General features: G+C 67.6%; 44 protein-coding genes. 19 read left to right on the forward strand and 25 right to left on the reverse strand.

Annotation, left to right across the window (positions count from 1 at the left end; all coding sequences use genetic code 11):
- Genes WKF39_RS15430 through WKF39_RS15440 form a run of 3 tightly spaced genes read right to left on the reverse strand, consistent with a single transcriptional unit; the run spans position 1 to position 3,022 of the window.
- The gene (locus WKF39_RS15430) at positions 1-975 is read right to left on the reverse strand and encodes an IS481 family transposase (protein ID WP_340386347.1); all 975 of its coding nucleotides are present in this window, start codon (positions 973-975) and stop codon (positions 1-3) included.
- A gap of 57 nt (positions 976-1,032) precedes the next feature.
- Positions 1,033-1,491, reverse strand: coding sequence for an NADPH-dependent FMN reductase (locus WKF39_RS15435; protein ID WP_340390005.1), 459 nt, complete (start codon positions 1,489-1,491; stop codon positions 1,033-1,035).
- 19 nt (positions 1,492-1,510) lie between these two features.
- Positions 1,511-3,022, reverse strand: coding sequence for an OFA family MFS transporter (locus WKF39_RS15440; protein WP_340390007.1), 1,512 nt, complete (start codon positions 3,020-3,022; stop codon positions 1,511-1,513).
- 130 nt (positions 3,023-3,152) lie between these two features.
- Here WKF39_RS15440 and WKF39_RS15445 point away from each other — a divergent pair, with 130 nt between their 5' ends.
- Both WKF39_RS15445 and WKF39_RS15450 read left to right on the forward strand, forming a co-directional pair.
- Positions 3,153-4,430 carry a CBS domain-containing protein gene (locus WKF39_RS15445; RefSeq protein ID WP_340390009.1) on the forward strand — a complete coding sequence of 426 codons (1,278 nt, stop codon included), beginning with the start codon at positions 3,153-3,155 and terminating at the stop codon, positions 4,428-4,430.
- Entirely contained in the window at positions 4,423-4,923 is a 501-nt protein-coding gene (locus tag WKF39_RS15450) for a DUF1003 domain-containing protein (protein WP_340390011.1), read from the forward strand. Before WKF39_RS15445 ends, WKF39_RS15450 begins: the two co-directional genes overlap by 8 nt.
- A 1-nt stretch (position 4,924) precedes the next feature.
- Here the strand turns inward: WKF39_RS15450 and WKF39_RS15455 are convergent, their stop codons facing one another.
- Both WKF39_RS15455 and WKF39_RS15460 read right to left on the reverse strand, forming a co-directional pair.
- Entirely contained in the window at positions 4,925-5,485 is a 561-nt protein-coding gene (locus WKF39_RS15455; protein ID WP_340390013.1) for a 1-acyl-sn-glycerol-3-phosphate acyltransferase, read from the reverse strand.
- A 42-nt stretch (positions 5,486-5,527) separates the two neighbouring features.
- The gene (locus WKF39_RS15460) at positions 5,528-7,210 is read right to left on the reverse strand and encodes an ATP-binding cassette domain-containing protein (protein WP_340390015.1); all 1,683 of its coding nucleotides are present in this window, start codon (positions 7,208-7,210) and stop codon (positions 5,528-5,530) included.
- 60 nt (positions 7,211-7,270) lie between these two features.
- Between WKF39_RS15460 and WKF39_RS15465 the strand changes: the two genes are divergently transcribed.
- From WKF39_RS15465 to WKF39_RS15475, 3 genes are read left to right on the forward strand one after another with little or no spacing between them, the layout of a single operon-like run.
- Positions 7,271-8,200: a TIGR01777 family oxidoreductase gene (locus WKF39_RS15465; RefSeq protein WP_340390017.1), complete on the forward strand. Its 930-nt coding sequence runs from the start codon at positions 7,271-7,273 to the stop codon at positions 8,198-8,200.
- A 60-nt stretch (positions 8,201-8,260) separates the two neighbouring features.
- Complete coding sequence (locus WKF39_RS15470; RefSeq protein ID WP_340390019.1) at positions 8,261-9,400, forward strand: P-loop NTPase; 1,140 nt, start codon at positions 8,261-8,263, stop codon at positions 9,398-9,400.
- A 9-nt stretch (positions 9,401-9,409) separates the two neighbouring features.
- On the forward strand, positions 9,410-9,727 hold the full coding sequence (locus WKF39_RS15475) for a sec-independent translocase (RefSeq protein ID WP_340390021.1): 318 nt from the start codon (positions 9,410-9,412) through the stop codon (positions 9,725-9,727).
- A 13-nt stretch (positions 9,728-9,740) separates the two neighbouring features.
- Here the strand turns inward: WKF39_RS15475 and WKF39_RS15480 are convergent, their stop codons facing one another.
- Complete coding sequence (locus WKF39_RS15480) at positions 9,741-10,580, reverse strand: hypothetical protein (protein ID WP_340390023.1); 840 nt, start codon at positions 10,578-10,580, stop codon at positions 9,741-9,743.
- 5 nt (positions 10,581-10,585) lie between these two features.
- Positions 10,586-11,152: an RNA polymerase sigma factor SigE gene (sigE, locus tag WKF39_RS15485; protein ID WP_340390025.1), complete on the reverse strand. Its 567-nt coding sequence runs from the start codon at positions 11,150-11,152 to the stop codon at positions 10,586-10,588.
- Between the two features lie 111 nt (positions 11,153-11,263).
- Between sigE and WKF39_RS15490 the strand changes: the two genes are divergently transcribed.
- Positions 11,264-11,917 (forward strand): O-methyltransferase, encoded by a 654-nt coding sequence (locus tag WKF39_RS15490; RefSeq protein ID WP_340390027.1) that lies wholly within the window; start codon positions 11,264-11,266, stop codon positions 11,915-11,917.
- A gap of 125 nt (positions 11,918-12,042) precedes the next feature.
- Here the strand turns inward: WKF39_RS15490 and WKF39_RS15495 are convergent, their stop codons facing one another.
- Positions 12,043-12,405 (reverse strand): hypothetical protein, encoded by a 363-nt coding sequence (locus WKF39_RS15495; RefSeq protein WP_340390029.1) that lies wholly within the window; start codon positions 12,403-12,405, stop codon positions 12,043-12,045.
- Positions 12,405-12,566 carry a DUF3117 domain-containing protein gene (locus tag WKF39_RS15500; RefSeq protein ID WP_082530405.1) on the reverse strand — a complete coding sequence of 54 codons (162 nt, stop codon included), beginning with the start codon at positions 12,564-12,566 and terminating at the stop codon, positions 12,405-12,407. Before WKF39_RS15500 ends, WKF39_RS15495 begins: the two co-directional genes overlap by 1 nt.
- A gap of 106 nt (positions 12,567-12,672) precedes the next feature.
- On the opposite strand from WKF39_RS15500, the gene WKF39_RS15505 reads away from it, so the two are divergent.
- The gene (locus WKF39_RS15505; protein WP_340390039.1) at positions 12,673-13,473 is read left to right on the forward strand and encodes an enoyl-CoA hydratase-related protein; all 801 of its coding nucleotides are present in this window, start codon (positions 12,673-12,675) and stop codon (positions 13,471-13,473) included.
- A 9-nt stretch (positions 13,474-13,482) separates the two neighbouring features.
- On the opposite strand, the gene WKF39_RS15510 is transcribed toward WKF39_RS15505, so the two are convergent.
- Both WKF39_RS15510 and WKF39_RS15515 read right to left on the reverse strand, forming a co-directional pair.
- The gene (locus WKF39_RS15510; protein ID WP_340390041.1) at positions 13,483-14,076 is read right to left on the reverse strand and encodes a hypothetical protein; all 594 of its coding nucleotides are present in this window, start codon (positions 14,074-14,076) and stop codon (positions 13,483-13,485) included.
- Positions 14,077-14,152: 76 nt separating this feature from the next.
- A complete protein-coding gene (locus tag WKF39_RS15515; RefSeq protein WP_340390043.1) occupies positions 14,153-14,632 on the reverse strand; it encodes a DNA-3-methyladenine glycosylase I in 480 nt (159 codons plus the stop codon).
- Positions 14,633-14,719: 87 nt separating this feature from the next.
- Here WKF39_RS15515 and folP point away from each other — a divergent pair, with 87 nt between their 5' ends.
- Complete coding sequence (gene folP / locus WKF39_RS15520) at positions 14,720-15,604, forward strand: dihydropteroate synthase (protein ID WP_340390045.1); 885 nt, start codon at positions 14,720-14,722, stop codon at positions 15,602-15,604.
- Between the two features lie 46 nt (positions 15,605-15,650).
- Positions 15,651-16,454, forward strand: a complete 804-nt coding sequence (locus tag WKF39_RS15525) for an ion transporter (RefSeq protein WP_340390047.1) — start codon at positions 15,651-15,653, stop codon at positions 16,452-16,454.
- Here the strand turns inward: WKF39_RS15525 and WKF39_RS15530 are convergent.
- From WKF39_RS15530 to WKF39_RS15545, 4 genes are all read right to left on the reverse strand, one after another.
- Complete coding sequence (locus WKF39_RS15530; protein WP_340390049.1) at positions 16,451-17,185, reverse strand: TIGR00730 family Rossman fold protein; 735 nt, start codon at positions 17,183-17,185, stop codon at positions 16,451-16,453. The genes WKF39_RS15525 and WKF39_RS15530 overlap by 4 nt on opposite strands.
- A 156-nt stretch (positions 17,186-17,341) precedes the next feature.
- The gene (gene dapE / locus WKF39_RS15535) at positions 17,342-18,418 is read right to left on the reverse strand and encodes a succinyl-diaminopimelate desuccinylase (protein ID WP_340390051.1); all 1,077 of its coding nucleotides are present in this window, start codon (positions 18,416-18,418) and stop codon (positions 17,342-17,344) included.
- A 42-nt stretch (positions 18,419-18,460) separates the two neighbouring features.
- The gene (locus WKF39_RS15540; protein WP_340390053.1) at positions 18,461-19,132 is read right to left on the reverse strand and encodes a VOC family protein; all 672 of its coding nucleotides are present in this window, start codon (positions 19,130-19,132) and stop codon (positions 18,461-18,463) included.
- An 83-nt stretch (positions 19,133-19,215) separates the two neighbouring features.
- Positions 19,216-20,376, reverse strand: a complete 1,161-nt coding sequence (locus WKF39_RS15545; protein WP_340390055.1) for an acyl-CoA dehydrogenase family protein — start codon at positions 20,374-20,376, stop codon at positions 19,216-19,218.
- Positions 20,377-20,470: 94 nt separating this feature from the next.
- Here WKF39_RS15545 and WKF39_RS15550 point away from each other — a divergent pair, with 94 nt between their 5' ends.
- Complete coding sequence (locus WKF39_RS15550) at positions 20,471-21,064, forward strand: hypothetical protein (RefSeq protein ID WP_340390057.1); 594 nt, start codon at positions 20,471-20,473, stop codon at positions 21,062-21,064.
- Between the two features lie 10 nt (positions 21,065-21,074).
- A complete protein-coding gene (locus WKF39_RS15555) occupies positions 21,075-21,689 on the forward strand; it encodes a pyridoxamine 5'-phosphate oxidase family protein (protein ID WP_340390059.1) in 615 nt (204 codons plus the stop codon).
- 143 nt (positions 21,690-21,832) lie between these two features.
- Here the strand turns inward: WKF39_RS15555 and purE are convergent, their stop codons facing one another.
- The 5 genes from purE to WKF39_RS15580 form a co-directional block, all read right to left on the reverse strand.
- The gene (gene purE / locus WKF39_RS15560; RefSeq protein ID WP_340390061.1) at positions 21,833-22,345 is read right to left on the reverse strand and encodes a 5-(carboxyamino)imidazole ribonucleotide mutase; all 513 of its coding nucleotides are present in this window, start codon (positions 22,343-22,345) and stop codon (positions 21,833-21,835) included.
- Positions 22,342-23,466, reverse strand: coding sequence for a 5-(carboxyamino)imidazole ribonucleotide synthase (locus WKF39_RS15565; protein ID WP_340390063.1), 1,125 nt, complete (start codon positions 23,464-23,466; stop codon positions 22,342-22,344). Before WKF39_RS15565 ends, purE begins: the two co-directional genes overlap by 4 nt.
- Positions 23,467-23,475: 9 nt before the next feature.
- A complete protein-coding gene (locus WKF39_RS15570) occupies positions 23,476-24,465 on the reverse strand; it encodes an adenylate/guanylate cyclase domain-containing protein (RefSeq protein ID WP_340390065.1) in 990 nt (329 codons plus the stop codon).
- Positions 24,452-24,964, reverse strand: coding sequence for a PH domain-containing protein (locus WKF39_RS15575; protein WP_340390067.1), 513 nt, complete (start codon positions 24,962-24,964; stop codon positions 24,452-24,454). The genes WKF39_RS15570 and WKF39_RS15575 overlap by 14 nt, the downstream gene beginning before the upstream one ends.
- A 95-nt stretch (positions 24,965-25,059) precedes the next feature.
- Positions 25,060-25,869 carry a biotin--[acetyl-CoA-carboxylase] ligase gene (locus WKF39_RS15580; RefSeq protein ID WP_340390069.1) on the reverse strand — a complete coding sequence of 270 codons (810 nt, stop codon included), beginning with the start codon at positions 25,867-25,869 and terminating at the stop codon, positions 25,060-25,062.
- Between the two features lie 51 nt (positions 25,870-25,920).
- Here WKF39_RS15580 and WKF39_RS15585 point away from each other — a divergent pair, with 51 nt between their 5' ends.
- From WKF39_RS15585 to WKF39_RS15610, 6 genes are all read left to right on the forward strand, one after another.
- Positions 25,921-27,513 (forward strand): acyl-CoA carboxylase subunit beta, encoded by a 1,593-nt coding sequence (locus tag WKF39_RS15585; protein WP_340390071.1) that lies wholly within the window; start codon positions 25,921-25,923, stop codon positions 27,511-27,513.
- Positions 27,510-27,755 carry an acyl-CoA carboxylase subunit epsilon gene (locus WKF39_RS15590; protein ID WP_340390073.1) on the forward strand — a complete coding sequence of 82 codons (246 nt, stop codon included), beginning with the start codon at positions 27,510-27,512 and terminating at the stop codon, positions 27,753-27,755. Before WKF39_RS15585 ends, WKF39_RS15590 begins: the two co-directional genes overlap by 4 nt.
- A gap of 2 nt (positions 27,756-27,757) precedes the next feature.
- The gene (locus WKF39_RS15595) at positions 27,758-28,429 is read left to right on the forward strand and encodes a hypothetical protein (protein WP_340390075.1); all 672 of its coding nucleotides are present in this window, start codon (positions 27,758-27,760) and stop codon (positions 28,427-28,429) included.
- Positions 28,426-29,019 carry a nucleoside triphosphate pyrophosphatase gene (locus tag WKF39_RS15600; protein WP_340390077.1) on the forward strand — a complete coding sequence of 198 codons (594 nt, stop codon included), beginning with the start codon at positions 28,426-28,428 and terminating at the stop codon, positions 29,017-29,019. Before WKF39_RS15595 ends, WKF39_RS15600 begins: the two co-directional genes overlap by 4 nt.
- A gap of 44 nt (positions 29,020-29,063) precedes the next feature.
- Positions 29,064-29,285, forward strand: coding sequence for a hypothetical protein (locus tag WKF39_RS15605; protein WP_340390079.1), 222 nt, complete (start codon positions 29,064-29,066; stop codon positions 29,283-29,285).
- A gap of 83 nt (positions 29,286-29,368) precedes the next feature.
- Complete coding sequence (locus tag WKF39_RS15610; protein ID WP_340390081.1) at positions 29,369-30,541, forward strand: DUF222 domain-containing protein; 1,173 nt, start codon at positions 29,369-29,371, stop codon at positions 30,539-30,541.
- A 9-nt stretch (positions 30,542-30,550) separates the two neighbouring features.
- On the opposite strand, the gene WKF39_RS15615 is transcribed toward WKF39_RS15610, so the two are convergent.
- Positions 30,551-31,732 carry an acyl-CoA dehydrogenase family protein gene (locus WKF39_RS15615; RefSeq protein WP_340390083.1) on the reverse strand — a complete coding sequence of 394 codons (1,182 nt, stop codon included), beginning with the start codon at positions 31,730-31,732 and terminating at the stop codon, positions 30,551-30,553.
- A gap of 126 nt (positions 31,733-31,858) precedes the next feature.
- On the opposite strand from WKF39_RS15615, the gene WKF39_RS15620 reads away from it, so the two are divergent.
- Positions 31,859-33,637, forward strand: coding sequence for a biotin carboxylase N-terminal domain-containing protein (locus WKF39_RS15620; RefSeq protein ID WP_340390095.1), 1,779 nt, complete (start codon positions 31,859-31,861; stop codon positions 33,635-33,637).
- A 16-nt stretch (positions 33,638-33,653) separates the two neighbouring features.
- On the opposite strand, the gene WKF39_RS15625 is transcribed toward WKF39_RS15620, so the two are convergent.
- The 4 genes from WKF39_RS15625 to WKF39_RS15640 all read right to left on the reverse strand — a co-directional run bounded on the left by WKF39_RS15625 (position 33,654) and on the right by WKF39_RS15640 (position 39,614).
- On the reverse strand, positions 33,654-34,028 hold the full coding sequence (locus WKF39_RS15625) for a hypothetical protein (RefSeq protein ID WP_340390084.1): 375 nt from the start codon (positions 34,026-34,028) through the stop codon (positions 33,654-33,656).
- A gap of 41 nt (positions 34,029-34,069) precedes the next feature.
- Positions 34,070-35,719: an N-acetylmuramoyl-L-alanine amidase gene (locus WKF39_RS15630; protein ID WP_340390086.1), complete on the reverse strand. Its 1,650-nt coding sequence runs from the start codon at positions 35,717-35,719 to the stop codon at positions 34,070-34,072.
- 33 nt (positions 35,720-35,752) lie between these two features.
- Complete coding sequence (locus WKF39_RS15635; RefSeq protein ID WP_340390088.1) at positions 35,753-38,086, reverse strand: SpoIID/LytB domain-containing protein; 2,334 nt, start codon at positions 38,084-38,086, stop codon at positions 35,753-35,755.
- 157 nt (positions 38,087-38,243) lie between these two features.
- A complete protein-coding gene (locus tag WKF39_RS15640; protein ID WP_340390090.1) occupies positions 38,244-39,614 on the reverse strand; it encodes an NAD(P)H-quinone dehydrogenase in 1,371 nt (456 codons plus the stop codon).
- A 74-nt stretch (positions 39,615-39,688) separates the two neighbouring features.
- On the opposite strand from WKF39_RS15640, the gene WKF39_RS15645 reads away from it, so the two are divergent.
- Entirely contained in the window at positions 39,689-40,480 is a 792-nt protein-coding gene (locus tag WKF39_RS15645) for a purine-nucleoside phosphorylase (RefSeq protein ID WP_340390093.1), read from the forward strand.
- Positions 40,481-40,526: the final 46 nt, after the last annotated feature.

A 40,526-nucleotide genomic window follows, 5' to 3' on the forward strand; every position in this document is an offset into this window, starting at 1 on the left:
CTAGGTGTTCTGTCCTGCCAGGTTGGGAACGAGGTCGGCTGGTGATGCGCCTTTGAGTGAGGTGTGTCCTCGGTGGTGATTGTAGGTGTGGAGCCAGGTGGCGAATTCAGCGACGCGTTCTGATTCGGACCGGTAGGGGCGCGCGTATGCCCATTCCTCGATCATGGTGCGGTTGAGGCGCTCGACTTTGCCGTTGGTCTGGGGCCGGTAGGGCCTGGTGCGGACGTGTTTGGCTTCGCCGAGGGTCTGGGTCCAGAGCTTGGACTTGTAACAAGAGCCGTTATCGGTCATCACGGCTCTGACCTCGATCCCGGCGTCGGCGAACCAGGCGCGGGCTCGTTCCCAGAACCCGGCGGCGGTCTCCTTGCGTTCGTTGGTGAGGATCTCGCAGTAGGCCAGCCGGGTCCGGTCATCGACAGCGTTGTGGATGAACGCGTAGCCGCGGCCACGGGTTCCGCTGTTGGCCCGGCCTGCTCGTCGACCCACAAATCGGTGGCCGCCACCGGGAGGGATCAGGCCGAGCTTCTTGATGTCGACGTGAACCAGGTCGCCGGCCTCGGCCATCTCATAGCTGCGACGCTCGCGCCGTGAGGTGCGGAGCCTGACCCCGGTGGCCGGGTCCGTCCAGCGCAGCGGCGGACACCCGTAGCGGGTCAGCACCCGGTGGACCGTAGAGACGTTCAACCCGAGCCGGTAAGCGATCCTCGCCGGTCCCCACCGGCGCGAGACCCGCAGCCCCACGATCCGGCGCTCGGTCCGCCGCGGCAGCTGGTGTGGGCACGACTTCGGACGTGAGGACCGGTCGACCATTCCGGCCTTGCCAAGTGCCCGATAGCGACTGGCCCACCGCCGCGCCGTGGTGACCGAGACATTAAAACGCTCGGCAGCACGTTCCAGCGGCCAATCGTCATCGACGACGACCTTGGCCAGACGAAGCCGACCAGTCTCTGACAAGGGGGCATTAGCGTGGGGCATGAAGACCTCCGGTGAAGGTGAGGACGCGTGGTTGCTCCACACCTCACCCGGAGGTCTTCACTCATGTCCACCCGGCACGCCGTTCCTAACGTCCGTGGACAGAACAACTAGGGCGTCGGTGTACTCCAGCACGGTCCGCAACGAGGCATAGGTGCCGATCGACCGGTTGAGGATCGCCGACGGGTTGATCCAGCCGACCGGCTTCTGAGTCGTCTCAACACCCCCGACGGTCCACTCCAGCAGGTTCTTGAGCGCCCCTGGCATCGCGCCGGCATACTCCGGGGTGCTGATCAGCAGCGCCGACGACTCGTCGATCAGGCGGCGCAGCTCGGTCACCGCGGGCGGCAATGGGTCGTGGTCGAGGTCAGGGTTGAAGTGGGGCAATCCGCCCAGACCCTGATAGGTCACTGCGACAACATCTCTTGGGACGAGCTGGGCGGCGGTCGCGATGACAGCTGAGTTGACCGAACCGGCGCGAACGCTGCCACTGATCATGAGGATGCTGCGAATGGCCATGCGTCCAGCGTAGCCACCGTCAGAACAGGTCAGCGGCCTTGACGACGGTCTCGTAGACGCCGTATGCCAGCGGCATCGCGACCACGATCCAGGCGATGAAGATCAACGGTGTCGATGCGGCAACCGCGACGTCATGCTCCTCCGAGGCGACCTGCGCCTCCGCCGGTGCGGACGACTCCTCCTCGTGGAATCGGGACGCGACCGGCCGGATCAGCAGATTCGCGATGAAGCCGACTGCGAGGATCCCGACCATGGTCAACAGTGCCGGTCGATAGTCGGCGGCATTGAGCTTGCCCGGTTCACCCTGGGCATCGAGGAATCGATTGACGATCAGCGGACCGACCACGCCGGCCGCCGCCCAAGCCGTGAGCAGACGTCCGTGGATCGCGCCGACCTGGAACGTTCCGAACAAGTCGCGCAGGTATGCCGGGACCGTGGCGAACCCGCCGCCATAGAAGCTGAGGATCACGCCCGCGAGCAGGGCGAACAGCGTCGTCGAGGTCGATCCCTTGAACGCCAGCAGCGCATACAGGATGATGCCGACCCCGAGATAGACGACGTAGATGTTCTTGCGGCCCACGACATCTGAGGTCGACGACCAGAGGAACCGGCCGGCCAAGTTGAAGAGTGAGAGCAGACCGACGAATCCGGCAGCAGACGCCGCCGAGACCGAGGACGCTGACCCCTCGCGGAAGAAGTCCTGGATCATCGGCGCCGCCTGCTCCAGGATGCCGATGCCGGCTGTCACGTTGCAGAACAGGACGACCCAGAGGAACCAGAACTGCGGCGTCCTGATCGCGTTGTCGGCCGACACGTTGTCGCTCGTCACGAGCGCCTTGGTCTTGACCTTCGACTCATCGAAGCCCTGGGGCTTCCAACCATCGGCCGGGACCCGGATCAGCCAGGCGCCGAACATCATCAGGACGAGATAGACCAACCCGAGCGTCACGAACAACTTGGCCACCGCCGACCCCGAGGCTATGCCGGTCGCCGTGTCATAGGAGTCGTCATAGATGCCGAGGAGCTTGGAGGACAGGGGGCTGGCGATCATGGCCCCGCCACCGAACCCCATGATCGCCATGCCGGTCGCGAGGCCTGGACGGTCGGGGAACCACTTGATCAGCGTCGAGACCGGCGAGATGTAGCCGATGCCGAGGCCGATGCCACCGATGAAGCCATAGCCCAGGTAGACCAGCCACAGCTGGTCGGTCGCGATGCCGAGCGAACCGATCATGAATCCGCCAGACCAGAACAAGGCGGCGGTGAACATCGCTCTCCGTGGGCCGCCCGAGTCCACCCACGTCCCGAAGACCGCGGCCGAGACTCCCAGCATCACGATCGCGATGGAGAAGATGATGCCGATCGAGGTCAGGCTGGCATCGAAGTGCTTGACGAGCGACGCCTTGTAGACGCTCGTGGCATATACCTGACCGATGCACAGGTGCACGGCGAGCGCCGCTGGCGGGATGAGCCAGCGATTGAAACCCGGCTTGGCGATGGTGTGGTGGCGGTCGAGCAGAGCGAGTGACATGTTCCCCCTGGGAGAATCGTGACCTGCGTCTCACGGTAGATCGGCTCGTGCCAGGTCGCATTTCCTGACCACGGATCAGGCCTGCAAGCCATCGTCGTCCGGGCGGTGGCGCCACCGGTAGAGTTCGAGCGTGAGCGCAACCCCCAGCCGCATCTTCTTGTCCCGCATCGTGGGCCAGGCGGTCTTCGACCCCGCGGGCGACCAGGTGGGCAAGCTGCGCGATGTCGTGGTCGCGGTGCGATCAGACAAGCAACGCCCCCGCGTGTTGGGCATCGTCGTCGAGGTCCTGGGGCGCCGGCGGGTCTTCCTGCCCATCACCCGGGTGACCTCGCTCGACTCCGGCCAGATCATCACGACCGGCGTCCTCAACGTCCGCAAGTTCGTCCAGCGCCGCACCGAGACCCTCGCGATCCACGAGCTGTTCGACCGCACCGTGACCCTGCATGACGGGTCCACCGGCACGGTCTACGACCTCGCGATGGAGCAGGATTCACGCCGCGACTGGCACGTCAGCGATGTCGCGGTCCAGGGCGGCAGCAAGCGTTTTGGCCGTCGCGGCCCTCACCAGGTGCTCGAGTGGGACGAGGTCACGGGTCTCACCACTGAGGAGGCCGGCCAGGGTGCCACGCACCTGCTCGCGACGATGGACGAGATGCGAGCGGCCGACCTCGCCAACGCGCTGCGCGATCTCGCGCCCAAGCGCCGTATGGAGGTCGTGACCGAGCTCGACGACGAGCGTCTGGCCGATGTCCTCGAGGAGCTGCCCGAGAAGGACCAGGTCGAGATCCTCGGTGTGCTCGACCCCGAGCGGGCATCGGACGTACTCACCGAGATGGACCCCGACGACGCCGCCGATCTCCTCGGCGAGCTGCCCCCCGCGACCGCAGAGCAGCTGCTCGCGCTGATGGAGCCCGAGGACGCCGAGGACGTACGCCGCCTGCTGACCTACGAGGAGCGCACGGCCGGCGGCATGATGACGACCGAGCCGGTCGTCCTGCCGCCCGATGCCACGATCGCCGACGCCCTGGCACGGGTGCGCAACCCCGATCTCATCCCCGCGCTCGCGTCGATGGTCTACGTGTGTCGCCCGCCGCTGGAGACTCCGACCGGCAGGTTCCTCGGGATCGTCCACTTCCAGGCCCTCCTCCGCGAGCCGCCCTCGACCCTGGTCAGTGCGATCGTCGACAACGACATCGACTGGCCCAGGCCTGAGGCGTCGCTCCAGCACGTCGCCAACCTGCTGGCCGCCTACAACATGGTGGCACTGCCGGTCGTCGACGAGAACGCACATCTACTCGGGGCGGTGACCATCGACGACGTGCTCGACCACCTGCTCCCGGAGGGCTGGCGAGAGCAGGACACCGAGCCGGACCCAGGGCCGGAGTCGGAGGTGGTCGCCCATGGCTGACCGCGCCCGACTCGACCAGCCACGCGAGGTCCGCCGGTCGTTCCGACGCTCGCGTCGCGACCCCGACCCCGAGCGCTTCGGGCGTTTCGCGGAGTCCACCGCACGCTTCCTGGGCACTGCGACGTTCATCGCCTGGATGACGGTCTTCGTCGCGATCTGGGTGACGTGGAACATTCCCTATGGTCCCGATCGCTACCGCTGGGACGAGTACCCGTTCATCTTCCTCACCCTGATCCTGTCGCTGCAGGCGTCATACGCCGCACCACTCATCCTGCTCGCGCAGAACCGCCAGGAGGCGCGCGACCGCGTGACCCAGGAGCAGGATCGCGACGCCACGGCGCAGGCCAACGCGGACATGGAGTTCTTGGCCCGTGAGGTGGCCAGCCTTCGTCTGGGCCTCGGCGAGGTCGCAACCCGTGACTTCATCCGCGGCGAGCTGCGCGGCCTCGTGGCCGATCTCGACGAGCGCGCCGCCGAGGACGAGCGGGACTGAGCTAGGACTCCTCGCTGAGTCGCGGCTCAGTCGCGTTGGCAGGCTTGATGCCGGGCTTGTCGGCATAGAACGCACGGACAAGATCCATGTCAGCGCGCACATCGCCGGACGGGTGGAACGTCGGACCGAAACCCATCGTCTTGGTCGGCGGGTCGAAGAACGCCAGGGAGATCGGCAGCCCGGTCTCCTTGGACAGTCGATAGAACCCCGACTTCCAGCGGTCGCCCTTGGTGCGGGTGCCCTCGGCGGCGATGATCAGCCTGAACGGCTCGCCTGTCCCGGCCTCACGGACCAGGTCGCCGACCACCGCCCCGGCGTCCTCACGATCGAGCGGGACACCGCCGCAGGTGCGTAGCAAACCGCCGAGCGGCCCGCGGAACAGCTGCTTCTTGACCAGCACGCGCGGGTGCGCGCCCTCGTGCCACATCACCAGCAACATCGTGACGAAGTCCCAGTTGGAGGTGTGCGGCGCACCGACCAGGATCCCGCTCGGTGGCACCTCGCCGACCATCCGATAGCCCATCGCCCGCACGACGGTCCGGGCCAGCCGCTGCCGCATCATGGCGCGATCCTACGGGTCGCCGACCGCTGGCCGGCACAGAGGTCAACGCCCACGAGCGACCCTCGCCTCGTCCCAGACCGGCTCGTCGGACTCATAGACGTTGCCGTCGGCGCCGAACACCAGGAACCGATCGAAGCCCCGGGCGAACCACCGGTCGTGCGTCACCGCCACGACCGTGCCCTCGAACCTCGACAGTGCCTGCTCGAGGGCCTCGGCGGAGTGCAGGTCCAGGTTGTCCGTGGGCTCGTCGAGCAGCAGCAGCGTCGCGTGGGACAGCTCGAGGAGCAGGATCTGGAACCGCGCCTGCTGACCACCCGACAGCTGCTCGAACACCTGGTCCCCGGCCTTGGCGAGCCCATAGCGGTCGAGCGCCTTGGCTGATCCCTCGTGCCCCATCCCCCGCCGGTGCCCGTCGCCGTGGTGCAGGACCTCCAGCAGCGTCCGACCCAGCAGCGACGGGTGCTCGTGGGTCTGGGCGAACCAACCGGGTCGCACCCGCGATCCGAGCCTCGCCATGCCGGTGTGGTCGACAGGAGGCGGGATGACGTCGCCGACGGGTTCGTGCTCGATGTCGGGACGTGAGCCGCCAGCGGCGAGCAGCCGCAGGAAGTGCGACTTGCCGGAGCCGTTGCTGCCCAGCACCGCGACGCGCTCCCCGAACCAGATCTCCAGATCGAACGGCTTCATCAACCCCGTGAGCTCGACCTGCTCGGCGACCACGGCGCGCTTGGCCGTCCGACCTCCTTCGAGCCGCATCCGCAAATTCTGTGCGATCGGCACCGCCTCGGGCGGCCCGGCCAGCTCGAAGCGCTCCAGTCGGGTCACCGCCGCCTGGAGACGCGAGGCCATGTCGGCGTTGTACGCGGCCTTCTGCCGGTACATCAGGACGAGCGCCTTGAGCTTGGCCCGCTCCTCGTCCCAGCGGAGCCGACGCTGCTCGAGCTTGGCATTGCGGTCGATCCGCGCCTGAAGATAGGTCGAGAACCGGCCCGAGTGCATCCACAGTGAGCTGCCGGCCGCACCGGGCTCAAGCGTCGCGATGCGATCCGCGACCCGCTCGATCAGCTCGCGGTCGTGACTCACGAACAGCACGGTCTTGCTCGACTCGACCAGCTGGCCCTCCAGCCAGCGCTTGGCCGGGACGTCGAGGTAGTTGTCGGGCTCGTCGAGCAGCAGGACCTGCTCCGGTCCACGCAGCAGTGCCTCGAGCACGAGCCGCTTCTGCTCCCCACCTGAAAGGGTCGTGACCTGTCGCCACTGCGCCTGTTGGAACGGCACGCCGAGCGCTGCCATCGTGCACACGTCCCACATCGACTCGTGCTCATAGCCACCCGCGTCGCCCCAGTCGACGAGCGCCTGCGCGTACGCCATCTGGTCCCGCTCGTCGTCCCGCTCCATCATCAGCAGCTCGGTGCGGTCTACCTCGGCGGCGGCCGTGCGAACTGTCGGCGGTGCGACAGATATCAGCAGGTCTCGCACGGTCGACTCGTCGCGGACCGAGCCGACGAACTGGCGCATGACGCCGAGACCACCGGACACCGTCACGGCACCCTCTTGGGCAGCAAGATCGCCCGTCGCAATGCGAGTCAGCGTCGTCTTGCCGCTGCCGTTGGGGCCGATCAGCGCGACCTTCTTGCCCTCTCCGACCCGGAGGCTGACCTCGTCGAGCAGGGGCCGCCCGTCGGACAGCGTGAAGCCGATGGAGTTGAGGTCGAGGTGTCCCACTCCCCCATCCTTCCACCTGCATAATTGAACATGTTCAGTTCTACGACTAAGGTGGGGTCCATGATCCACACCGAACTGCGCAGCGCCGTCGTCGCAGGGGCCTCCGGATACATCGGCCAGCACCTCGTGGGCACGCTCCGCGACTCGGGCGTCGAGGTACGCACGATCGGTCGTGGCGCCTCCAGCGATGCCACCTGGACCCACGGTCTCGTCGACGTGCTCCACGGTGCCGACCTGCTCGTCAACTTGGCAGGACGATCGGTGAGCTGCCGCTACGGCAAGCGCAACGCTGACGCGATCTTCTCGTCGCGCACCCAGACGACCGCAGCACTAGGTCACGCTATTGCCGCCAGCACGCGTCCCCCCAAGCTGTGGGTCAACGCGAGCACCGGCACGATCTATCGCGACTCGCGCGACCGTCCGATGGACGAGGTCACAGGCGAGCTCGGTACCGGCTTCTCGGTGGCGGTTGCCCGGGCGTGGGAGCACGAGCTGTTCACGTCACCCGCGCCCGTGCGAAAGGTCGCGCTCCGCATGTCAATCGTCCTCGGGCCCGGTGGTGGCGCCCTCAACCCGTTCATCAATCTCGCTCGGCTCGGCTTCGGCGGCCCCATGGGTGACGGCGGCCAGCGGTTCAGCTGGGCGCACGTCGACGACGTGGTCGCCGCGATCACGTACGCCTATGACCATCCGGAGCTGGGCGGTCCTGTCAACGTCGCGGCTCCTGAGGTCCTGACCAACGCCGAGACGATGCGCCACGTCCGGACCATCCTCGGCCGAAGTCGCGGCCTCCCCCTTCCGACATGGACGTTGGAGGCGGGCGCCCGAATCATCCGCACCGAGGCCGAGCTGGTGCTGAAGAGCCGGTGGGTCGAGTCGCGGGCCCTGACCGAGTCGGGCTTCTGCTTCACCTACCCGAAGCTCGCTGCCGCTCTCCATCAGATCGCCGACCACACGCCCCACGGACTGCTGCCTGTCGCGCTGGGCTGAGATCGCCCTATTAGGTCACACTCATGATCCGGGCCGGGTCCTCCCCCGTACGATGGGCGTATGTCAGTGGTCACCGAAGAACAAGTCCGTGAAGCCCTCAGCAAGGTCAATGACCCTGAGATCAAGCGGCCCATCACCGATCTCGGGATGGTCGACGGCATCACGATCGAACAGTCGCAGATCACCGTGCGCCTGCTGCTCACGGTGTCCGGGTGCCCGCTCAAGGACACGCTGAACCGCGACATCACCGCCGCGGTCGCCTCGGTCGCACCGGCCCATGCGGTCGTCGTCGACATGGGCGTCATGACCGACGAGCAGCGCAAGAGCATGCAGGAGATGCTCCGCGGCGGCCGCGCCGAGAAGGAGATCCCCTTCGCCCAGGCCGGCTCGCTGACCAAGGTCTTCGCGATCGCTTCCGGCAAGGGTGGAGTGGGCAAGTCGACCGTGACGGTCAATCTTGCTCTGGCGATGGCCAAGCGCGGTCTCAAGGTCGGCATCATCGACGCCGACATCTACGGACACTCGATCCCTGACATGCTCGGCGTCGGAGACCTCCGCCCGACCCAGGTCGAGGACATGATCATGCCGGTGCCGGTCAAGGGCATGAAGGTCATCAGCATCGGGATGCTCAAGCCCCGCAAGGACCAGGTCGTCGCGTGGCGCGGACCCATGCTTGACCGGGCACTCGTCCAGATGCTGAGCGATGTCTACTGGGGCGACCTTGACGCGCTCCTGCTGGATCTGCCGCCGGGCACGGGCGACGTCGCGATCAGCCTCGGCCAGCACCTGCCCAACGCCGAGGTCGTCGTCGTCACGACCCCCCAGCCCGCAGCGGCAGACGTCGCCGAGCGTGCCGGCACGATGGCCTCGATGATGCACCAACGCGTCGTGGGAGTCCTCGAAAACATGTCCTACCTCCAGGTCCCGGGCGGCGAGCGCATGGAGATCTTCGGGTCAGGCGGAGCCGCCAGGGTCGCCGAGACACTCAGCGCCCGCTTCGGCTACGACGTGCCGATGCTCGGCCAGATCCCCCTCGACCAGAGCCTCCGCGAGGGTGGCGACCACGGTGACCCGATCGTCGAGACCGATCCCGACTCCGAGGCAGCCAAGATCCTGCAGGGCGTCGCCGACCAGCTGAGCGGACGCTCGCGGGGCCTGGCCGGCATGCAGCTCGGCCTCGCGCCCGCCGGAAGGCTGTAGGAGCACCGCATGCTCGGGATGGGCGTGGCTGAGATCGGCGTGATCCTGGTCTTCGCGCTGCTCGTCTTCGGCCCGGACAAGCTCCCGGGGATCGCCAAGCAGGCCGGCGGCTTCGTGCGTACGCTCCGCCAGATGGCCGACAACGCCAAGAACGACTTGGGTCGCGAGATGGGGCAGGACTTCTCGGACCTCAACCTCAAGGACCTCGATCCGCGCGAGATCGTCCGGCGCAACTTCCTCGACGAGGACACGACGCCGGCGGCCACCAAGGAAGCCCGCATCCTTCGGCCCGGGGAGACGCCGCCCTTCGACCCCGAGTCGACCTAGGCGATCAGCCGGCTCAGGCCGCGTCGACCCAGGCGGTCATGCGGTCGAGGCCGTCCCGGACACGATCGGTCGGTCCGTCGGAGTAGGAGCCCCGGGGAAGATCGGCGACCGCCTGCTCGACCCGCTCGCGATCGGCGTCCGTCACGATCGTGTAGACGACCCCGTCGTCATCCCAGGTCACCAGCATCGGCTCGCCCTGCCGTACCCAGACCTGCGACCTCCCCAGCACGGCCGGCTCGAAGTCCCGGATGCTGTCACGGTCCAGCGAGCCGGTCTGCTCGAACAAGTTGAGCTTGGTGCTGCCGTTGGAATAGCTCAGGGCGACGACCCGGTCATCGGTCAGCGACCCCGAGACACGTCGCAAGTCGCCCGCGAGCGTCTCGTGGCACGGCCAGCCCGAGCCGTCGAGCTCGTTCAGCTCGGACTCGCCGATGATGTTGCCTGCCGGGACGGCTGTCGCGCCGAAGAAGTTGGCAGCGTAGCTGTCGAACGGCGGCGCGATCTCATCACCGAGGCGCTCGTCGGAGCCGCCCACGGCATAGGCGGCGATGACGACAGCGGCCGATGCGCTGGCCAGCACGACGCCGGCACGAAATGGCACCGAACGACGCATGCGGGCCCACCAGCTCTCCCGAAGAGGTGGTGCGGTGGCCAGCCCGGAGAGCGACGCCAGCAGGGCTGGCGGAGGTTCGGGCGTCGCCACAGTCGACATACGTGACTTGAGCAGACGCTGCTGGCGTACGGCCTTGGCGCAGCCGTCGCAGGACTGCAGGTGCGTCATCGCCTCGCGGATCGCGGGCTCGGACAGCTGCCCGTCCACGAATGCGGCGACGTCGGCACCCAGATGAGCCATCTGACCTAGGCCCCGACCGGGCCGACGAAGCGGGTCCGACCCTGGCGGGGAGCCCGGTGAGCCAGCGTCTCGCGGAGCTGGGTCCGGCCACGGTGGATGCGGGAACGAACCGTGCCGAGCTTGATCCCCAGGACGTCCGAGATCTCTTCGTAGGAGAGGCCCTCGATGTCGCACAGCACGACGGCCACCCGGAACTCATCGGAGAGCGCCGACAGGGCCAGCTCGATGTCAGGGTCGAAGTTGGCGTCGTGCACGGCCGACTCGGGCAGGATCTCCGAGCTGAGGAGCTTCTCCTCGGCACCTTCGTAGAAGCCATCCATCCGCAGGCGGGACTTGCGGCGGACACGGTCCAGGAAGAGGTTCGTCGTGATGCGGTGCAGCCACCCCGGGAAGTTGCCGGGTTCGTAGGTGTCGAGCGAGCGGAAGACCCGGATGAACACGTCCTGGGTCAGATCCTCGGCGTCTTGCCGATTGCCGGTCAGACGGTAGGCAAGCCGGTAGACCCGCGCGGAATGCTCCGCGACGATGTCGTCCCAGTTGAGCGTTGCCGTGTCCACGTCGTCTGCCTTCATGACTAGATCGTTGTACCCCTACCTGAGAGAACGCCCTGAATCACCTGACTGTTCCCCAGATTCCTCCGCGGAGCCTCCCGGGTCAACGGCCCGGTCGCCGATAGTCTGGCCTTGACCACCCCGATCGAGGAGCCAACCATCACCACCGCAGCCAGCCTGGCGTACGCCGAGGACTTCCAGGGCGAGGACGACCATCTCGCCGCGGCAAGAGGTCGCGCAGACCAGGTCGGCGTCGTCCCGGTGGGTCCGGGTGCAGGCGCCGCACTGTCGTTCCTCGCCTCGGCCGTGCAGGCCAAGTCGGTCGCCGAGATCGGCACGGGCACGGGGATCTCCGGTCTGTGGCTCCTGCGCGGCATGCAGCCAGACGGTGTGTTGACATCCGTGGATCTCGAGGCCGAGCACCAGCGGCTTGCCCGCGAGACATTCGTCGAGGCCGGTTTCGCGCCGCAGCGCTTCCGACTGATCGCCGGCTCCGGGCTCGACGTCATGCCACGGCTGACCGACGCGGGCTACGACGTCGTGTTCCTCGACGGCGACAAGGTCGAGTACGGCGAATATCTCGACCAGTCGATGCGCCTCGTACGTCCCGGCGGGATCATCGTGTTCGACAACGCGCTCTGGCACGACCGGGTCGCGGATCCTGCGCAGCGGGATCCCGAGACGACCGCGATCCGCGAGGTCGTGCAGCGGGTCAAGAACGACGAGCGGCTGCGCAGCGTGCTGCTGCCGGTCGGCGATGGCCTGTTGGTCGCGCAGCTCTACTGATCACCCGACCCCCATCGCGCTGACGGGTCACTTTTTGTGTGGTGACGGGTCAATTGTTTCACCCCGCAGTGCTCACCAGACGGCAGATAGTGACCCGTCACCAGTCAAAAAGTGACCCGTCAGCGTCAGTCGTCGTCGCGCTTGTCGTGCTCGAACGACGCTGACGAGCGGAAGCCTGCCTTGCCCCGCACGACGGCGATGATCTCGCACGCCTCGATCGAGATCGGTGCGCTGCCGATGATCTTGGACCCGGCCGACTTGGCGGCGCTCTTTTCAAAGTCGTGCTGGAATGCCGAACGCGCCTCATCGGACACGAACACATAGCTGCCCTCGAACCACTCACCTTTGCGGGCGCGCCAAGACTTGAAGCGCAGGCCATCGAGTCCCGCGAACTTCGCGAAGGATTCGTCCTCGACGTAGCTGCGGAGTGCCTTGAGCGTGCCCTTGGGGGCGTCGGTCAGGGACCAACGAACCGTCAAGCCGTACATCAGACGGCTTTGAGCTGGTCGCCCAACGTGGCCGCTTCCTCATTGTTGAGCTCGACGACCAGACGTCCGCCGCCCTCGAGCGGGACGCGCATGACGATGCAGCGTCCTTCTTTGGTGACCTCCATCGGGCCGTCTCCGGTCCTTGGCTTCATGGCGGCCATCAGTTCCCCTCTCGCTGTGGAGCTCCCGCCGCTACGGCGAGAAGCATGTCTCCTATTATCGCCTATGGCCCGAGCAGGTTCGACCGCAGTCCCACAGGAGGCACACATGAGCGATCCCAGCGCACCCCCGGTCACGTACGAGGTGGCCGACGGAGTGGGCACAGTGACCTTCGCCCGGCCCGACGGGATGAACAGTCTGACCCTCGCGACGAAGGTCGCACTTCGCGACGCGCTCCACGCGGCGGCGGCAGACAGCGAGGTGCGCTGCGTCGTGCTGACCGGCACCGGCCGTGCCTTTTGTGTCGGCCAGGACCTCAAGGAGCATGTCGCCGAGCTGACCGGTGAGCAGACGTCTCTCGGAGACACCGTCGTCGAGCACTACAACCCCACCGTCACCGCGATCGCGACGATGCCCAAGCCCGTCATCGCAGCGGTCAACGGCGTAGCGGCGGGCGCGGGCGCGTCGCTCGCCTTCGCCTCGGACTTCCGGATCGTACGTCGATCGGCCGGGTTCAACCTCGCATTTGCCGGCATCGCGCTTTCCTGCGACACCGGCGCCTCGTGGACGCTCCCGCGGCTCGTCGGGCACGGGAAGGCCACCGAGCTGCTGATGCAGCCCCGGACGATCCCGGCCGACGAGGCCTACGCTCTCGGGCTTGCCACCCAGGTCGTCGACGACGAGGACTTCGAGACCGTGGTCGCTGCACTGGCCCGCTCGCTCGCGGACGGACCGACGCTCGCGCTTGCATCGATCAAGCGTGCGCTGGCCTTCTCGGCGACCAACGACCTGCCGTCGGCCCTTGAGCACGAGGCTCAGAAGATGGCGCTGACCGGGGCGTCGGCCGATCACCTGGTCGCCGTGCAGGCATTCCTCGCCAAGGAGAAGCCGACCTTCACCGGCCGCTGACCTGGACGGTCAGGCGGTGCGGTCGTGCTGGCGGTGCGACTCTTCGGAGGCAGCTTGCTCCCAGGCGAGGATCTGGGAGCGAGCATGCAGCTCTGCGCTCTCGCTCGAGGCCAGCGCGTCATGGGCATGTCGCAGATCGACCCTCGCCGACTCGAGATCGGACTGGGCGGATTCGACATCAGCCTGCAGGGCAGCGCCGCGTGCGCGCTCCTCGGACACCCGCTCGCGCGCTCGGGCCAGATCGATCTCGGCGGTCACCAACGAGTCGCGGAGCGTCGCCAGCTGGGCGTCACGCAGACGCACACGCGAACCCATCTGGTCGGCGAACTCGATGTGCTCGCGGGACCGGGCGACGGCGACCCGGCTGTTGTGATCGATGATGCGGACGCGCTCGAGGGCCCACTCACGACGTTTGAGGGTGAGCTCGCCGGACAGCAACCTGGCGGAGATCACGCCGCTGACGACGGCGTATGCCGTCGCCACGATCAGGATCGGCACAGTCGAGACGACGATGCCCGCTCCTGCCACCAGGACAGCTGACAGGAGCAGTCCGGTGGCGCCGAGCGTCCTGCGGGAGCGGGGAATTCTCCGCGATGAGGCCATGCTCGGATCCTAGGTTGCCGATCGCCCGAACTGCGGAAGCCACGCCCGTGCGGGTGGGGCCGGCGTGACGCGTGGGTCAGGGATTGCGTGCCACGCAGTCGGCGAGGTGGTCGTTGACCATGCCGGTGGCCTGCATCAAGGCATAGGCCGTCGTCGGCCCGAAGAACCGAAATCCCCTCTGCTTCAGGCCCTTGGCCATGGCGATCGACTCCGGTGTGGTGGCGGGCACCTCGGAGTAGGACGTCGGCGCCGGGCTGGGCGGAGGCGCGAACGACCACAGCAGGTCGCTGAACGACTCGTCCAGCTCAAGGAGCGTGCGCGCGTTGCTGATCGTCGCCTCGATCTTGAGGCGGTTGCGGACGATGCCGGCATCGCCCAACAATCGGGCGACCTCGACCTCGCCGAACTCCGCCACGACTGCGGGATCGAAGTCGGCGAATGCCTCCCGGAAATGCTCCCGCTTGCGCAAGATGATGGCCCAGGACAGACCGGACTGGAACGCCTCGAGGGACATCCGCTCGAACAGCTCGCGGTCGCCGCGCAGCTCGCGACCCACTCGGTGTCGTGGTAGTCGATCATGGCCGGGTCGTCGCCCCACGGGCACCGCACGATGCCGCTGCGTTCAGTCGTTACGCTCACGGGTGTGACTCTGCCAGCCGCCCCGGACATCCTGCGTCTGGGCACGCGTACGTTCGAGCCGCACGACCTCGTGTTGATGGCGATCATCAACCGCACCCCCGACTCGTTCTACGACAACGGATCGACCTACGACCTCGAGCCCGCGCTCGTACGCCTCGCCGAGGCGGTGCACGACGGCGCGGACATCGTCGATGTCGGCGGGGTACGGGCCGGCCACGGGCCCGACGTCGGCGTCGAGGAGGAGCTGCGCCGCACGGCCGATTTCGTGGTCGAGGCGCGATCTCGATTCCCCGACCTCGTCATCAGCGTCGACACGTGGCGCAGCGAAGTGGCCGATGAGCTGTGCCGGCTCGGGGCCGACCTGGTCAACGACACCTGGTCCGGCCACGACCCCGAGCTCGCCGCGGTGGCCGCGCAGCACGGTGCCGGGCTGGTGTGCAGTCACACCGGTGGCATCGGGCCCCGCACCGACCCCCACCGCGCGGCATACGACGATGTCGTCGCCGATGTCGTGGCGACGGTGACGTCGCTGGCCGATCGCGCGGTCTCGGCGGGCGTTCGCCGCGACGGCATCTTGATCGATCCCACACATGACTTCGGCAAGAACACCCGCCAAAGCCTCGAGCTGACTCGCCGGCTCGACGAGCTGGTCGCAACCGGATGGCCCGTGCTCGTTGCCCTGTCCAACAAGGATTTCGTGGGCGAAACACTTGACCTCGACAAGGATCACCGGCTGCCCGGCACTCTCGCGGCGACAGCGGTCTCGGCCTGGCAGGGGGCGCGGGTCTTCCGCGCCCACAACGTTGCCGAGACCCGCCAGACGCTCGACATGGTGGCATCCATGCTGGGCACCAGGCCGCCTGCGGTCGCGAGACGCGGCCTCGCCTGATGCCCCGCTCGTTACCATGACGGTCCCGCTCCAGAGAGGCCCCTTCATGCCGCACAATCGGGCCCGCGTACGCGCCTACGTCGACTCGAGCCCGTTCCAGTGGTTCATCATCGGCGTGATCCTCGTCAACGCCGTGGTCCTCGGGCTGGAGACCTCACCCCGCCTCATGGAGGCGTCACATGGTTGGCTCACGGCGCTCGGCTGGATCACCGTCGGCATCTTCGTGGTCGAGCTCGGCCTCCGGATCTATGCGCACGGACGCGACTTCTTCAGGGACGGCTGGAGCCTGTTCGACCTGTTCGTCGTCGTGATCGCCCTGATCCCGGCCTCGAGCGGGTTCGGCGTCCTGCGGGTGCTCAGGGTGCTCCGCGTCCTGCGCCTGCTCTCGGCCGTACGCTCGATGCGTCGAGTGGTGGCAGCGCTCGTCGCGACGATCCCCGGCATGGCTTCGATCGGCGCACTTCTGGTGATGCTGGTCTACATCTCGGGCGTGATGTCGACCCAGGTCTTCGGCGATACCGATCCCGAGCACTTCGGGAACCTGCCGAACTCCCTGCTGTCGCTCTTCCAGATCATGACGGGTGACGACTGGGCCGCGGTCACACGTCCGGTCACCGACGAGCATCCCTGGGCGTGGGCGTTCTTCATCATCTACATCCTCGCCTCGACCTACATCGTGCTCAACCTGTTCATCGCGGTCGCCGTCGAGGCACTGGAGAAGCAGTCGGATGACGACGCCCGCGAGATCGTCGAAGAGATCGAAGAGGGCGACACCGAGATCCTGAACGCGCTCAGCGAGCTCAAGGACGAGGTCGCCTCGCTGCGCGCCGAGTTGTCGCAGCGTCCCTAGCTGTCCTTGGCCACGAACCAGGCGACGGCCTCGTCGATGTCGTCGGTGAGGCGGAGCATGTCGATGTCCTTCTCGCCGATCTTGCCGTCAGGCAGCATCGTGCTGCGGAGCCAGTCGATCAGACCGCCCCAGTAGGCAGTGCCGAACAGCACGATCGGGAACGAGGTGATCTTCTGCGTCTGTGCCAACGTCAGCGCCTCGAACAACTCGTCCATCGTGCCGAAGCCGCCCGGCAGGACGACATAGCCCTGGGCGTACTTGACGAACATGGTCTTGCGGACGAAGAAGTAGCGGAAGTTGATCCCCAGATCGACCCACTCGTTCATGCCCTGCTCGTGTGGCAGCTCGATGCCGAGGCCCACCGAGACGCCGCCGCACTCACTCGCTCCGCGGTTGGCCGCCTCCATCGCGCCGGGGCCGCCGCCGGTGATGACGGCGTAGCCCTCGTGACACAGCTTTGCGGCGATCTGGCGCGCCGCGTCGTACATCGGGTCGTCGGGCTTGGTGCGCGCCGATCCGAAGATGCTGACCGCGGGACCCAACTCGGCGAGTGCACCGAAGCCCTCGATGAACTCAGCCTGGATGCGCAACACCCGCCATGGATCGGTATGGACCCAGTCGGCCGGACCGCGCGAGTCGAGCAGGCGCTGGTCGGTCGTGCTGTCAGGCCGCTGACCGCGCTTGAGGCGGACCGGCCCCTTCTGGTGAGAGTCGGGCCTGGAATCGGTCATGTGGTCTCCCCCGTGAGAAGCAAAGAATACGGAGAAGCCCACATAAGCGCACCAAAACTCCCTCGCTGACGCTCGGTCATGTGGTCTCCCCCGTGAGAAGCAAAGAATACGGAGAAGCCCACATAAGCGCCCCACGACTCCCTCGCTGACGCTCGGTCATGTGGTCAGCCATTCGGTGAGTCGGTCGTGAACCCGGTGCAGGTGCTCGACGGGCACCTGCTCGTCGGCCTTGTGGGCGAAGATCGGATCTCCGGGTCCGTAGTTGACGGCGGGGACGCCCAGAACCGTGAACAGGGCCACGTCGGTCCAGCCGAACTTGGGGTGCACCTCGCCACCAACGGCTTCGACGAACGCCGCCGCTGCCGGGTGCGAGAGACCTGGCAGCGCTCCCGGGGCCGAGTCGGTCACGGTGAGCCCGAAGCCCTCGAAGGTCTCCTGCAGGTGCTGGTGCGCCTGCTCCTCGTTCCGATCGGGGGCGAAGCGATAGTTGACCGTCAGGACGGCCTCGTCGGGGACGACGTTGCCTGAGACGCCACCGCGGATCGCCACGGCATTGAGACCCTCGCGATAGGTCAGGCCGTCAATGGCGACCTGGCGCGGGACGTAGGCGTTGAGGCAATCCAGCACTGGCGCCAGCGCGTGGATCGCGTTGTGACCCATCCAGGCCCGGGCTGTGTGGGCGCGCTCACCGGCAGTACGGATGTCGACCCGCATCGTGCCTTGGCAGCCGGCCTCGACGCCGGCATTGGACGGCTCCATCAGGATCGCGAAGTCCCCGGCGATCAGCTCGGGGCGCTCGCGGGCGAGCCGGCCCAGGCCGTTGTGCTCTGCGGCGATCTCCTCACCCTCATAGAACACATAGGTCACGTCGCGGACCGGCTCAGGCACGCTGGCGGCCACCCTGAGTGCGATCGCCACGCCGCCCTTCATGTCGCACGAGCCCAACCCGTGGAGGATGTCACCCTCCAGGCGCGACGGCAGGTTGCCGTTGGCGGGGACGGTGTCGAGGTGCCCGGCGATCACGACCCGCTCAGGACGTCCCAGCGACGTACGGGCGACGATCGTGTGTCCATCGCGTGTGACGTCGAGGTGCGGCAGCGCACTCAGCGCGGCCTCGACCGCATCGGCGATGACCAGCTCGTCGAGGCTTTCGGAGGCGATGTCGACGATGGCCGCGGTCAGGGTGACGACGTCGGCAGTCAGATCGAGGTGGAGCGGTTGATCAGAGGGCACGGGATCATTCCACCACGCGACGCTGCGAGCGCTGGCCCGCGCTCACGGGAAGACGCAGAACTCGTTGCCCTCCGGGTCAGCCATCACGGTCCACTGCCGGTCGCCCTCGGGCTCGCTCAGCACCGTCGCGCCGGCGTCGACGAGATCGGCGACGGCCGCACCGTCGAGGAGCCGCACGTCCCAGTGGATGCGATTCTTGACCGTCTTGGGCTCGGGCACCGGCACAAAGTCGAACGACTCGAGCGTGGAACCGGGGATCGCGTCGAGGTGGGAGTAGCCGGACTCGTCGTGGGTCAGGTCACCCCCCATGACCTCGGTCCACCACCGGGAGATCGCGACGTGGTCGACGGCGTCGATCACGACGTCCTTGAGCGTATGGCTAGGCGGCTCGTCATAGGTGAACACGCAGAACTCTCCACCCTCGGGATCAGCGAACGTGGTCCACGGGAACTCACCCTCGCCAGTCAGCCGCTCCAGGCCGGCAAACGGCTCGAGCGAGGCAGCTCGCACGTCGAGGTGCACCCGATTCTTGACGGTCTTGGCCTCGGGCACGAGATTGACCCAGATCTCCTCACCGGGCCCGCTGCCGCGCAGGACCGCGTCTCCATCGTCGAGCTGCTCGACCGCATAGCCGAGTGAGTTGGCCCAGAAGCCCTGCACAGTTGAGACGTCGGCTGCGTCGATGCACAGCGCCTTGTAGGTCACGAGAGGCATGCCCCAAGGCTAGTCGGGCCGACTGACACCGCGAGCCGTCGCGTGACTGCGGTGGACCCGCGCCGTGAATCCGGGGAGCCGGCTCAGAGCGTGCTCTGCACCCCCGACAGCAGCTGGCGGGCCATCACGACGCGCTGCACCTGGTTGGTGCCTTCGTAGATCTGGGTGATCTTCGCATCGCGCATCATCCGCTCGACCGGATAGTCGCGCGTGAAGCCATAGCCGCCGAGCAGCTGAACGGCATCCGTGGTGACCTGCATCGCAGTGTCGGAGGCGAACGCCTTGGCGGCCGCACCGAAGAAGGTCAGATCTTTGTCGCCGCGTTCGGAGCGGCCCGCGGCGGCGTAGGTCAGCTGGCGAGCGGCCTCGACCTTCATGCCCATGTCGGCGAGCATGAACTGCAGGCCCTGGAAGTCGGAGATCTTCTTGCCGAACTGCTTGCGCTCCTGGACATACCCGATCGCATAGTCGAGGGCACCCTGCGCGACGCCTACGGCCTGCGCGGCGATCGTGACCCGGGTGTGGTCGAGCGTCTTCATCGCCGTGGCGAATCCAGTGCCCTCCCTGCCGATGATGCGGTCGCCGGGGATGCGGACGTTGTCGAGATAGACCTCGCGGGTGGGCGAACCCTTGATGCCGAGCTTCCGCTCGGGTGCGCCGAACGAGACCCCGGCATCGGACTTCTCGACGACGAACGCCGAGATCCCCTTCGTACGCCTGTCGGGATCGGTGACCGCGAGCACGGTGTAGAACTCCGATTCGCCGGCGTTGGATATCCAGCGCTTGACGCCGTTCAACACCCAGTCGTCGCCGGCCCGTACGGCCTTGGTCTTCTGGTTGGCCGCGTCACTGCCGGCGTCCGGTTCGGAGAGGCAGTAGGAGAATCCCTCGCCGTCAGCGAGCCGCGAGAGATAGGTCTTCTTGATCTGCTCGTCGCCGCCGATCATGACCGGGAGCGATCCGAGCTTGTTGACCGCCGGGATGAGTGAGCTCGACACACAGACCCGGGCGATCTCTTCGATCACCAGGACGGTGGCGAGCGCGTCTGCGCCGGCGCCCCCATATTCCTCCGGGACATGCGGAGCGTGGAAGTCCGAGGCCAGCAAGGCCTCGGCCGCCTCGTGCGGCCAGCGCGCGGCTTCATCGACATCCGCGGCGAACGGCGCAATCTTGGCCTCAGCGACGGCACGGACTGCCTCACGAATGGCTTGGTGCTCCTCGGAGAGAGCGAACTGGTCTGACACCTGGACTCCCGATAGTAGGACGACCTATTAATCCTATCGCCAAGCCGACTCACCCCTGACCAATCCTTTCGTGGCATCGGACACACTTGGCGACATGACAAGCGCATTCACCGGCCACATCGCCGGGCTGGGGACGGACTCCGGCGTGCGCATCGTCGTCGGCGCCTGGGATGAGAGCCCCTTCGGCCCGTTCGCCGATGTCATGATCGAGCGCGCCGATGGTCACCGAATCCTCGTGGCGCCCCGCAGCAGCATCGCCCACTTCGTCGCGTCGACCTATTCGTTCGACGAGGTCCGCATCGAGCCGGTGTCGGTCGAGCAGGGCGAGGAGTGGTCGGTGCACACGCGGTCGATACAGCTCCGGTTCACGCCGGGCGGCCGCCTGTGGGTGGCCCCACTTCTCGGTCTGGTCCCGGCTCCGCTGCGTCGCAGCGCGTCGTGGGCCAGGGTCTGCAATCCGGTCGCCGGCCGATTCATGCCGGGCGTCCAGACCTACGGATCGGCCGGCCTGGGTCGGACCGAGTGGTATGCCGCGCGGGACGTCCGCCACGTCGTCGGGGCGCGGGCGACGTGGGAGGGCCAGGAGCTGGGCGAGCTCGCGCCGGTCACGCCGCCCGTACGTTTCGGGTTCGCATCGGCCCCGGCGCAGCCGACCCTCACGGCGCTGACGTCGTACGTGCGCGAGTAGATTCGGTCGCATGCGCACCGAGATCACGACCGAGGCCGAGTTGCGCGCGCTGCTCGGCCAACCCCTGCAGCGAAGCATCGACAAGGATCGGCACACCTTGCTCCCCGAGCACCGTGCCTGGCTGGCCGCCTCACCGTTCTGCCTCGTCGCGACCTCCGGCACCGACGGGACGTGCGACGTCTCGCCCAAGGGCGACCCCGCCGGATTCGTCCACGTCATCGACGAGATGACTCTCGCGATCCCGGAGCGCCCGGGCAACAAGCGAGCCGACGGTTTTGCCAATCTCCTGCAGAATCCGCACGTCGGTCTGATCTTCCTCGTGCCGCGTCGCACCGACACGTTGCGGATCAACGGGCGAGCCACCCTCCTGGCGGATGCGCCATACGCCGACCGGATGGAGGTCAAGGGCCACCGGCCTCAGGTGATCCTCGAGGTCACCGTCGAGCAGATCTTCTTCCACTGCGCCAAGGCGTTCCTGCGCTCCAAGCTGTGGGACCCCGAATCCTGGGCGCCCAACTCCCTGCCGAGTCGGGCCCAGATCGCCCAGAGCCTCGAGCGTCCCGACGACACCCTCGAGGAGCTCGAGGCCCACTACGGCAAGGTCTACTCCGCCGGGCTCTACTGACCCCGACGGTTTACCACGGTCCCTGGGCAAGCGTCGTAAGCCCCACAGAGATTGTCCTCGGGCGGACGACCGTTGCCCTGGGCGGATGACAGTTGCCTTGGGAAGACGAACGGCTTGCGTAGGGACCGTGGTAAACCACGGGGTCAGCGGAAGCCGGTGCCACCCGACGGATTGCGGACCTTGTCGCCCTTGGCGCGGGCAGAGTCGGCAAGGTCTGACTGGAATGAGAGCATCTTGTCGGTCAGCGCGGCGTCACCGGTCGCCAGGATCCGTATGGCCAGCAGCCCCGCGTTGCGGGCGTTGCCGATCGAGACCGTGGCCACCGGCACCCCGGCCGGCATCTGCACGATCGACAACAATGAATCCATGCCGTCGAGGTGCTTGAGCGCCACCGGCACCCCGATGACAGGCAGCGGCGTCACGGCGGCGAGCATGCCCGGCAGGTGTGCTGCTCCCCCGGCACCAGCGATGATCACCTCGATGCCACGCCCGTGGGCGCCGCGGCCATAGGCCAGCATCTCGTCGGGCATGCGGTGCGCCGAGACCACGTCGGCCTCGTAGGCGATGCCGAACTCGCTCAGAGCAGTCGCTGCGGCCTCCATCGTCGGCCAGTCGGAGTCCGAGCCCATCACGATGCCGACGCGGGGTGTGCTCATGGGCTGACTCCATCTGTGAAGAGTGCTGCTGCGTGACGCGCCCGGGCGAGCACGTCGTCGAGATCATGGCCGTACGCCGTCACGTGGCCGACCTTGCGACCGGACTTGACGGGCTTGCCGTAGAGGTGGACCTTGACGCCGGGCGCATCCGCGAGCACGACGGCGCGCTGCGCCTGGAGATCCTCAACGGCGCCGCCGAGGATGTTGACCATCACGGTCCACGGTGCCCGCGCGGCGGTCGAGCCGAGAGGCAGGTCGAGCACGGCTCGCAGATGATTCTCGAACTGGCTGGTGTCCGCGCCGTCGATCGACCAGTGGCCCGTGTTGTGCGGCCGCATCGCCAGCTCGTTGACCAGCAACCGGCCGTCTGCCGTCTCGAACAGCTCGACCGCGAGGATCCCGGTCACATCCAGCTCGGACGCGATGCGCTCGGCGATCGCCCGCGCCTCGGCATCGAGCCGTGGATCGAGGTCGGGAGCCGGCGCGACGACCTCGGCACACACACCGCCGGCCTGCCGGGACTCGACCACGGGATAGGCGCGCACCTCACCGGACGGCGAGCGGGCAACGAGTGCCGACAGCTCCCGGCGGAAGTCGACGAGCTCCTCGGCCAGCAGCGCCCGGCCCGTCGCAAAGGCCTCGTCGGCGTCGGCCGCCGAGCGTACGACCCACACCCCCTTGCCGTCGTAGCCACCGCGGGTCGTCTTGAGGACCGCCGGATAGCCGAAGGTGTCGAGATCCTCCGGCGACGAGATCGCCGCGTGGCGCGGGCAGGGGACACCGAGTGACCCGAGGCGCGCCCTCATGTCGCCCTTGTCCTGCGCATACAGCAGCGCATGTGGGCCCGGTCGACACGCATGGCCCTCAGCCTCGAGGGTGCGAAGGTGCTCGGGGGGGACGTGCTCGTGGTCGAACGTGACCACAGGAACATCGGCGACGACTGACCGCAGGGTGTCGAGGTCGGTGTGGTCACCCACCAGGTGATCGGGGATGACCTGCGCGGCTGACACGTCGGGCGCCTCGGCGAGGAGCCGGATGTGGATGCCCAGCCCGATCGCAGCCTGCTGCATCATCCGGGCCAGCTGGCCTCCGCCGATGACCGCGAGCTGGGGTGAGGGCACGTCCCCAGCCTATCGGGACCGGAAGCCGCGGCGTTCGCTCACCGTGATCGGCGAGACATTGCCGAAGCCCCGCAGCGGCCGAGGAGGCAGGGTCCGGGTGTCGAACTCATCGCCGAGGGTCGCCGCGGTTGCCGCGTCGATCAGCACCCGGTTGCTGCGGGCCACGTGCGAGAGCCGGGCGGCCAGGTTGACCGGCGGCCCGAAGACATCGCCGAGTCGGCTGATCGCCGATCCGGTCGCCATACCCACCCGTATGTCAGGCATGTCGTCGCGCGAGGCGATCTGGCCGACCAGGTCGAGCGCCGTTCGGGTGCCCTGCTGGGGATCCAACGTCACGAACAGGACAGCATCGCCGAGTGTCTTGATGACCCGGCCGCCATGCGCCGTGACGATGTCGGTGCACCGGGTCTCGAAGTTCTCCACCAGCGTGCCGAGCGTCGAGTCGTCGAGCTCGTTCGACAACGAGGTGAACCGGGAGAGGTCGGCGAAGCCAACCGTCAGGACGGTCGACAGCAGCTCGCGGTCAGCAGCACCCAGCGCCTCCATGCGTGCGGCCGCCGCGGCCAAGTGGCGCCGCCAGGCGTAGATCATGAGCTGCTCGAACCCGGGCGCAGCGTCCGTGGCCAGGCCGATCGCTGCCTCCAGGCGGCTCTCAGACTTGCCGCCCTCGACGTCGTGCTCGACCTGATCGACGAGCGTCGAGACCTGCCAGTCTGCGAGGCGCGACATCGTCGTACCGAGGGCACGGGCCAAGCGGTAGATCGTCTCCTCGTCGAGCTGGCCGGCCTCGATCGCGGCCGAGACGTTCGCCACCGCGCCTACGTCGGAGTCACCGTAGGCAACGGCCTCGCCGGTGTCGGGGAAGCCGAGGGCCCGCCACAGACGTTGTCCGTCCTCAAGGCTCAGCCCGCCCTTGTCCACAACCTCTGAGCTGGTGAGGGTCAGCTCTCCCCCGAGGATCAGGTGGACGAGCTCTTCGCGGAGCTCAGACCGATTCATCACTCGCCGTCTTGTCGTGCTTCTCGAAGACCAGGTTCGTCACGGTGCGGTGAAATGCCTCGATGTGAGGGATGTCCTTGAGCTCGAGCCCGGACTGCTCGCTGGCGTCGTGGATGATCAGCGTGCCGCAACCCAGGATGCGGTCGTTGAGGTTCTTTTCGAATGCGACGTCGTTGATGCGGCTCAGCGGGATGATCCGGCCGGTGCGGGTCAGCAGGCCCTTCTGCTCCACGATGCGCTTGTTGGACAACGTGTAGGTCCACGTCAGCCACTTGAGGAACGGGATGACCGAGCCCAGCAGGATCAGCACGACCATCGCGGCGATGACGATCCACCGGGGGACACCGCTGCCGGAGTCGCCGACCTGATTGATCAGGAACCCGCCGACGCCCGCAACGACCAGCAGGATCAGGAACGGGAGGATCAGCACCTTGACGTGGGTGCGGGTCGTGGCAACGATCTGCTCGCCATCGATCATCAGCTTGCGCGACAGGGTCATTTCTTCATCCCCGTCGAAAGACCACCATGCGGTGATGAAGAAATGATCCCTGACCCATGATTCACTCGCTGGCGCTCGCTCATGTCTTGATTTTGTCACGTCACGGGTCGGACGTGGGTGATATCTCCCGCGCTGATGGCCGTACCGTCCACCAACAGACGACCGGAGTCATCGATGCCGCTTGCGTGACCCTCCAGGGATCCGCCGTCCGGCAGGCTCACCCGGACCCGAGTGCCGAGAGTGACGCAGCGCCGGACGTATGCCTCCCGGATGCCCGATCCCGGATCGCCCCCCGATGCCGCCCAGGCCCGGTAGAGCGCTTCCAGGTTGCGCAGGAATCCACGCAGGACGATCGTCCGGTCTGTCTCGGTCGCACCTTCGAGCGCCAGCGAGGTCGCCGTCTCGACCGGCAGCTCGTCGCGCCGCAATGACACATTGAGGCCGACACCGATGATCGCAGCCGAGCCGAGCGGGGTGTCGACGCGTTCGAGCAGGATGCCGGCAAGCTTGCGGCCGTCGACGAGCACGTCATTGGGCCACTTGAGCCCCGATGCGACGCCACACTCCTTCACGGTGGCGTCGACCGCGAGCCCCACCAGGAGCGGAAGCCACACCCAACGCCCCGCCGGCACCGAGGTGGGCCGAAGCAGGACCGAGACGATGACGCCGGAGCCGACCGGCGACTCCCACCCGCGATCGAGCCGGCCGCGGCCAGCCGTCTGCAGATCGGTCGTGTGCACCGTCCCCTCCGGAGCGCCTGCACGTGCGGCATCTGCGACGTCGGCGTTGGTGCTGCCGGTCTCGGAGGTCACCACGACGTCGGTCCAGAACCGGTCCGGGCCGGTCAGCGCCGCACGCAGCACAGCGGCATCGAGGGGAGGACGGTCCAGGTCGCGGTAGGCCATGAGAACAGCCTCACATACCGGCCAGCACGGCCGATCGTTACGCTGACCCCCGTGAGCGAACAAGAGATCGAAGAGAACCCAGAGCTTCATACGACTGCGGGCAAGCTGGCCGACTTCCAGCAACGCCACAAGGAAGCGACGGTCGACATGGCCGAGCGCGCGGCCGAGAAGCAGCACGCGAAGGGGCGCCAGAGCGCCCGCGAGCGGGTCGAGCAGCTCCTCGACGAGGGCTCGTTCGTCGAGCTTGACGCCCTGGCCCGCCACCGCAGCACCGCATTCGGTCTGGAGAAGAACCGGCCGCTCGGCGATGGCGTCATCACCGGATACGGCACGATCGACGGCCGTCAGGTGTGCATCTTCAGCCAGGACTTCTCGATCTTCGGCGGCAGCCTCGGCCAGGTCTACGGCGAGAAGATCACCAAGGTCATGGACCTGGCGATCAAGTCCGGTTGCCCCATCATCGGCATCAACGAAGGCGCCGGCGCCCGCATCCAGGAAGGCGTCGTGTCGCTGGGTCTCTATGGCGAGATCTTCAAGCGCAACGTGCACGCCTCGGGTGTCATCCCGCAGATCTCGCTGATCATGGGCACCAACGCTGGTGGGCACGTCTACTCCCCCGCCGTGACGGACTTCGTCGTGATGGTCGACAAGACCTCCAACATGTTCATCACAGGCCCCGACATCATCAAGACCGTCACCGGCGAGGACGTCTCGATGGAGGACCTCGGCGGCGCGCGCACCCACAACACCAAGAGCGGCAACGCGCACTACATGGCCGCCGACGAGGAGGACGCCCTCGAGTACGTCAAGGCGCTCATCTCCTACCTCCCGCAGAACAACATGGAGGAGCCTGAGCCCTACGACGAGGTCGCGGACCTCGAGCCGAACGAGGTTGATCTCGCCCTCGACACCCTGATCCCCGACTCGGCCAACCAGCCGTACGACATGCACACCGTGATCGAGTCGATCGTCGACGACGGCGACTTCCTCGAGGTCATGCCGCTGTTCGCACCCAACATCCTGATCGGCTACGGCCGCGTCGAGGGCCGCAGCGTCGGCGTCGTCGCCAACCAGCCGATGCAGCTCGCAGGGTGCCTCGACATCGACGCGTCGGAAAAGGCGGCGCGGTTCGTGCGCACCTGCGACGCGTTCAACATCCCGGTCCTCACCTTCGTCGATGTTCCCGGTTTCCTGCCCGGCACGGGCCAGGAGTGGGACGGCATCATCCGCCGCGGCGCCAAGCTGATCTATGCCTACGCCGAGGCGACCGTCCCGCTCGTCACGGTCATCACCCGCAAGGCGTATGGCGGCGCCTACGACGTCATGGGCTCCAAGCACCTGGGTGCCGACATCAACATCGCGTGGCCGTCGGCGCAGATCGCCGTCGTCGGCGCCTCCGGGGCGGTGGGCATCCTCTACCGCAAGGAGATCGCCGCGGCCGACGACCCCGACGCCCGCCGCGCCGAGCTGATGACCGAGTACGAGGACACGCTCTGCAACCCCTACCTCGCGGCCGAGCGCGGCTACATCGACGCCGTCATCGAGCCCTCGCAGACTCGGGCCGAGGTCGTCAAGGCGTTGCGCCTGCTCAAGACCAAGCGCGAGACGCTGCCGCCCAAGAAGCACGGGAACATCCCGCTGTGACCGACGCGACGGACGAGCAGCCGGGGCACCAGCCGGTCCTGCGGGTCGTCAAGGGTGACCTGACCCCGGAGGAGCTTGCCGCACTCGTCGCTGTCGTTGCGGCCCGCAACGCTGCCGCGGCCCACGCCGCAGCCCGCACCCGGCCCCAGATCCGCTCGCAGTGGGGCCACCCCGCCCGCATGGCGCGCGCCCCGCACCGCTTCGGGCCCGACCAGTGGCGCCGATCGGCCTTCGGCGGCTGACGGTGACCCTGCGCCCGCTGTCCGACCTGTCGGCCGCCGACTGGTTCGTCGCGGACGAGGCGCCGCTGATCCTGCGGTCGAGCCTCGGGCCATCCGGCTTCGAGGCATACGCCCGGGTGCTCCACCAGGAGATCAGTCCGGGGCACGGCGACCGCGCAGAGGGACACCTCGATGACTCCTCCCTGCGGACCCTCGGTGAAGTCCTCACCCGGCACACCACGACCGCCGGCGCCTGCCACTTCGCCCTGTGGGAGGGCTACGGCGACATCCACGGTGGCGATCCCGCCCGGTTCCTCACTGCTTTCACGGGTCCCCCGCGCTGGCCGGGTCGCATCTTCACCAAGGAGAAGCCGCCACCGCCAGTGCCCCCGGCGTTCCCCGAGCACGTCATGAACGGCCCGCTCCTGCGGGTCAATGACCAGGACTACTTCCTGTTCGCCGGCCCACTGGGCGAGGCGGGCAGATGGGGGGCGGCGAGCTACGGGCACGGCATTCCGCGCGATCTCAACAGCCCCAATCTGATGTGGCCGGCCGACCAGGCGTGGTTCGTGACGACCAGCATCGAGAGCACCTGGACGGGAGTCGGTGGGTCGACCGAGCTGGTCGAGGCGCTGCTGCACGAGCCCGGGCTCGAGGTCGTACGGGCACGCTACGACGAGAGATCGCTGCGGTGAGGGTCGTCCTCGCCTCGGCCTCGCCGGCCCGGCTCGCGACGCTGAGGGCCGCTGGCGTCGACCCCGAGGTCATCGTGTCGGGCGTCGATGAGGACCGGATCACCTCGACCGACGCCGCCAACCTCGCCGCGGCCCTGGCACAGATGAAGTGCCGCGCCGTCGCGGCCCTGATCGAGGACGACGCGCTGATCATCGGCTGCGACTCGGTCCTCGCGTTCGAGGGCGAGACCTTCGGCAAGCCGGCCGGGCCGGTCGAGGCAGCCGGCCGGTGGCGGCGCATGCGCGGCAGAAGCGGGGTGCTGCACACCGGCCACTGCGTACGCCGTGGAGACCAAGAGTTCGTCGAGACCGCGTCGACCGTCGTGCACTTCGCCGCGATCAGCGACGCCGAGATCGACGCCTACGTCGCCACGGGTGAGCCACTCGCGGTCGCCGGGGCATTCACGATCGACGGCCTCGGGGGTGCGTTCGTCACCGGGATCGAGGGCGACCACCACAACGTCGTGGGGCTCTCGTTGCCACTGCTTCGAGAGCTCGTGGGGGACCTCGGGATCGCCTGGACCGACCTCTGGCGCAGGGCAAGCGACTGAATCTGTTGGTCTCAGCTGCGAAACAGTGGGACACTGGACGGACGATGGCAACTTCACCGCGGCGACGCCGCTACCACGCTTCCAGTCCCTTCCAGGCCGGTCCGGAGGTCATTGACGAGGTATACGAAGTCGGGGCACGGGTCTCGCACGACACCTTCGGCCTCGGCCGCATCGTGAGCATCCAGGGCACCCAGTCGGCTCAGGTCGACTTCGGTGACGAGGTCAAGCACATACCTCTGCCCTGCGCCAAGATGACGAACCTGTAGGCACGTTTTAGGGACCAAACCTCCCGCTGAAAAGCCTGTGACTGCAGCACAGATGTGTCGGTGGTGGCGGGTAGTTTTGAGGTATGGAAACAGTCGTCGACCCCGGCAATGTGCTCCTTGCGGAGATCGCTGAGCTTGAGGTGCAGCGCGCCAGGGTCGAGGCTCAGGTCGCTGCGAAGATGCTGTTGCTTCAGGACTTGCGCCGGGCCGGGTCCCAGCGTCACGTCGACCCGCGCCGGCGTGATCTGGAGGCGGGCTTCGCCGCCGACGAGCTGGGTGTGGTGTTGCACCTGCCGACCAAGACGGTGCAAGACCGATTGGCGCAGTCGCGTCGGGTCCGCAACCTGCTGCCCCGCACCTGGGAGTCGTTCGTCGCCGGTGAGGTCGACGCCTACCGGATCGGGCTGGTCGCGGCTGCGGCAGCGAAACTGGGTGACAACCACGACCTGATCCATCTGGACCACATCATCGGCGGCTACGCCGCCGCTCACACCCCGGCGCAGCTGCGGGGCAAGTTGAAGAGGTTCGTCGCCCGCTGGGCACCAAACAGTGGGTCGGTGCGGGCCGAGCAGGCGAAGCGGTCAGTGTGGGTGGACCACCAGGACGACGGGATGAGTTTCCTTCACGCCTACCTCCCCACCACGGACGCCCTCCGCATCGACGCGATGCTGAACGACAGGGCCCGGGCAGTCTCCGATGACCGGACCTTCGACCAGCGCCGCGCCGACGAGCTCGTCGGCCAGCTACTCGGACACATTGAGGGCCGGCCGACCAGCAGCCGTGCGGTCATCGGTGTCACCGTCCCCGTCACCACGTTGGCGGGACTGGACGACCAGCCCGGGGAGTCCTTCGACGGCAGCTTCGCGCTGCCGGCTGACCTGGTCCGTGACCTCGCCACCGAACCGGGGACCCTGTTCCACCGGGTCATCACCGACCCGCTGGGCCGGATCCTGGACGTGACCGAGCTGGAGCGCTTCCCCTCGGCCAAGCTCGGCACCGCCATCGACATCCGGGACGGCACCTGCCGCTTCGCAACGTGTAGCCGCCCCGCAATGCAATGCGACGCCGACCATCAGATCCCCCACCCCCGCGGACCCACCACTGGCACCAACCTCCGCGCCCTCTGCCGGCGACACCACCGCATGAAGACTGCACGGGTCGCCGAGCCGACCGACCTCGCGATGCGCACCCGCACAGGCTCACGCAGGGAAGCCGAGCTCGCGCACTTCACCCTGAAGTTCGGCTACGCCGCCTGATCGCTCGACCTATTCCACCGGCAGGCCCAGGCCGCGCGCGATGAGCATGCGCTGGACCTCGGAGGTGCCCTCGCCGATCTCGAGGATCTTGGCGTCGCGATAGAACCGCGCGACCGGGTATTCCTCCATGAAGCCGTAACCGCCGAACACCTGCGTCGCGATGCGGGTCGCGGTGACCGCGGACTCCGAGGTGTAGAGCTTGGCGATCGATGCGGCCTGCTTGAACTCCTTGGTCGGCGCCCCGGCATCCTTCATCGCGGCCGCTTGATAGGTCAGCGCACGTCCGGCCTGCGCCATGACGGCGAGGTCGGAGATCTGGAAAGCCACACCCTGCTTGGAGCCGATCGGCACACCGAACGTCGTGCGCTCTCCGGCGTACTGCACGCACAGGTCGAGGCACGCCTGGATGCAACCCACTGCCAGCGCCGCGATCGCGACTCGGCCGTCGTCGAGCGTGGCGAGGAACTGGGCATAGCCACGCCCCCGATCACCGAGCAGGTGGTCCTCGGGGACCCTTGCGTCGACGAAGGACAGCGGGTGGGTGTCGGAGATGTGCCAGCCGAGCTTGTCGTAGGCCGGCTCGACGACGAAGCCCGGCGTGCCGGCCGGGATCACGATCGTCGATATCTCGGGCCGGCCAGCCGCTCCGGACGGATCGGTACGCGTGCCGGTGCGAGCCGTCACGGTCACGAGCGAGGTGATCTCGGTGCCGGAGTTCGAGATGAACTGCTTGGAGCCGTTGACGACCCACTCGGCGCCGTCAAGCTCAGCCCGCGTACGGGTCGCGCTGGCGTCGGACCCGGCGCCCGGTTCGGTGAGGCCGAACCCCGCGAGCGCCTGCCCAGCGACGAGATCGGGCAGCCAGCGCTCCTTTTGCTCCTGCGTGCCATAGGCCAGGATCGGCGTGATGCCCAGCCCGACTCCGGCCTCGAGCGTGATGCCGATCGACTGGTCGACCCGGCCGAGCTCCTCGATCGCGACGCACAGGCTGGTGAAGTCACCGCCGGCACCCCCGAACTCCTCGGGCGCGGTGAGTCCGAAGAGGCCGAGCCGGCCCATCTTCTGCACGACATCGACCGGGAAGTGGTGGTCCTTGTCCCACTGCGCGACGTGGGGCGCGACCTCTGCCTCCGCGAACTCTCGGACACTGTGGCGGAAGGTCTCGTGCTCGCGGGACAGGGCAAAAGTCATGCCGCCATGTTAACAACCGTTAACCTGCGGCGACAACGCGATCACGACACGTAACCAACCTCATATGCCTGCAGGGTCGCCGACGCCCTAGACTGCGGCAGGCAGTCGTCTCGGATCGAGGAGAACATTTCAGTGAGCAAGCCCCTGGCCAAGGTCCTGATCGCCAACCGTGGAGAGATCGCGGTGCGGGTGATCCGAGCGTGCAAGGACTCCGGCATCGGCAGTGTCGCGGTCTATGCCGAGCCCGATCGTGACGCCCAGTTCGTACGCCTGGCAGACGAGGCCTTTTCGCTCGAGGGCTCCACGCCCGGCGACTCCTATCTGTCGATCGAGAAGATCCTCGCGGTCGCCGAACGCTCCGGGGCAGACAGCGTGCACCCCGGCTACGGCTTCCTCGCCGAGAACGCCGAATTCGCCCAGGCCGTCATCGACGCCGGGCTCATCTGGATCGGCCCCCCGCCACACGCGATCGAGAACCTCGGCGACAAGGCCAAGGCCAAGCAGCTCGCCCTCAAGGCCGACGCCCCCCTCGCCCCTGGCACCAAGGAGCCGGTCAAGGACGCCGACGAAGTCATCGCGTTCGCCAAGGAGCACGGACTGCCGGTCGCCATCAAGGCGGTCTTCGGCGGCGGCGGTCGCGGCCTGAAGGTCGCGCAGACCCTGGAAGAGATCCCCGAGCAGTACGAGTCGGCCGTTCGCGAGGCCATCAGCGCCTTCGGTCGTGGCGAGTGCCTGGTCGAGAAGTTCCTCGACAAGCCCCGCCACGTCGAGACCCAGTGCCTCGCCGACAGCCACGGAAACGTCGTCGTCATCTCCACACGCGACTGCTCGCTGCAGCGTCGTCACCAAAAGCTCGTCGAGGAGGCGCCCGCGCCCTTCCTGAGCGACGACCAGATCGAGCGCCTCTATTCCTCGTCGAAGGCGATCCTCAAGGAGGCCGGCTACGTCGGCGCCGGCACGTGTGAGTTCCTCGTGGCCGCCGACGGCACGATCAGCTTCCTCGAGGTCAACACCCGTCTGCAGGTCGAGCACCCCGTCTCCGAAGAGGTCACCGGCATCGACCTCGTCCGGGAGATGTTCCGCATCGCAGCCGGCGAAGAGCTCGGATACGACGACCCCGAGGTCCGGGGGCACTCCATCGAGTTCCGCATCAACGCCGAGGATGGCGGCCGCGGTTTCCTGCCGGCCCCCGGAACTTTGACCAAGTGGGAGCCCCCGTCGGGACCCGGTGTCCGCGTCGACGGCGGCTACATCGAGGGCGAGACGATCCCCGGCTCGTTCGACTCCCTCGTCGCCAAGCTCATCGTGTCGGGCACGACCCGGCAGCAGGCGCTCGAGCGCTCACGCCGCGCCCTCGACGAGTTCGTCGTCGACGGCATGCCCACCGTGATCCCGTTCCACCGATCAGTCGTCGACGATCCGGCTTTCGTCGCCGCTGACGGCGACTTCGAGGTGTACACGACCTGGATCGAGACCGACTACGTCAACGAGCTGGAGCCCTACGCCGGCGCCTCCGAGACCGAGGATCCGGCCGAGCGAGAGCGCGTGACGGTCGAGGTCGGTGGCAAGCGGATCGAGGTCGTCCTGCCCGGTGGACTGGGCGCCTCGGCGGTCGCCGCCGGCGGTGCCAAGAAGCCCAAGCGCAAGGGCGGCAAGGCGGCCGGCGCCGCTGCCAGCGGCGACTCACTGACCGCTCCGATGCAGGGCACCGTCGTCAAGGTCACCGCCTCCGAGGGTCAGACCGTCGCCGCGGGCGATCAGGTCGTCGTGGTCGAGGCCATGAAGATGGAGCAGCCGATCAACGCGCACAAGGACGGGGTCATCACCGGCCTCGCGATCGAGGTCGGTGCGACCGTCACGTCCGGTGAGGTCATCGCGACGATCGAGGACGCCGCGTCCGAGTAGCCGACCCGAGCGTCGCTCAGGCGCGCTGGGGCGGTGCGGAGCTGTCGACCTCGCCGTAGGCGATGCCGGCGGCCCAGACGATCAGCGTGACGCCGATCCAGGTGCCGACACCTTCGATCGAGAACCCGCTGGTCGGCACGACCAGGTCGGTCAGCAGCAGGCCGAGCAGCGTCAGCACCAGGCCTCCGAGGATCGTGAAGCCACGGGCAAACTGGTTGACCGTGTTGATCACGACCCCGCGCAGCACGACGGTGAGCGCCGTGAAGAGTGCGACCGCGATGACGAACCAGCCGAACCGGATGTTGAAGGTGTCGAAGATCCAGGCCGCGAAAGCCAGTGAAACGGCGTTGGCGGCTGCCGAGATCGCCACCGACTTGAGAAGAGCGGTCATGCGCTGAGTATCCCAGACGCGACTGCCCCGCCCACCCCGGCTCAGGTCATCGTCACCGTGACGGTTCCGTCTGCCTGCACCGTCATGTACCCGTAGCCGAAATAGGCTCGCGAACGGCCACCGGAGATCGCGACCTGGTTCGACGACGGCGCACCCAGGGCACTGCTCGCCTCACCGAGTGAGGCGTACTTGTCGTACATCGCGCCCCAGATCCCGTATGCCTTGGCGTTGCCACCGCGAACGACCCGGTAGACCGTGCCATGGCCGAATCGCTGGAGGCTGACGACCGATCGCGACGTGGCCTCTGCCTCGCCGGCCGGTGCGCCGAGACTCCCGGTCTGCGAGCCCAGCGTGGCATAGGTCGAGCGATACTCCCCGCCCACGCTGAAGGTGCCGCGTGAGGAGGAGTAGAGGTCGAGATTCAGCAGCCGTGCCTTTCGCCCGCCCCCGTCATTCGTGAAGGCATACTCACCGACCGCCACGGGGCCGGTCCTGGCCGAACCCAGCTCCTGCCAGCGACTCTTGATCGCACTGGCGTAGCTCGCGGTGTAGGCAGAGACCCGATCTCGCAACCCGTCCGCACGACTCAGCCAGGCATACGCGGCCGCACCGGGACATGCAGTGCTCACGACGTTGCGATGCCCCGCGATCCGGTGGAGCTGACGACTCCCCACCGAATATGTCCCGGTCGCCGGGTGGAAGGTCGTGCCGAGCCGCCAGCCGATCAGCTGGACCATGGCGGTCTTGGTCGCCGCGGTGGGTTCCGAGCCCTCAAAGGTGCCCATCATCGAGACACCCATCGTGTAGGTGTTGACGCTCAAGTCACCCGCGTGAGCCCCGCGCACCGCCCGGTCGGTTCCACCGTTGCGGCCCTCGAAGACCTGACCGTACTTGTCGACCAGGAAGTTGTAGCCGATGTCGCACCAGTCGCGACCGTCCATGTGATAAGCCTGCACCGCACGCACGATGGACTTGGAATGGGACGCGGTGTAGGAGTTGGAACCGGCTGTGTGGTGCACCACGATGCCGCGGGTCTCGTTGCCGTGGCGGGGCGAGTCACAAGACGTGTTCCGTCTCGCTCCCCAATCGGAGCGCGAGATGATCGCGGGCCGCGGGGTATAGGTCGGCGAGCCGTCCACGGCCTGGATGGCTGTGCTGTCGGCCGTCGAGTACATCGCGTTGCTCGCAGTGGAGCTCGTCGACTCTGACCTGATCGTTCCCGGGTCGATCGTGGTGACGGACAGGCCCGTAGGGCGCTCGCCGGTCGGGCTCGTGACGCGCACCGAGACTCCGTCCGCGGCTCCGACCCACAGCGGCTCGGTCCCGTCCCGGCCGCCGGCACCCTCGTCGTCGTGGACCTCGAGCTCCTCCCAGTCCGACCATGCGCGGTCCGCCCGGAGACGTACCTGCACCGTCATCCCGGTCGCGTCGAACCCCCGAGTCCAGGTGACTCCCACGAGCCCGAAGTCGTCGGTACGTCGCGCGGGCAGCTCGGCGACCAGATCCGCGGCATCCTCGTCGGCCCGCTCCGCGGACCGGGCCTGTTCATCGCTGACCGCCGGGATGGTCGCCGTCCCGACATCGACCGCCTCGACTGCCGGAGGCGCGACGGTGTCATCGGCATGGGAAACGGCAGGGATCGAGGCCGCCAGCGCAATCGCCGCTATCGATCCCGCTATCAAAGGACGCATGGACACGACCCTAGCTGTCCGGCCGGCGCGGTCCTAGAAGCGGAACCAGTTGGACTTGAGGCCGAATGCCCACCGCGCCGCGTTACCGGTGATCGTCACGGTCTTCTTCGAGCCCACCAGGGTTATCGTGCTGACTCGCCCACCCCAGGCACCATAGCCGTTTCGCTTGGTGACCTTGAGCCGCTTGAGCGTACCGATCGACGGATATGCCCGCTCGATCGTCGAGGCGGCCACCGTCTTGGTCCACGAATGGTGGGGGTTGCCCGACCAGTTGTCGTAGGAGTCGCTCACCGCCTTCAGGTAGGGCTGGCTGCCCGTCGCGGAGAAACCGCCCGAGGATGACGAGAACTGCGTCAACGCCGGCTTCCCCGCATACGTCAGGATCTTGCCTGCGGTCGACCTGACGGCCGTGTCGGTGGTCGCGGTCTCCCGGGACACTCCTCCATAGACCTGGCAGGCTGTCGTGTTGCAGATGTCGTAGTAGCGCGAGCTCGTGATGGCGCGCACCCCGTAGGTCCGCGCGGCGACCGCTTGCGCCTTGAGCGCTTCGGGCATCCAGCTCGCCGGCATCTCGGCCGCGATGACGCCGCGCACGTAGTGCTCGATCGGCACGGCATTGATGGTGTTGCGGCTCGTGGAGCCCACCGACGGCAACGCCGAGCGGAGCGCTCCCCGATACCTCACGGCTGAGTTGTCGGGCAGGATCAGCGAGATCGCCGACGGGCCCTCAAACTGACCGGCGCCGGTCCATCGTGTGTCTCGGAAGCTCCTGAAGCCGCCGGTTGTCATGTACTGCAGGGTCGACTGAGTCTTCCTGGTGGCGACCTGGATGATCCGCCACCGCGTCACGGTCCTGCCGCTCACGGTCGTCGGCAGCTTCACGATCTTCTTCGCTGCGATGTCGCGGAACACCAGGCCGGAGCGGCCGGCCACGATGACCGAGTCGGTGGTGTCCTGTGAGATCAGCACCCTGATGTTGCCGGTCTTGGTCCCGAGCTGGGTGCCGCGGTAGTAGTGCGCCAGGATCCGGTCGTAGGTGACGCCCCGCTTGGCCGCCCCCTGCGCTCCGTACTGGCTCATCCCGATGCCGTGGCCGTAGCCGTGGCCGGCCAGCGGGATCCTGCGCGAGCTCGGAACGGTCAGGTTGTTGTACCCGAAGTCCGCGGACGGGGCCGGGGCCGGGGCCGGGGCCGCAGCAAGCTTCGTCACGACGCGGTCACGCAGTCCGCCGCTCTGGGACAACCACGCGTATGCCTTGGCGCCGGGGCATTCGGTGCTCACGACGTTGCGGTGCCCCGCGATGCGGTTGAGCGTAATGCCGCCGATCGAGTATGTCCCCTTGCCGGCGATCCCATAGTTGTCGAACCGCCAGGCGACCAGATTGACGACGGCAGTCTTCATCGCCGCACTCGGCGTCGTGGAGGCGAACGTGCCCATCAGCGAGACGCCCATCGTCTCCTCATTGACCGTCCCGTTCCCGGAGTGTGCGGCTCGTACGGGCTTGGTCGTGCCGCCGGCGCGGCCCTCGAAGATCTGGCCGTACTTGTCGACCAGGAAGTTGTAGCCGATGTCGCACCACCCGCGACTGCGCTTGTGATAGGCCTGCGTGGCCTTGACGATGCTCGCGGACTGACTCTTGGTGTAGGTGTTGTTGCCGGCCGTGTGGTGGATGACGGCGCCGCGGGTCGTACGCCCATAGATCGGGCTGTCGCACGAGCCTGACGTGCTGGCTCCCCATGTCGCCCGGGAGATGATCGCAGGCCTGCTGACAGCAGCCGTGGACACTGTTGACATCGTGCTGGCCGTGCTCGCGGTCGTCGACACAGACCGCCCTCTCGGGTCGATCGTCGAGAGCGCCAAGCCCTCCGGCCGGGCGTTTGCCGACGAGATCACCCGGACGGCTGCGGCGTCGGCCTTGCCGGTCCACTGTGGCTCGGTGCCGGGAACGCCCTCCTCGGACGCCGGTTCGGTGTGCAGCTCTGTCCACGGCGACCACGTGCGAGCTCCTGAGGCGCCGGCCTCTCGCCAGCGCACCTCGACGACGGTCTGGTCGTCGCGCAGCCCACCGGTCCAAGTCACCCCCAGCATCGCGAACGGACGCAGATCGGTCCGGGTCAGCTCGGCCACGACATGATCGGCGGCGGGCGCCTCGTCATGGCGGGGGGCATGGGGCTTGGGCGTCGCCTGAGTCGGGATCTGCTGCTGACGCACCTCGGCGGGTGCCTGGGGAGCCGCCACGGTGCCCGGCGCCCCACCACTGACCTGTGCGCCATCGGCCGCCGCAGGGGTTGGCACGAGCATCCCGACGGCGAGCAGCGCCGCGATGGAGAAGCCCGAGGTACGTCGACCTGTGTGCCAGGAAAGCATGGGGGGAAGTCCGATCCTGTGACGGGTGTGACTCAAGTGGCGGGTGTGGTTCCCGACCGATTAACCCACAATTTTGCCCAGAGTTCCACCGAAAAATCGCAATCGCGTGAACTACAACTGTGTCATTCCTGCGGTTGCAGTGACTGGGTCGGAAACCTCAGACCAGGCGGTGCAGGCGACGTGCGGCCTCGGCGACCGAGCCGGACAGCGACGGATAGATCGTGAACGCGTCGGCCACCTGGTCGACTGTCAGGGACGCTGAGACCGCGAGCGAGAGCGCATGGATCAGCTCGCTCGCCTTGGGCCCGACCACGACCCCGCCGACCACGATGCCCATGCCTCGGCGCGCGAACAGCTTGACGAAACCGTCGTGCACACCCTGCATCTTGGCCCGCGGATTGGAGGCCAACGGGAGCATCGCGACATCGATCTGCAGGTCGGACTCATCGACCTGATTCTGCGACAGGCCGACCGTGGCGATCTCGGGCGACGTGAAGACATTGCTCGAGACCTTGCCGAGGTCGAGCGGATGCACGGCGTCACCCAGCAGGTGGGACATCGCGATGCGCCCCTGCTGGGCCGCGACCGAGGCCAGCATCAGGACACCCGTGCAGTCACCGGCCGCGTAGACGCCGCTGACGTTGGTGCGGGAGACACGGTCGACGGCGACGAAGCCCGAATCGTTCAGCTTCACCCCCACCGCGTCGAGCCCGAGGCCCTCGGTGTTGGGGATCGAGCCGAGCGCCAACAGGCAGTGCGAGCCGTCGAGCGTACGCCCGTCGGTCAGCGTGACGCGGACACCATCGGACGTACGCTCGACCGAGGCCATCCGCGAGTTGCCCATGACCGTCATGCCGCGGCGGGTGAAGACATTCTCGATCACGTTGGCCGCGTCGACGTCCTCACCGGGCAGCACCCGGTCACGGCTCGAGACCAGCGTCACGGCGGCGCCGAGGCCGTTGTAGGCGCTCGCGAACTCCGCACCCGTGACACCGGACCCCACGACGATCAGGTGCTGGGGAAGGTCCTGCAGGGCATAGACCTGCTCCCACGTCAGGATCCGCTCACCGTCCGGCTGCGCGTCGGGGCTCACGCGGGGGTGCGCCCCGGTCGCGATGAGGATCGCGTCGGTCTCGATGCGGACCTCGCCATCGGCAGTCTCGGCGACGACGACTCCAGCGGCCTCCAGCGTGGCGGTGCCGTCCAGCAGCGTGACGTTGCTCGACGTCAGCCGCTCCGCGATGTCGTCGGACTGGGCCTGCGCCAACGAGAGCACCCGCTCGTTGACCGCCGCGAGGTCGGCGCGGACGGCCTTTGGCACCTGCACGCCGAGCTCTGCTGCCGTGCCGACCTCGGTCAGCAGATCAGACGTCGCGATGAGGGTCTTGCTGGGGACGCAGTCGGTCAGGACCGTCGATCCGCCGAGTCCGTCTCGCTCGATCAGGGTGACCTCCGCACCGAGCCGCGAGGCCACGAGGGCCGCCTCATATCCGCCCGGTCCGCCGCCGACAATCGTCACATGGGTCACCCGACCAGTCTCCCACTGACGCGGAGCGACTCGCCACCGGTCGGGCCCGCATCGACTGTCGTAATGTACGGCAGGTGACTACTCAGGACCTGGCCCGACAGGCTGCCGACGCACTGCGCGAACGTACTGGCGGAGCCGACCACGACATCGCTCTCGTGATGGGTTCGGGGTGGCTCCCGGCGGCCGATGCGCTGGGTGAGGCAGACCATGAGATCCCGCTCGCGGAGCTGCCCGGATTCAGCGCCCCCTCGGTGGCCGGGCACGGTGGCACCGTCCGCTCGGTGACGCTGGGTGACCGGCGGCTCCTGGTCTTCCTGGGGCGCACGCACTACTACGAGGGCAAGGGCGTCGCGGCCGTCGTCCACGGCGTACGCACCGCGGCCGCGGCCGGCGTCAAGACCCTCGTGCTGACCAACGGCTGTGGTGGTCTCGACCCCAGCTGGTCCCCCGGCACGCCCGTCCTGATCAGCGATCACATCAACATGACAGCGACGTCGCCGCTCGAGGGTGCCAACTTCGTCGACCTGACAGACCTCTACTCCTCGCGCCTGCGCGCCCTGTGCAAGGAGGCGGACCCGAGCCTCGATGAGGGCGTCTACGTCCAGGTCACGGGTCCGCACTACGAGACTCCGGCCGAGATCGGCATGGTGCGCGCGATCGGCGGTGACCTCGTCGGCATGTCGACGGCCCTCGAGGCCATCGCCGCCCGGGCCGAGGGCCTCGAGGTCCTGGGCATCTCGCTGGTCACCAACGCAGCGGCTGGCATGACCGGTGAGCCGCTCAACCACGAAGAGGTCCTCGAGGCCGGCCGGGCGGCCGCGACCCGCATGGGTGCCCTCTTCGGTGACGTGCTGCCGAGGATCTGAGAGCAATTGATGTCACGACGCGCGAGCATGAGTGGCTGAGCCAGGA

This window comes from Aeromicrobium sp. (genome assembly GCF_037719875.1).
In the GTDB taxonomy this organism is placed as follows: domain Bacteria; phylum Actinomycetota; class Actinomycetes; order Propionibacteriales; family Nocardioidaceae; genus Aeromicrobium.

Bases quoted from the DNA above. Each gene is read 5' to 3' on its own strand.
- WKF39_RS15430 (WP_340386347.1), bottom strand. From the start codon at position 975: ATGCCCCACGCTAATGCCCCCTTGTCAGAGACTGGTCGGCTTCGTCTG.
- WKF39_RS15435 (WP_340390005.1), bottom strand. From the start codon at position 1,491: ATGGCCATTCGCAGCATCCTCATGATCAGTGGCAGCGTTCGCGCCGGT.
- WKF39_RS15440 (WP_340390007.1), bottom strand. From the start codon at position 3,022: ATGTCACTCGCTCTGCTCGACCGCCACCACACCATCGCCAAGCCGGGT.
- WKF39_RS15450 (WP_340390011.1), top strand. From the start codon at position 4,423: ATGGCTGACCGCGCCCGACTCGACCAGCCACGCGAGGTCCGCCGGTCG.
- WKF39_RS15455 (WP_340390013.1), bottom strand. From the start codon at position 5,485: ATGATGCGGCAGCGGCTGGCCCGGACCGTCGTGCGGGCGATGGGCTAT.
- WKF39_RS15465 (WP_340390017.1), top strand. From the start codon at position 7,271: ATGATCCACACCGAACTGCGCAGCGCCGTCGTCGCAGGGGCCTCCGGA.
- WKF39_RS15470 (WP_340390019.1), top strand. From the start codon at position 8,261: ATGTCAGTGGTCACCGAAGAACAAGTCCGTGAAGCCCTCAGCAAGGTC.
- WKF39_RS15475 (WP_340390021.1), top strand. From the start codon at position 9,410: ATGCTCGGGATGGGCGTGGCTGAGATCGGCGTGATCCTGGTCTTCGCG.
- WKF39_RS15480 (WP_340390023.1), bottom strand. From the start codon at position 10,580: ATGGCTCATCTGGGTGCCGACGTCGCCGCATTCGTGGACGGGCAGCTG.
- sigE (WP_340390025.1), bottom strand. From the start codon at position 11,152: ATGAAGGCAGACGACGTGGACACGGCAACGCTCAACTGGGACGACATC.
- WKF39_RS15495 (WP_340390029.1), bottom strand. From the start codon at position 12,405: ATGTACGGCTTGACGGTTCGTTGGTCCCTGACCGACGCCCCCAAGGGC.
- WKF39_RS15500 (WP_082530405.1), bottom strand. From the start codon at position 12,566: ATGGCCGCCATGAAGCCAAGGACCGGAGACGGCCCGATGGAGGTCACC.
- WKF39_RS15505 (WP_340390039.1), top strand. From the start codon at position 12,673: ATGAGCGATCCCAGCGCACCCCCGGTCACGTACGAGGTGGCCGACGGA.
- WKF39_RS15510 (WP_340390041.1), bottom strand. From the start codon at position 14,076: ATGGCCTCATCGCGGAGAATTCCCCGCTCCCGCAGGACGCTCGGCGCC.
- WKF39_RS15525 (WP_340390047.1), top strand. From the start codon at position 15,651: ATGCCGCACAATCGGGCCCGCGTACGCGCCTACGTCGACTCGAGCCCG.
- WKF39_RS15530 (WP_340390049.1), bottom strand. From the start codon at position 17,185: ATGACCGATTCCAGGCCCGACTCTCACCAGAAGGGGCCGGTCCGCCTC.
- WKF39_RS15540 (WP_340390053.1), bottom strand. From the start codon at position 19,132: ATGCCTCTCGTGACCTACAAGGCGCTGTGCATCGACGCAGCCGACGTC.
- WKF39_RS15550 (WP_340390057.1), top strand. From the start codon at position 20,471: ATGACAAGCGCATTCACCGGCCACATCGCCGGGCTGGGGACGGACTCC.
- WKF39_RS15555 (WP_340390059.1), top strand. From the start codon at position 21,075: ATGCGCACCGAGATCACGACCGAGGCCGAGTTGCGCGCGCTGCTCGGC.
- purE (WP_340390061.1), bottom strand. From the start codon at position 22,345: ATGAGCACACCCCGCGTCGGCATCGTGATGGGCTCGGACTCCGACTGG.
- WKF39_RS15570 (WP_340390065.1), bottom strand. From the start codon at position 24,465: ATGAATCGGTCTGAGCTCCGCGAAGAGCTCGTCCACCTGATCCTCGGG.
- WKF39_RS15575 (WP_340390067.1), bottom strand. From the start codon at position 24,964: ATGACCCTGTCGCGCAAGCTGATGATCGATGGCGAGCAGATCGTTGCC.
- WKF39_RS15580 (WP_340390069.1), bottom strand. From the start codon at position 25,869: ATGGCCTACCGCGACCTGGACCGTCCTCCCCTCGATGCCGCTGTGCTG.
- WKF39_RS15605 (WP_340390079.1), top strand. From the start codon at position 29,064: ATGGCAACTTCACCGCGGCGACGCCGCTACCACGCTTCCAGTCCCTTC.
- WKF39_RS15610 (WP_340390081.1), top strand. From the start codon at position 29,369: ATGGAAACAGTCGTCGACCCCGGCAATGTGCTCCTTGCGGAGATCGCT.
- WKF39_RS15615 (WP_340390083.1), bottom strand. From the start codon at position 31,732: ATGACTTTTGCCCTGTCCCGCGAGCACGAGACCTTCCGCCACAGTGTC.
- WKF39_RS15625 (WP_340390084.1), bottom strand. From the start codon at position 34,028: ATGACCGCTCTTCTCAAGTCGGTGGCGATCTCGGCAGCCGCCAACGCC.
- WKF39_RS15630 (WP_340390086.1), bottom strand. From the start codon at position 35,719: ATGCGTCCTTTGATAGCGGGATCGATAGCGGCGATTGCGCTGGCGGCC.
- WKF39_RS15635 (WP_340390088.1), bottom strand. From the start codon at position 38,086: ATGCTTTCCTGGCACACAGGTCGACGTACCTCGGGCTTCTCCATCGCG.